At 42.2% G+C, this 57,671-nt stretch carries 49 protein-coding genes and 2 tRNA genes (1 of these 51 cut by a window edge); 22 read left to right on the forward strand and 29 right to left on the reverse strand.

Annotated features, from left to right (window positions below; genetic code table 11):
• From IEX80_RS19825 to IEX80_RS19855, 7 genes are all read right to left on the reverse strand, one after another.
• The coding region (locus tag IEX80_RS19825) for a VCBS repeat-containing protein (protein ID WP_188833895.1) at positions 1–2,526 on the reverse strand (2,526 nt) is incomplete at its 3' end.
• Positions 2,513–3,079: a hypothetical protein gene (locus IEX80_RS19830; protein ID WP_139160091.1), complete on the reverse strand. Its 567-nt coding sequence runs from the start codon at positions 3,077–3,079 to the stop codon at positions 2,513–2,515. The genes IEX80_RS19825 and IEX80_RS19830, both read right to left, overlap by 14 nt.
• Before the next feature lie 14 nt (positions 3,080–3,093).
• A complete protein-coding gene (locus IEX80_RS19835) occupies positions 3,094–6,483 on the reverse strand; it encodes a VCBS repeat-containing protein (protein WP_229701688.1) in 3,390 nt (1,129 codons plus the stop codon).
• A 357-nt stretch (positions 6,484–6,840) separates the two neighbouring features.
• A complete protein-coding gene (locus tag IEX80_RS19840; RefSeq protein WP_176628590.1) occupies positions 6,841–8,442 on the reverse strand; it encodes a RagB/SusD family nutrient uptake outer membrane protein in 1,602 nt (533 codons plus the stop codon).
• Between the two features lie 33 nt (positions 8,443–8,475).
• Positions 8,476–11,751 carry a SusC/RagA family TonB-linked outer membrane protein gene (locus IEX80_RS19845; RefSeq protein ID WP_188833896.1) on the reverse strand — a complete coding sequence of 1,092 codons (3,276 nt, stop codon included), beginning with the start codon at positions 11,749–11,751 and terminating at the stop codon, positions 8,476–8,478.
• Between the two features lie 335 nt (positions 11,752–12,086).
• Positions 12,087–13,079, reverse strand: a complete 993-nt coding sequence (locus IEX80_RS19850) for a FecR family protein (protein WP_188833897.1) — start codon at positions 13,077–13,079, stop codon at positions 12,087–12,089.
• A 90-nt stretch (positions 13,080–13,169) separates the two neighbouring features.
• The gene (locus tag IEX80_RS19855; RefSeq protein ID WP_090534923.1) at positions 13,170–13,757 is read right to left on the reverse strand and encodes an RNA polymerase sigma factor; all 588 of its coding nucleotides are present in this window, start codon (positions 13,755–13,757) and stop codon (positions 13,170–13,172) included.
• A gap of 481 nt (positions 13,758–14,238) precedes the next feature.
• Here IEX80_RS19855 and IEX80_RS19860 point away from each other — a divergent pair, with 481 nt between their 5' ends.
• Complete coding sequence (locus tag IEX80_RS19860; protein WP_188833898.1) at positions 14,239–15,207, forward strand: SDR family oxidoreductase; 969 nt, start codon at positions 14,239–14,241, stop codon at positions 15,205–15,207.
• Positions 15,208–15,318: 111 nt separating this feature from the next.
• Positions 15,319–16,005, forward strand: a complete 687-nt coding sequence (locus IEX80_RS19865; RefSeq protein ID WP_229701689.1) for a helix-turn-helix domain-containing protein — start codon at positions 15,319–15,321, stop codon at positions 16,003–16,005.
• Positions 16,006–16,409: 404 nt separating this feature from the next.
• On the opposite strand, the gene IEX80_RS19870 is transcribed toward IEX80_RS19865, so the two are convergent.
• From IEX80_RS19870 to IEX80_RS19890, 5 genes are all read right to left on the reverse strand, one after another.
• Positions 16,410–16,883, reverse strand: a complete 474-nt coding sequence (locus IEX80_RS19870; RefSeq protein ID WP_112652622.1) for a hypothetical protein — start codon at positions 16,881–16,883, stop codon at positions 16,410–16,412.
• Positions 16,884–16,988: 105 nt separating this feature from the next.
• Positions 16,989–17,062, reverse strand: a tRNA-Arg gene (locus IEX80_RS19875).
• Between the two features lie 141 nt (positions 17,063–17,203).
• Positions 17,204–18,010 (reverse strand): polysaccharide deacetylase family protein, encoded by an 807-nt coding sequence (locus tag IEX80_RS19880; RefSeq protein ID WP_176628583.1) that lies wholly within the window; start codon positions 18,008–18,010, stop codon positions 17,204–17,206.
• The gene (locus IEX80_RS19885; protein ID WP_188833900.1) at positions 17,991–18,959 is read right to left on the reverse strand and encodes a glycosyltransferase family 2 protein; all 969 of its coding nucleotides are present in this window, start codon (positions 18,957–18,959) and stop codon (positions 17,991–17,993) included. Before IEX80_RS19885 ends, IEX80_RS19880 begins: the two co-directional genes overlap by 20 nt.
• Before the next feature lie 270 nt (positions 18,960–19,229).
• Positions 19,230–20,411, reverse strand: coding sequence for a glycosyltransferase family 87 protein (locus IEX80_RS19890; protein WP_188833901.1), 1,182 nt, complete (start codon positions 20,409–20,411; stop codon positions 19,230–19,232).
• Positions 20,412–20,519: 108 nt separating this feature from the next.
• Here IEX80_RS19890 and IEX80_RS19895 point away from each other — a divergent pair, with 108 nt between their 5' ends.
• Complete coding sequence (locus tag IEX80_RS19895) at positions 20,520–21,449, forward strand: Nif3-like dinuclear metal center hexameric protein (RefSeq protein WP_176628581.1); 930 nt, start codon at positions 20,520–20,522, stop codon at positions 21,447–21,449.
• Between the two features lie 329 nt (positions 21,450–21,778).
• On the forward strand, positions 21,779–22,639 hold the full coding sequence (locus IEX80_RS19900; protein WP_090527730.1) for an N-acetylglucosamine kinase: 861 nt from the start codon (positions 21,779–21,781) through the stop codon (positions 22,637–22,639).
• Between the two features lie 341 nt (positions 22,640–22,980).
• Here the strand turns inward: IEX80_RS19900 and IEX80_RS19905 are convergent, their stop codons facing one another.
• Complete coding sequence (locus IEX80_RS19905) at positions 22,981–23,673, reverse strand: NUDIX hydrolase (protein ID WP_371328320.1); 693 nt, start codon at positions 23,671–23,673, stop codon at positions 22,981–22,983.
• Positions 23,674–23,802: 129 nt separating this feature from the next.
• Between IEX80_RS19905 and pfkA the strand changes: the two genes are divergently transcribed.
• Genes pfkA through gap form a run of 3 tightly spaced genes read left to right on the forward strand, consistent with a single transcriptional unit; the run spans position 23,803 to position 26,647 of the window.
• The gene (pfkA, locus tag IEX80_RS19910) at positions 23,803–24,789 is read left to right on the forward strand and encodes a 6-phosphofructokinase (RefSeq protein WP_090527738.1); all 987 of its coding nucleotides are present in this window, start codon (positions 23,803–23,805) and stop codon (positions 24,787–24,789) included.
• Positions 24,790–24,796: 7 nt separating this feature from the next.
• On the forward strand, positions 24,797–25,645 hold the full coding sequence (locus tag IEX80_RS19915; protein WP_188833902.1) for a hypothetical protein: 849 nt from the start codon (positions 24,797–24,799) through the stop codon (positions 25,643–25,645).
• A 6-nt stretch (positions 25,646–25,651) separates the two neighbouring features.
• Entirely contained in the window at positions 25,652–26,647 is a 996-nt protein-coding gene (gap, locus tag IEX80_RS19920) for a type I glyceraldehyde-3-phosphate dehydrogenase (RefSeq protein ID WP_090527744.1), read from the forward strand.
• Between the two features lie 337 nt (positions 26,648–26,984).
• On the opposite strand, the gene IEX80_RS19925 is transcribed toward gap, so the two are convergent.
• From IEX80_RS19925 to IEX80_RS19945, 5 genes are all read right to left on the reverse strand, one after another.
• Positions 26,985–28,241 (reverse strand): type IX secretion system plug protein, encoded by a 1,257-nt coding sequence (locus tag IEX80_RS19925; protein WP_188833903.1) that lies wholly within the window; start codon positions 28,239–28,241, stop codon positions 26,985–26,987.
• A gap of 5 nt (positions 28,242–28,246) precedes the next feature.
• On the reverse strand, positions 28,247–28,678 hold the full coding sequence (locus IEX80_RS19930) for a hypothetical protein (RefSeq protein WP_188833904.1): 432 nt from the start codon (positions 28,676–28,678) through the stop codon (positions 28,247–28,249).
• 175 nt (positions 28,679–28,853) lie between these two features.
• Entirely contained in the window at positions 28,854–30,776 is a 1,923-nt protein-coding gene (abc-f, locus tag IEX80_RS19935; RefSeq protein ID WP_188833905.1) for a ribosomal protection-like ABC-F family protein, read from the reverse strand.
• Positions 30,777–31,045: 269 nt separating this feature from the next.
• Positions 31,046–31,819: an SGNH/GDSL hydrolase family protein gene (locus IEX80_RS19940; protein WP_188833906.1), complete on the reverse strand. Its 774-nt coding sequence runs from the start codon at positions 31,817–31,819 to the stop codon at positions 31,046–31,048.
• A 123-nt stretch (positions 31,820–31,942) separates the two neighbouring features.
• On the reverse strand, positions 31,943–32,302 hold the full coding sequence (locus IEX80_RS19945) for a cupin domain-containing protein (protein WP_090527758.1): 360 nt from the start codon (positions 32,300–32,302) through the stop codon (positions 31,943–31,945).
• Positions 32,303–32,521: 219 nt separating this feature from the next.
• On the opposite strand from IEX80_RS19945, the gene IEX80_RS19950 reads away from it, so the two are divergent.
• Complete coding sequence (locus IEX80_RS19950) at positions 32,522–33,055, forward strand: hypothetical protein (protein WP_090527761.1); 534 nt, start codon at positions 32,522–32,524, stop codon at positions 33,053–33,055.
• Between the two features lie 157 nt (positions 33,056–33,212).
• Here IEX80_RS19950 and tamL read toward each other — a convergent pair whose 3' ends face one another.
• The gene (tamL, locus tag IEX80_RS19955) at positions 33,213–35,573 is read right to left on the reverse strand and encodes a translocation and assembly module lipoprotein TamL (RefSeq protein ID WP_090527764.1); all 2,361 of its coding nucleotides are present in this window, start codon (positions 35,571–35,573) and stop codon (positions 33,213–33,215) included.
• Between tamL and IEX80_RS19960 the strand changes: the two genes are divergently transcribed.
• From IEX80_RS19960 to IEX80_RS19970, 3 genes are all read left to right on the forward strand, one after another.
• Positions 35,564–36,313 carry a TrmH family RNA methyltransferase gene (locus tag IEX80_RS19960; protein ID WP_176628576.1) on the forward strand — a complete coding sequence of 250 codons (750 nt, stop codon included), beginning with the start codon at positions 35,564–35,566 and terminating at the stop codon, positions 36,311–36,313. The genes tamL and IEX80_RS19960 overlap by 10 nt on opposite strands.
• Positions 36,314–36,359: 46 nt before the next feature.
• Positions 36,360–36,430, forward strand: a tRNA-Cys gene (locus IEX80_RS19965).
• 30 nt (positions 36,431–36,460) lie between these two features.
• Positions 36,461–36,634, forward strand: coding sequence for a spore protein (locus tag IEX80_RS19970; protein ID WP_090527770.1), 174 nt, complete (start codon positions 36,461–36,463; stop codon positions 36,632–36,634).
• 773 nt (positions 36,635–37,407) lie between these two features.
• Here the strand turns inward: IEX80_RS19970 and IEX80_RS19975 are convergent.
• Positions 37,408–38,451: a quinone-dependent dihydroorotate dehydrogenase gene (locus IEX80_RS19975; RefSeq protein ID WP_188833907.1), complete on the reverse strand. Its 1,044-nt coding sequence runs from the start codon at positions 38,449–38,451 to the stop codon at positions 37,408–37,410.
• A 287-nt stretch (positions 38,452–38,738) separates the two neighbouring features.
• On the opposite strand from IEX80_RS19975, the gene IEX80_RS19980 reads away from it, so the two are divergent.
• Both IEX80_RS19980 and IEX80_RS19985 read left to right on the forward strand, forming a co-directional pair.
• Positions 38,739–39,341: a DUF998 domain-containing protein gene (locus IEX80_RS19980; RefSeq protein WP_188833908.1), complete on the forward strand. Its 603-nt coding sequence runs from the start codon at positions 38,739–38,741 to the stop codon at positions 39,339–39,341.
• Positions 39,342–39,361: 20 nt separating this feature from the next.
• The gene (locus tag IEX80_RS19985) at positions 39,362–39,724 is read left to right on the forward strand and encodes a hypothetical protein (RefSeq protein ID WP_188833909.1); all 363 of its coding nucleotides are present in this window, start codon (positions 39,362–39,364) and stop codon (positions 39,722–39,724) included.
• Between the two features lie 152 nt (positions 39,725–39,876).
• Here the strand turns inward: IEX80_RS19985 and IEX80_RS19990 are convergent, their stop codons facing one another.
• Positions 39,877–40,299, reverse strand: coding sequence for a hypothetical protein (locus tag IEX80_RS19990; protein ID WP_188833910.1), 423 nt, complete (start codon positions 40,297–40,299; stop codon positions 39,877–39,879).
• Between the two features lie 120 nt (positions 40,300–40,419).
• On the opposite strand from IEX80_RS19990, the gene purU reads away from it, so the two are divergent.
• Complete coding sequence (gene purU / locus IEX80_RS19995; RefSeq protein ID WP_188833911.1) at positions 40,420–41,244, forward strand: formyltetrahydrofolate deformylase; 825 nt, start codon at positions 40,420–40,422, stop codon at positions 41,242–41,244.
• 216 nt (positions 41,245–41,460) lie between these two features.
• Positions 41,461–42,342, forward strand: coding sequence for an endonuclease/exonuclease/phosphatase family protein (locus IEX80_RS20000; RefSeq protein ID WP_188833912.1), 882 nt, complete (start codon positions 41,461–41,463; stop codon positions 42,340–42,342).
• Positions 42,343–42,395: 53 nt separating this feature from the next.
• Here the strand turns inward: IEX80_RS20000 and IEX80_RS20005 are convergent, their stop codons facing one another.
• Positions 42,396–43,856, reverse strand: coding sequence for a glycoside hydrolase family 30 protein (locus IEX80_RS20005; RefSeq protein WP_188833913.1), 1,461 nt, complete (start codon positions 43,854–43,856; stop codon positions 42,396–42,398).
• Positions 43,857–44,134: 278 nt separating this feature from the next.
• A complete protein-coding gene (locus IEX80_RS20010) occupies positions 44,135–44,515 on the reverse strand; it encodes a chorismate mutase (protein WP_176628568.1) in 381 nt (126 codons plus the stop codon).
• A 314-nt stretch (positions 44,516–44,829) separates the two neighbouring features.
• Between IEX80_RS20010 and IEX80_RS20015 the strand changes: the two genes are divergently transcribed.
• Positions 44,830–45,876 carry a sterol desaturase family protein gene (locus IEX80_RS20015; RefSeq protein WP_188833914.1) on the forward strand — a complete coding sequence of 349 codons (1,047 nt, stop codon included), beginning with the start codon at positions 44,830–44,832 and terminating at the stop codon, positions 45,874–45,876.
• A gap of 251 nt (positions 45,877–46,127) precedes the next feature.
• Here IEX80_RS20015 and IEX80_RS20020 read toward each other — a convergent pair whose 3' ends face one another.
• Both IEX80_RS20020 and IEX80_RS20025 read right to left on the reverse strand, forming a co-directional pair.
• Positions 46,128–47,111 carry a GlxA family transcriptional regulator gene (locus IEX80_RS20020; protein WP_188833915.1) on the reverse strand — a complete coding sequence of 328 codons (984 nt, stop codon included), beginning with the start codon at positions 47,109–47,111 and terminating at the stop codon, positions 46,128–46,130.
• A gap of 128 nt (positions 47,112–47,239) precedes the next feature.
• Positions 47,240–47,887, reverse strand: coding sequence for an ankyrin repeat domain-containing protein (locus tag IEX80_RS20025; protein WP_188833916.1), 648 nt, complete (start codon positions 47,885–47,887; stop codon positions 47,240–47,242).
• Positions 47,888–48,161: 274 nt separating this feature from the next.
• Here IEX80_RS20025 and IEX80_RS20030 point away from each other — a divergent pair, with 274 nt between their 5' ends.
• Both IEX80_RS20030 and lolA1 read left to right on the forward strand, forming a co-directional pair.
• Positions 48,162–50,774 (forward strand): FtsK/SpoIIIE family DNA translocase, encoded by a 2,613-nt coding sequence (locus tag IEX80_RS20030; RefSeq protein ID WP_090527808.1) that lies wholly within the window; start codon positions 48,162–48,164, stop codon positions 50,772–50,774.
• A 69-nt stretch (positions 50,775–50,843) separates the two neighbouring features.
• Positions 50,844–51,521, forward strand: a complete 678-nt coding sequence (lolA1, locus tag IEX80_RS20035) for an outer membrane lipoprotein periplasmic chaperone LolA1 (RefSeq protein ID WP_090527812.1) — start codon at positions 50,844–50,846, stop codon at positions 51,519–51,521.
• A 549-nt stretch (positions 51,522–52,070) separates the two neighbouring features.
• Here the strand turns inward: lolA1 and IEX80_RS20040 are convergent.
• The gene (locus IEX80_RS20040; RefSeq protein WP_090527815.1) at positions 52,071–52,610 is read right to left on the reverse strand and encodes an AAA family ATPase; all 540 of its coding nucleotides are present in this window, start codon (positions 52,608–52,610) and stop codon (positions 52,071–52,073) included.
• Between the two features lie 25 nt (positions 52,611–52,635).
• Positions 52,636–53,697, reverse strand: a complete 1,062-nt coding sequence (locus tag IEX80_RS20045) for a polysaccharide deacetylase family protein (RefSeq protein ID WP_188833917.1) — start codon at positions 53,695–53,697, stop codon at positions 52,636–52,638.
• 117 nt (positions 53,698–53,814) lie between these two features.
• Between IEX80_RS20045 and IEX80_RS20050 the strand changes: the two genes are divergently transcribed.
• The 3 genes from IEX80_RS20050 to IEX80_RS20060 all read left to right on the forward strand — a co-directional run bounded on the left by IEX80_RS20050 (position 53,815) and on the right by IEX80_RS20060 (position 55,333).
• Positions 53,815–54,087: a hypothetical protein gene (locus IEX80_RS20050; protein ID WP_188834027.1), complete on the forward strand. Its 273-nt coding sequence runs from the start codon at positions 53,815–53,817 to the stop codon at positions 54,085–54,087.
• Positions 54,084–54,845, forward strand: a complete 762-nt coding sequence (locus IEX80_RS20055; RefSeq protein WP_188833918.1) for an MBL fold metallo-hydrolase — start codon at positions 54,084–54,086, stop codon at positions 54,843–54,845. Before IEX80_RS20050 ends, IEX80_RS20055 begins: the two co-directional genes overlap by 4 nt.
• A 62-nt stretch (positions 54,846–54,907) precedes the next feature.
• Positions 54,908–55,333: a BLUF domain-containing protein gene (locus tag IEX80_RS20060; RefSeq protein WP_188833919.1), complete on the forward strand. Its 426-nt coding sequence runs from the start codon at positions 54,908–54,910 to the stop codon at positions 55,331–55,333.
• On the opposite strand, the gene IEX80_RS20065 is transcribed toward IEX80_RS20060, so the two are convergent.
• Together IEX80_RS20065 and IEX80_RS20070 are read right to left on the reverse strand one after the other, a co-directional pair.
• Entirely contained in the window at positions 55,330–55,608 is a 279-nt protein-coding gene (locus tag IEX80_RS20065) for a DUF3072 domain-containing protein (RefSeq protein ID WP_176628558.1), read from the reverse strand. The two genes, IEX80_RS20060 and IEX80_RS20065, sit on opposite strands and share 4 nt — an antisense overlap.
• 66 nt (positions 55,609–55,674) lie before the next feature.
• A complete protein-coding gene (locus IEX80_RS20070) occupies positions 55,675–56,142 on the reverse strand; it encodes a hypothetical protein (RefSeq protein ID WP_188833920.1) in 468 nt (155 codons plus the stop codon).
• A 186-nt stretch (positions 56,143–56,328) separates the two neighbouring features.
• Between IEX80_RS20070 and IEX80_RS20075 the strand changes: the two genes are divergently transcribed.
• Positions 56,329–57,671, forward strand: the 5' portion of a protein-coding gene (locus IEX80_RS20075) for a GDSL-type esterase/lipase family protein (protein ID WP_188833921.1). It continues 238 nt past the right edge of the window; only the first 1,343 of its 1,581 coding nucleotides appear in the window; the start codon lies at positions 56,329–56,331; its stop codon lies off the right edge, out of view.

The raw sequence follows: 57,671 nt of genomic DNA on the forward strand, positions 1-57,671 counted from the left end.
GGTAACCATACCCAATTCCGTTAAGCCCGGGGCCCTCTCGTCGGTTACATCTGTAAAAAAGCCTTTGCCATTATTCTGCAGGAGATAACCCTTGCACGGGTAGCCATATTCACCCGGCTTTAACCGCACTCCAACAAACAGGTCCTGGTCCCCGTCCCCGTCAACATCTGCTGCCGTTACGCAGGAGCTGCTCTCAAACTGAAATGACGGCAGCACCTGTTGCGATTTGCTGAAATTACCCTTCCCATTGATATATAGCCGGTCGATCAGATCCGTCGAGTTAGCCGAGAACTCGTTGCCTCCGCTGCATACATACAGGTCCTGGTCCCCGTCGCCATCCGCGTCGAAAAACAAACAGTCTGTATCTTCACTGGCCTTATCCTGCTCAAACAGCTTTTCGTTGCTCCGTTTAAAACGACCCGCCCGGGTTTGGATATATAATGCGCCTGGCTGGTCCTTGGCCCCGCAGATATAGAAGTCTTCCAAACCGTCGCCGTTGACATCGCCTTTACCTATCCGCGGGCCATCCGCCGAGTGCATCTGGAAGATCAGCTTTTCCCTGTCAAAATCTATAAAGTCATTCTCCTTGTGCACAAAGTCTATCCCATGGTTATCTGTACTTTGCTCAAATACCGGCTTTGAACCGGCTGCCCCTCGCACTGCTTTCCCGGGCAGTTCTGATTCAACCTCTTTTACCGTGATCGTCTGGTTCGGTTTTACTCCTTTTAATACTTTCTGCTTACCGCAAGGCCATTTTACCACTATCGAATCGATCTCCTTTATTTTACCTAACCCGAAATTCAACCGGGTGTCTACGCTCGATTCAAATCCCCGCGACGGAACCTGCTCCTGGTAGTTTAAGGTATGATTATAGTATAACGTTACCTGCGCCCCTACGCCAAAGCGGTTCTTCCCCTCGCCCTGCAATACTACTTTCAAATATTTATTCGCCGGCTCCAGCTTCCTGCTGTTGTTTCGGTAGATAAAGGCCGGCATATTTACATTGTTCACCACCAGGTCAAGCGTCCCATCGTTATTTAAATCACCATATGCCGAACCATTCGAAAAACCCGGATCTCCAAGTCCCCATTCGGCTGCCTTATTGGTAAATGTCAGGTCCCCATTGTTTCGGTAGGCATAGTTAGGCACAGCCTCCGAGGGCATACTATCTATTAGCTTCTTGTAATTTATGCCTTTATTTGTCCAAACACTTCCCATCACGTTCCGATCGGATAAACGTTGAATATAGTCCTGGTTTGTTAAGTCCTTATAAATACCGTTAGCGATAAAAACATCTTTGAATCCATCATTGTCAAGGTCAGTGATCAACGCTCCCCAGCTCCAATCGGTTGCATGAACACCCGAAAGCCGGCCTATCTCGCTGAAAGTTCCGTTGCCATTGTTCAACTGGAGCGTGTTCCTGGTAAACTGGTGATAATAATCATATCTTAAATCAAGCTGGTATTTATCCCAGTTTTCAAAAGTGGTATTTGTTTTAAGCCTTGATTCTGATGCCGGAAGCATATCCGTCACAAAAATATCAGGATGTGCATCGTTGTTGATGTCGGCCAGGTCGGCCCCCATCGATGCATTACTAATACTTTTCATCTGATCCTCAAGCGATTCTTTAAACATACCGTTGTGATTATTAATATATAGGTAATCACGTTCAAAAAAATCATTGGAAACATAGATGTCGTCCCAGCCATCCCCATTTACATCTCCCACACTTACCCCCAAACCAAAACCAATTACACTACCATAAATACCGGCCTGTTCACTCACATCGGTAAAATGGCCGCCATCATTCCTGAATAATTTTTGCCCTCCCAATAAATCTCTTTTATTCCGTTCATTGTTCTGAATATTAAAGCTACCGATTGCCTTAAAAGAATTGCTTAACATAAAGAGATCCAGGTCTCCGTCATGATCATAATCAAAGAAAACAGCGTGGGTTGAGTATCCATTTACGCCAATTCCATATTCCTTTGCCCGTTCGGTAAAGGTGAGATTACCGTTGTTGATGTATAATTCATTCTGCTTATGATCGCCTTTAACATCGCCACTATTGCAAACATAAATATCCAACAACCCATCACCATTAACATCGGCCATAGTAACACCGGTAGACCATCTGCCGAGCTTGGTAATTCCGGCTTTCCCGGTTATGTCTTCAAACTGAAAATTGCCTTTGTTTAAATATAGATGACTGGGCACCATGTTGCCCACCAAAAAAATATCCGGCAATCCGTCATTATTGATATCTCCTATTGCTACACCGCCACCGTTATAAAAATTACGATAAGTAAAAATATTGAAATTAGCATCATACGATAATTGGTTAACAAAATCGATATGCGTTTCATTGGAATTTAAAAGTTCAAAAAGCTTATTGCCACCTCCGCTTTGCTTTTTCTGGCAACTGGTTAAAGCCAACAAAAAGAACACAAAACAGTACCTGATGCTAAAAACATCATGAATAGTTTTTTCTGTCAAAAAAGTAAAATTCACCTTATTTTTTTTCATCTGTCAGTAAATCAGTGTAATCTACTTTTACATGGGCGTCATCATATTTCCCGATGATAATTCTGCGGTTACCATCTACCTGCACAAAAATCGTCCCTTTAGCCGGGTCCGTTATACGGATAAAGTCCTTTTCCTTATACCATTTTTTCAGCATATTTAATACATCCAACTGCAGGCTATCAGCAAACATTTGTTTATTCCAAGGAGCGAAAGCATCGTAACTAAAACTCACTCTCATTTTGCTAATCTTACCTTGCCGAAAATCAGGGTAGAAATTCATGGAAGCCGGATATTTCAATTCCTTATTTAGTTTGTATAAAACTGTTGTATTGCCGGGGCCTGCAAAAAAGATCCCTTTTTTATTCATTTCCCAACAGTGGGTATAAAACTCTTTTGAGGTCATCCCTAATTTTATTCCCTGAAACAGGCTATCTCTTCTCACCCCCCGCGAAAGTTCACTCGCTACTACGTTTTCATACTTTCTGTCGTCTGAATTACAAGAAAATACAGAAATGAGGCATAAAACAACCAGGATCCCTTTAAAATATCTCATAGTTAACCACCATCTTATTTAAAACTCAACACCTCTGTTTTATCATTATTTTTAGCTACAATCAGCAGCTTGTTGTTTCCGGCTTTAATCTCTTTTATATCACGTACGGCCCCTTTTATTACGATGCCGCTTACCTGAGGTTTAACTGCCGTAAAGCCACCTTTCCCGTCTCCTTTAAGCAGCAGTCCATAGCTGGCATCGTAGATCCCTGCTTCCGGTTTTGACTGGTAAAAGTTGCCTCCCAGCACAATGTCCTTTTTCCCATCCCCGTCATAGTCTTTCACCACCAGCCCAAAAACCGTCGAAAACTGCGCCTCCACCGGCAATGGCTTCATCAGGAACTTGCCATTCCGCTTATTCAGCAGCACACTGCTCCGCATTTCGCAGGCATCCAGCTTAACCATCTTTTGTAACAGGTCCCTGCCAAATATATCTTCCATCGTTTGTTCCTTATACTGGGCGTACCGCAGGTATTTCTTCTTCAGATAAGGAAGTTCGCCTACCAGGTCATGCCTCAGTGCCATCGGGTATTGTTTGTCGCCGTTATAGGTGCATACTATATCTTCTATGCTGCCCGTGCCGCTAAAGTCCCCAACATACATGCTTACCGGCTTCGCTCTGGTTGCCTTAAACCTGGAGTTTAGCCCGTGATTGCCGGCTACTATATCCGGGTAACCATCGCCGTCTATGTCCGCAATCTCCAGGCGGTTCCACCACCCATTACTCCACTCCAGACCCGCTTCGCGCGTTACTTCCTTTAAACGCCCCCCTTCATTATGGAATATCCGGATCGGCATATACTCCCCGCAGGTTACCAGGTCTGGTTTTCCGTCGCGGTCATAATCAAACCATTTGGCATCCGTAACCATACCCAATTCCGTTAAGCCCGGGGCCCTCTCCTCGGTTACATCTGTAAAAAAGCCTTTGCCATTATTCTGCAGGAGATAACCCTTGCACGGGTAGCCATATTCACCCGGCTTTAACCGCACTCCAACAAACAGGTCCTGGTCCCCGTCCCCGTCAACATCTGCTGCCGTTACGCAGGAGCTGCTCTCAAACTGAAATGACGGCAGCACCTGTTGCGATTTGCTGAAATTACCCTTCCCATCATTGATATATAGCCGGTCGATCAGATCCGTCGAGTTAGCCGAGAACTCGTTGCCTCCGCTGCATACATACAGGTCCTGGTCCCCGTCGCCATCCGCGTCGAAAAACAAACAGTCCGTATCTTCACTGGCCTTATCCTGCTCAAACAGCTTTTCGTTGCTCCGTTTAAAACGACCCGCCCGGGTTTGGATATATAATGCGCCTGGCTGGTCCTTGGCCCCGCAGATATAGAAGTCTTCCAAACCGTCGCCGTTGACATCGCCTTTACCTATCCGCGGGCCATCCGCCGAGTGCATCTGGAAGATCAGCTTTTCCCTGTCAAAATCTATAAAGTCATTTTCCTTGTGCACAAAGTCTATCCCATGGTTATCTGTACTTTGCTCAAATACCGGCTTTGAACCGGCTGCCCCTCGCACTGCTTTCCCGGGCAGTTCTGATTCAACCTCCTTTACCGTGATCGTCTGGTTCGGTTTTACTCCTTTTAATACTTTCTGCTTACCACAAGGCCATTTTACCACTATCGAATCGATCTCCTTTATTTTACCTAACCCGAAATTCAAACGGGTGTCTACGCTCGATTCAAATCCCCGCGACGGAACCTGCTCCTGGTAGTTTAAGGTATGATTATAGTATAACGTTACCTGTGCCCCTACGCCAAACCGGTTCCTCCCCTCGCCCTGCAATACTACTTTCAAATATTTATTCGCCGGCTCCAGCTTCCTGCTGTTGTTTCGGTAGATAAAGGCCGGCATATTTACATTGTTCACCACCAGGTCAAGCGCCCCATCGTTATTTAAATCACCATACGCCGAACCATTCGAAAAACCCGGATCACCAAGTCCCCATTCGACTGCCTTATTGGTAAATGTCAGGTCCCCATTGTTTCGGTAGGCATAGTTAGGCACAGCCTCCGAGGGCATACTATCTATTAGCTTCTTAATTACTTCCTTCTCACTACCCATCATTTTTCTTACTTGTATCGGGTTAGCCATAAATTGGATATAATCCTGATCGGTTAGGTCTTTATAAATACCGTTGCTAACGAAAATGTCTTTAAACCCATCATTATCCATATCCGAGATCAGCGCGCCCCAACTCCAGTCGGTTGCATGAACTCCCGAAAGCCGGCCTATCTCGCTGAAGTTTATCTTATTTTCGGCTAAGTTTTTATTCATAACCGGGCCCTGGTTCAGCTGCAAAACATTGCGAAGGAATTGCTGATAATATCCATTTTGGAGGTCGGACTGATACTTATCCCAGTTTTCAAAAGCTGTTTTTGTTTTTAACCTTGATTCCGGTTCAGGAAGCATATCAGTCACATAAATATCAGGATAGCCGTCATTATTGATGTCGGCTATGTCAGCTCCCATTGAGTTTTGGCTCAATTCCCTAATTGCGTCGGTAAGGCACTCTTTAAAGGTGCCGTCGCGATTATTAATGTAGAGGTAATCACGTTCAAAAAAATCGTTGGAAACATAGATATCGTCCCAGCCATCCCCGTTTACATCAGAAATAGTTACACCTAATCCAAAACCAATTTTGCTACTGTATATTCCTGCTTGTTGGGTCACGTCTGTAAAATGACCACCGTCGTTACGATACAGTTTATTCCCACCCAGGGGATCAGGAATATTGCGCTGATCTTTGATCAAATCATAGTTCCCTACCGAACGAAACGAATTATTAAGAAGGTAGCAATCCAGGTCTCCGTCGTGATCGTAATCAAAGAAAACAGCATGAGTACACAAGCCTTTATTATTTAACCCATATTCGGCCGCTTTTTCGGTAAACGTGAGGTTACCATTATTAATGAATAACTGATTACTTCTGTTTTTCCCGGAAAAATCGCCCGACTTACATATATAAATATCCAACAGCCCATCGCCGTTAATATCCGCAAAGGTAACGCCCGTTGACCATACACCTGCCGAAGAGAGCCCAGCCTTATCGGTTATGTCTTCGAACTGAAAGTTGCCTTTGTTTAAATAGAGTCTGTTTGATTTTTGATTTCCGCAAAGGAAAACATCCGGCAAGCCGTCATTATTAATATCTCCAATACCAACACCGCCACCGTTATAAAAATTACGGTAGGTATAAACATTCAATTGTTCGGTATATTTAACATCATTGGCAAAAGTTATTCCCGTGGATGATGAAGGAAGCAGTGAAAAAAGTTTGTTGCCTTCGTCTTTTTTAGGTTCGATGGGATTGCAGCCCATCAAAAATAAAAATGCAAAAAAAGGTACCTGCCGAATATAGCTGGCCTCTGTGCATGAAGCATATATCTTTGCCGCCATAACGGAACGCCAAAAGGCTGTGAAAAATAAAATGACCTTTGGGGAGCTACGTTTTATTGGAGAATAAACCAATAATACAATTGGCTCAGGAATAATATTAAGTACCCGTTTAATCATTCACTTTATATAAAATAAGTTCCTTTTAACCTTGTTCAAATATTGTAGCCGTCGCAATTTCTAAACCTGATGGGTTGACAACAACTCAATCAAAACAGCAAAGCACAATCAACTAATAATCAAACATTTAAATCAACATTCAGGTCAATTAGGTAAACCCGTGGTATTTAATGAGGAAAGCAAGTAATAAATCACTTGCTTTCCTTAAAAGAGCACCTTTGCCAAACTCAAAGCATTTTATCAATACCCGGGGTTTTGTTTCAGGTTTGGATTTGCATTAATTTGAGGTTCGGGTACCGGAAAAATATTAACGTGAGCATCCGGATCGGCCGGGTGGAAACGGTACGCGTCATTATAAACACCAAAACGGATCATATCCTGCCTTCTGTAGCTTTCTGCGAACATTTCCCGGCCGCGCTCTGCTAAAAATATTAAAGGAGTTAAACTGGTGAATGGTGCAACCCCTCCATGTACTGTTCGGATTTGATTAACCAAGGCAAGCGTAACCGGGTCGTTCCAATTGCCACTTTTTCTGGCTAATAATTCGGCCTTCATCAGCAAAATATCGGCGTATCTATAAATTGCCAAATCATTATCCAAACTTGACTGCATACCTTTATAAAATTGCCATTTACCAATACGAGCACCCGCCTGTCTCCAGGCATTAGGCTGCAGTTCGTTAATGTAAGGGGTAAAGGTAATAGGCGGACCATTAGGATCCGTCACATCTGCACCGCCGTCCGTTAAGGGGGTTACCCCATCAGCCTGGTATTGAGGTCCCACAAGGAAATTATTCAGCATCCGTTTGTCGAGTGTGCCGGTAGTAGGTGTACCTTTGGGGTCAAGGCCTACAACAGTTCCCTGCGGGCCGGGGTTTTGCGCCGGGTCAATATAGGATTGGTAAAATTCCTGTACCGAGGCAAATCCATTCCATGGCTGGTTATTCATTTGATAAGTATTCTGGCTTTGCAAGTGCAAAGTCTCCATATTCATATTAAAGCCGCCCGCTTTAACCCCATCAAACGGTATCGCCCAAATAGACTCGGTTGAACCCGTATTATTCCTTGAAAAATTGTCGGCGTAATTATTCATCAGCGTATACTTACCGGAATTAATAATTACATCACATGCAGCTAATGCTTTGTCATATTGTGGGGTTCCGGTATAAGTTTGAGCATTTAAATATAACTTGGCCAAAGTTGCTTCAGCAACATAATAAGTAACGCGGCCGTAGTATGGGCCATCGCCTGTGCCTATTTTGGGTAGTTTTTCAATATTTGCCAGTAATTCTGATTCAATAAAAGCGTAAACCTCGGCCCGGCTTTTGGTTGCAGGGGGTTTGGTATCCGAAAAATCAGTGGTGATAGGCACGTTGCCAAACAAATCAAGCAGCCAGTAGTAGTAAATGGCCCTTAAACATTTTAATTCTGCTACATAAGTAGCAGCAGTTGGTGATTTACTTACAGCCAGGGCGGCTAAAATTTTGTTACAAGTGGTAACCCCGCCGAAACCAAGGCTCCAGCCATTAGCTGGTTGCGAATCGGTGCTGTTGGTTTTATGTGTTTTTAAACGTACCCAGTGCCCACCGTCACCCCAGTCAGCGCCCCGTGTTGGTACAACAACCTCGTCGGTAGTAACCTCATTTAAGTTAAAGAAAGCACCGTTATAACCATAAATAGAAGAATATGCAGCGCCCACGGCGGCCGCCAGTTGCTTGTCTGTTTTATAAAAACTATCCTCAGTTACCTGATCGTAGAGCAATGCTTTTTCATCCAGCTTTGTACATGAAGCCGCAGCAAGAAACACCAGCAACGAATATCTTGTTAATGATTTATGTTTCATAATTTGTATATATTAAACTTTGAAATACCTTAATTAAAATCCCAAATTAACGCCGAGGGTAAATGACCTTGTATAAACCCATGTCTCCCTACGGTCGATACCCGGAGCTAACACATTTCCGGAGTCAGCGTACCTAACCTCCGGGTCAACACCTGTATAACCGGTAATAGTGAAAAGGTTCTGGCCCGAAATATAGGCTCTCAAACTGCTAATCATCCCCGGTTTACTGCTCTTGGCAATCTTGAAAGTATAGCCAAGCGTTGCGTTATCCAGTTTCAGGAAAGATGCTTTTTCAACGTCATAACTGCTGTATGCGGCACCATCGGTAACTTTGGGATTGAAATATTTGGTATTTACTATATTGTAGCTGGTTGCAACATTTGGATTTTCGTAAAACGCGCGGTAAGTATTGATTAACTGATGACCGATAGATGAGCGAAGAAAAAAGTTAAAATCGAACTGTTTGTATCTAAAGGCGTTGGTAATCCCAAATTCAAATTTAGGTAAGCCATTACCAATAACCTGGCGTGGTGCATTTGCCAACCCAACAGTGCCGCCTTTACCGTCAGAGTACTGGTATACACCATTTGCATCAACACCTACATATTTGGGCCCGTAAAGTATACCGATCGGCTGACCTTCAACCGCCCTCGTTAACTGCGTGGCTTCCTGGCCAGGAGTGCCAAGGTTGGTAGCCCCTACGTACGAACCTTTTAAAGCGTCAATCAGCTTTGTTAAAACTACGTGATAACTTGAAATATTGCCACCGGTAGTCCAACTGAAGTCAGGTGTTTTAATAGCTTCATAACTTAGAGCTAATTCCACACCCGAGTTACTCAGTTCGCCAATATTTTCCCAGGTATTGTTGAATAACGCCGGCGGCGAAGGCACCGTAACGTCAAAAATCAAGTCGGTAGTTTTCCTGTTAAAATAGTCAAAGGTACCGGTTAACCTTCCGTTTAACAGTGAAAAGTCTAACCCGATATCTGTTTCAGCTTTTTTCTCCCATTTCAGACCAGGGTTAGGATTTCTGGTGCCACTGTAGGTGCTCAGATATACACCATTACCCGCATAATAGGTACCGCCGCTATTTGATAAAGTAGACAATGAAAGATACGGAAACGGTGGTAATGCACCGGTAACACCGTAGCTGCCGCGCAATTTGAGGTTGCTTATACTTTGAATCTTTAATATTCTGCTCAAATCAAAACCTGCACTAACAGCAGGAAAAAAGCCCCATTTGTTATTTACACCAAACTCTGTTGAACCGTCTCTTCTTAAACTGGCCGAAAGGAAAGCGATATTATCATAGTTTAAGTTTACCCGCCCGAAAAACGAGATCAGCTTATTCTCATTTTTATAACTTTCAACTACACCTATACCATTTTTAAAATCAAGAGCGGCTGCAAAATTCTGACCCGAAGCATCAGTTACAAAATTACCGCCCTGGGCATCAAATCCCTGGTAGAAGAAATCCTGATACGAATATCCGGCGACAGCGGCAATCTCCAGTTTATGTATTGTTTTGTCGTAAGACAAGGTACTTTCAAGTAAACTGTTTTCAGATTCATCATCAAATTTTGCAGAAATGCCCGAACGGCTAAAACCACTGCCCAACGGGAAGCCCCTGGAAATAAAGGCTGTAGTTGGGGAGTACTCTGAATGATAAATGCTTGTTGTTTGTTTAAAATATTTAGTAGCAAATTTCAGCCCTTTGGTTAGCTCATAGGTCGCAGTTCCGCCAATATTAAACTTCTTATTCCGCGCTTCGTTAGTATTTTGAACCAACATTGCCACCGGGTTTGAATAATCAACGAAGTTGGATTCAAAAAAACCACCGCCGGTTAAATCATATAAAGGATCTGTAGAATGAACTGGTGCTGTGGGGTTAAAAATGGTTGCATATTTGAAAGCATCTGGAAAACCAAATTGTGAGTTTCTGTTAGTAGTATTTATATTTAAATTAAGGACCAATTTGTTATCCAAAGCCTTATGTGTGATATTCAAACGGCCATTTAATTGCTGAAAACCAGTTCTGATTGCAACACCCTGACTATTGCGATAGTTTAAAGTTGCATCATAAACAGTACGTTCGTCACCTCCCGAAATACCTAAATTATGTACATGTGAAAAAGCCGAACGGGTTATTTCTTTATTCCAATCGGTAGAAGAGCCATAGTTTGTCCCTTTGCCAAGCGCAACAAACTCGGCGGCTGTCATATGCTTGGTAAATTTGGCAGGGGTTTCTTCAGTACCTGAAACGTTATAAGTAAGCTTTGACATCCCTCTCTTTCCTGCGATGGTTGTTATAATGATAACGCCTGCCGAACCGCGTGTACCATAAATGGCAGCGGCCGAACCATCCTTCAGTACGTCAATACTTTTTATATCATTTGGATCAACTGTATTAATATCAGCCCCCACCTGGCCATCAAGCACTATTAGCGGCTGTGTGTTGGCTCCTAAAGTAGAAAGTCCCCTTAACCTGATGGCAAAACCACCGTTAGGGTCGCCACCCGGGCGTGCGATAGAAAGACCAGCTACTTTACCTTGTAATAACTGTGCAACATCACTGATATTACCTTTATTAAATTGTGCTGCACTTACAGAGGTAATTGCGCTGGTTACTTCCCGCTTTTTCTGTGTTCCGTAACCAGTTACAACAACTTCGTCCAGGCCATTTGTACTTTCCGTTAACGCCACATTAATTACACTTTGCTGATCCTCTCCTAGTGCTAATGTTTTTGTTACCGATTTAAAACCGATAAAAGTAAAAGTGAGCGTATAGTTACCTGCCGGTAAATTAGCGAAGCTATAGTTGCCGTTAACATCTGTTGCTTTATTTAATGAAATTGCACCATCCAGCTTTACTGTAACACCCGCTAACGGACTCTCCTTTGAATCGGTCACAGTTCCTTTAATTACACCTTTGGATGCTACTATGTCAGTAGCAACATCCGCTTTTTCATCGGTTGCCGCGTTATCCTGATTTGATTTTGTAATTAATATCTGGTCATCAATCTGCCTGAATTTGAGCAAAGTGTTAGACAAAATGGCCTTCAGAACTACAGCTATCGATTTATTACTGGCAGCAATATCCAGGTTGAGAATATCTTTCACATCATCATTGCGATACATAAAATGAAAGCTACTTTGTGATTCGATTTTATGAAAAGCTTTTACAAGTGATTCATTCTTGAGTGTAAGATTCACCGCTACCTGGTCAATTGTCTGACTCTTTACAGGGGCCGCTGAAAATACAGGAATTGAAGTAGCTAATATGAACATTGAAATTATCCCGATTCTCATACACTGTTTAAAATTTAAGTCAATTAGCAGATGAAATCTAAGCGGGTATTTAACAAAATGCCGCGGTTCTGCCAGAATTATGGAAAAATTCATAATTTAGTTTGTTTTAAGTGATTAATGTCTTCGATTGAATGTTAAAATTTAAAACACCCGGCTAATACAATCGATTGCAGTCGAATAGTGTTAGCGACCCTCTGAGGTTATTTCCCCGGAAATGGTTCAGAGGGTTTTTTATGCCGGAAAACTATCCGGACTTCTTTGAAACAGGATCTGTTTGTGATTTTTGAGGTACTTTTTCTTCATATACTTTAAGTTTAATTGGTTTGAGATTTAGTTTAATTGGCTTGAGACTTAGTGGAGATGGTTATGGTAGTCTTTACTTTATCGTACGAATAAATGGCGTCATTGAACTCACAAATGCTTTTTAATGCCTGATCCAGGTTAGCAGACTTATTGAAAGTAGAGGTGAAGTGTTTTGAACCAACCAACTTATCTGTAAATAATATTTTAACCTTAAACCGGTCTTCCAATACCTTGGCTGCTTCCCCAAAAGTTACATCTTCGAAATACAAATCATCCTTCGCCGTCCAGATCGTGTAGTTTTTTGCATTTATGTTAGTTTGCATTGAAATAGATTTTTGCCGGTCAAAGGTGATTTGCTGATTAGGAACAATAATACCCAGGAGCTTGTTGTTATTGCTGACTTTTACCTTACCTCTTGTAACGGTGACTGTTATAGTTTTATCACCTGGCACAGCTTTTACATCAAATGCAGTACCTAATACGGTTGTTTTTATTTTACCGGTGTGTACAACAAAAGGTTTTAAGTTGTTGTGTTTTATGTCGAAAAAGGCTTCACCGGTAAGATATACTTCGCGTTTCGCAAGGCCATCAAATGATGAAGCATAACTAAGTTTACTACCATAGCTGAGTATTACCCTGCTTCCGTCAGGCAATACCAGAAACAGGTTAGGTTTTGGCCGATGGGCCGAGTATGACTGGAGAGATTTAACAACTGGTTTATTGTATAAAAATAAATATCCTATGCCACAAACTCCTATGATTGCCGCTGCGGCAGCTATTTTTCTGCCCCAGGTCTTCAGACGTATAATTTTTTTATCAACCCCGATATGTTTATCGATGCTTTCCCAAATTGAGGCATTTATTTCTTCCCTGATTTCCTTCTTTTGCTCATCACTCAATAGAGAAATAATATCTGGCTCAGCAGAAAACAACTCGTAATATTTAACTAAAAATTGCTGTTCTTCATCTGTTGCTTCATTATTGAGATATTTATGCAACAGTTCAAGAAAATATTGCTTGTCCATTTAAAATAGGTTGTACTATTGATTATAGATATGACCTATAAACAACCAAAAGTCCCACTCTACTAAAAAATTTATTTTTTACAGACCTAATTATTTTATTGCCCCAAATAAAATGATCAATAAAGAAAGGAAGGGTAATAATGACACTTTCAATTTTTCAATAGCTTTTAGGAGCTGATTTTGAACTGTTTTTCTTGTGAGACCCAATTGTGCCGCGATTTCTTTGGTTGGTAAATCGTTCTGATAATGAAGGCGGAAAATAATTTGCCTTTTGGGAGGAAGCGTATTTAAAAGCGCCTCATAAGATATTAAAAACTCTTTCCAAAGCAAATTGTCGTCAGCTTGTTGACAAGATGCAGGCAGGTCATCAATAACATCAAAGAATGGATGAATGATTTTCTGCTTTTCAACCAGTTTAAACACCTTATTACGTATAGCTACTGTTAAATAAGCCGGTAGATTATGAATACGGAGACTTTCTTTTTTGAGCCAAATATGAGTAAATACTTCCTGGACTATATCTTTTGCCTGATCCGAATCCTTTAAACGTTTATATGCTTCAGAATAGGCGTTCCCCCAATGCTTTTCATACAATAAATTAAATGCATGTTGACTGCCCTGTTCTATTTGCTGCAATAATAAAACGTCGTCAGTATGATTTAACTCAATTGGTTTCATTATAAATTTGATGTTTATAATAGTTACAGTCCGTCTTCATTGAAAACAACTAATTTGTTTATCAGTCAATAAAAATTCAACGTGTAGAGGAACTATAATTAGGTTTTAATTGTATTACTAATCTAAATCAATTAAATCAATAATCAAATAAAAACTCAAATTAATTGTTAAATAAACATTAATTTCCAGTTCGATGAATATACCGAAAAACCAAATGTCGCTGTTCGCGTGCCAGAGATATAAGAATTTTCCATGAGGAATTCGGCACAAATTTAAGTGTTACTTTAACATCTATAACAAGTCAGATTGGAATTAAGGACTGCCTTGTCCACTTGGTAAACAATACGGTTATTTGCTAACTCTTATAGTCAGCGATTAAAGCAAAATCAAATTTTCTGGACTTTTAAACAAAACGAAATTGAACTTCTAAACAAAACAGGCAAGCCACATTAGCGCCATCTTTGTCAAAAGAAAATTCAAAATGGAAAATAACATCAAACAGCCAACCGTATTAGTAACAGGCGGCACAGGCTTCATTGGCATCTACTGTATCCTTCAACTCTTACAACAAGGTTACACTGTTAAAACAACCCTTCGCTCCTTAAAAAGAAAAGACGAAGTAATTAACCTGCTCAAAGGAGCCGGAATCAAATCCTTTGAAAACTTAGCCTTTGTGGAAGCAGACCTGACTAATGACCAAAACTGGAACCGGGCAGCTGATGGCTGCACCTATGTGCTGCACGTAGCTTCCCCATTTCCTGCCGAAGAACCCGAAGATGCCAACGACCTTATTATACCAGCACGGGATGGCGCGTTAAGGGTATTGAAAGCCGCCCGCCATGCCGGTGTGAAGCGCGTGGTACTAACCTCATCCTTTGCCGCCATCGGCTACAGCAAAGATCCCAAAGGCTACACCTTTACCGAAGAAGACTGGACAGACCCCGAACTGACAGACCGCGCCTACATTAAATCTAAAACGATTGCCGAAAAAGCTGCCTGGGACTGGATCAACAGCGAGGGCGACGGCATGGAACTCACCGTAATAAACCCGGTAGGCGTATTCGGCCCTGCCCTGGGAAAAGACTTCTCCACCTCTATCGGCTTTGTGAAAGGCGTATTGGATGGCCAGATCAAAGAAACGCTGCCCTTCACTTTTGGCGTGGTGGATGTGCGTGATGTAGCCGATATTCACCTCAAAGCAATGACACATCCGGCCGCAGCGGGCGAGCGCTTCCTGGCAACAGCCATCGGAGTCATGAGCCTTTACGACGTGGCTGAGCTTATCCGGAAAGAAAGACCGCAATACTCCGGAAATATCGCCGACCTGAAACCGCTGGATGAATCCTTCTATATTGCCATTTCCAACGAAAAGGCACAGCGGGTATTGAATTGGTATCCTCGCAGTAAGGAAGAAGTGATATTGGCAAGTGCGGATAGTCTTTTGAATTAAGTATTTTTGAGCATGATCACCAGTAGTCTGCAATCCTGTCATTTAGGCCCCGGAATATCTCCCGAACAGGTAATATCCGATCATTTCTTTCTGTACCTCCTAAAAGGCTCTATGCCGGCATATAGTGGCGACAAGCATTACCACTTTCATCCCGGCGATAGCTGCATCGCCCGTAAGAACCATTTGCTACGCTACACCAAGCAGCAGCAGGACGGTGACTTTAAAAAGATCGTCATCGTGCTGGATGAAGCCTTTTTAAAACGGTTTTTAGCCCGGCACCGGGTAGATACCGGCATCGCCACGTCAGACGATTCCATCCGGCCGGTCAAGGACGATCAGCTACTCACCAGCTTCATCCATTCCCTCGAACCCTATTATAGGGGCGAGGCCGAGATCGAGGAAGCTTTTGCAGATCTCAAGCGGGAAGAACTGCTATTGATCCTGCTCAAAAACGACCCAGGCCTTGCTGCCGTATTATTCAACTTCGGTGCGCCGCAAAAGATAGACATCGAAGCTTTCATGACCCGGAACTTCAGGTTTAATGTCCCTTTGGAGCGCTTCGCGTTTCTGACAGGCAGGAGCCTATCCGCTTTCAAGCGTGACTTCCAACAAATCTATAACGACACGCCCGGACGCTGGCTGACAAAAAAGCGATTGGAAGAAGCTTACTTTCTCATCCACCAGCAAAGCCAAAAGCCCAAAGACATTTATCTTGAGCTGGGCTTCGAAAATCTGTCCCATTTTTCCTTTGCCTTTAAAAAGCAATTCGGGCTTGCACCGACTGCTGTGCTTTACTAAAAAAAGCATCAGACTTTCGTATAGTCTATAGCTCGCATACCGGGGAAATAGCACACATAAACTCACTTAGCAATGACTTTTACAACTGGCTATAAAGTCGATACAATACTCGTTGATAGGTGGAGATTCTGTTGAACTTGACCACTGTGTTCCGGAACAAGCTGATACGACGAGCGTCTATTCAAGATATGGGGCTAGCCCTCAAAAGTACCCTCATGTACAAAAAAGCTGTTTCTATGTATATGAAACGGCTTTTCTTATAAGTGAGCGCAACTGGATGCCATACGAACCAGTTTTTTGATATTTTGAAGACGATTGCAAGTCTCAAAATTCCGGAAGGTGTGGTGTATGGAGATTAGCGATAGTTGATTTTAAGTATGAATGCTAATAGCAAAATGAAGGCATCATTTTATCTTTACAAAATGTTTAGTTTGTTCATTAAGTATCCAATATTCTGGCTGACAAACCGCGCAATCACTTTTATCACCTGGTCTATTTACAATTAGCAATCTACTCCAGCGCCTATATTCGAACTGACGAGCAGCCGTAGGCCCATCGTACACCTTTCCCGTTTGCAAGTCGACAATCGCGCTTTGTTGACAATCAGATCCGCACCCCCAATACGCGAAACAATAATGACCAGCGAAATTTAGCCCTCCTTTACCATGGAATTTTCTGATATATGGATCGTCATTATATGAATTAGAAATTGCTGTCTTATATCTTTCTGCCAATGCATTACCTTTGATTTTAAGTTTGGCAGCTCTTCCAATAAATATTTTTGTTTTATAATTGCCAAATGAAGGCGTCTGAGCGAAAGATACTTTTACTACACTAATTAGGAAGAGTGTCGTAATTACTTTGAAATAAGGTTTCATATTGGTTACAAGGATAAAATTATATCGCTCTAATATACCAATAAGGCTTTTTGCAATTCATTTTAAAAAAATATAGCCAGATACAATGTATCCAGCTATATTCAGTGATCCCATTTGGATTCGAACCAAAGACCTACAGATTAGAAATCTGTTGCTCTATCCAGCTGAGCTATAGGACCATCGCACCTAAACTACAAATATAAGCATGGTTTCGAACCCATGGTATACTGTATATTTTTTTGCGGTGCAAATATGCAAAATTATGCTGAAAATAACAATCAATTTGGTAATTGATTTGCTATAAGCTGCTTAACAGCTCGTTAATGTAATACGGCCTCCTGTTTAATTTTGTTTTTAATTGTTTCACAAAATCCGTCCGTCCGTCCAAAGGTGTAACCCTTGTCCATTGCCCAATCGATAAAATCAGCTATCCTTCGTGCAAAAGCTTCGCCCGAGTTTCTGGAAACATAGCCCGGGAAACCGAACTTTTCTTTATCGTGCAGATTGGTAAATTCCCAGGGGTGAAAATAAAGGTTCAGGTAGCCATCCTTTTTAAGCGTTGCCGAGGCCATCCTTTTTAATAAAGAAAGCGGCAAATTATGAAAGCTTAGCCAGAAAAGCGGAAAACGTACGACCGGCGAAACCGAAGCCGGAATCTGCAGCACATCATGGTCATAAAACCAGGTACGTGGTTTATCAAAATTATTATACCGCCCGGGCAGCCAGGTTGGGTTTATAGACGAGTTATACTCATAGCCGGCTTTTGCTATTTCAGCCTCATCAACAGGCATCATCCGTGCCATGCGGAAGCCTGTTACTTCAGTTCCGGAAATATCCTCCAAGACCAGCTTCGACTGCCTTAAATGTTCGGCCTTAAAATCTGAATGATAATACCCGTGCGATGCTATCTCATGTCCTTCGGTCACCATCTGTTTGATGACATCCGGCCTATTGATGGCATAATTGGCAGTGCAAAAAAAAGTAACCTTTATATTTTTCTGCCCCAGTAATTTGAGTATAGCATTGGTACCCCTTGTTGAAATTTCAAGCTGCTCATCAAATGGTATTGATTTACCGTACTCAAACGGCATATCAAACTCTTCAACATCAAACCCTAATAAAATCATTATTTACAATAACAACGTTTGACGACCGGATGATATAATGCGGGCGATGTTTAGACTGCATAAATATTTTGCCAACATACACTCCAATAACACTCATTACAAGTAACTGAAGGCCGCCAAAAAAGGCTATGGTAGCAATAATTGATGCCCATCCCGAAACTGCGTAACCTAAAAAGTAGCTTACTAATACATAAGGGATATACAAAATAGCCAGTGATGAAACCAGTAACCCAATTAACGATACAATATAAAGCGGCCTTGCACTGAAGGCTACGATACTGCCTACAGCAAGTTTAACCAGCTTTGCAAACGAGTAGCTTGCCTCGCCGGTATGCCGTTTTGATGGCACATAAGGAATGCCAACCTGTTTATAACCCGCCCACTTAATTATCCCTCGGAAAAAGATCTCGTACTCATCAATGAGCTTAAGCTGCTTCACAACCTTTTCGTCAATCAGCCTGAAATCGGCGGTACCATTTTCCATCTTGATATCCGAAAGCATGTTAAGGCCTTTGTAAAACAATTTTGAGGTAACTTTCTGATAACCCTTGCCATGAGGGTTTTCGCCTTCGCGATAGGTGTAAACAATATCATAGCCATTTTCCCAAAGATTTAACATCTTCAGGATCAGCTGTGGCGGGTGCTGCAAATCAGCATCCATTGTTATCACGGCATCGCCCTGCGCCATTGCAATACCGGCCTTAAGAGCATAATCTTTACCAAAGTTGCGCGAAAGTTCTACATAAAATACATTGGAATGCAACTCGGCATTGATCTTTAACTCATTCAGGGTATTATCGCGGCTTCCGTCGTCAACAAAGATCAGCTCATAGGCATATCTCGTGGGCGAAAGTGTTTCACGAAGTTGCTCAATTAAATAACTAATGTTTTTTTCTTCGTTATGAGAGGGTATAACAATAGAGATCTTCTTATCGGCAAGGTAAGTCATAGTTATACTATGGATTTTTAATTGTAATAGGTGGTATAGTAATTAAAGCTTATATTTGAATACCTTTTAGGCACCGCTTTTTTACTTAAATAACCTTACGCTAATTTGTTACAAAATGTAACTGCCGTAATCAGATTTAAATAAAGGTGTCAAATTCCTCAAATGTAACTTTTATATTACAAACATAAAAATTATTTATTAATCTGCAAGTTTTCCGGGGTTTACATCAAAAATTAGCCCCTGCAGAATTGTTTTCATATCAGTAATCCTCTAAACTGCGGCCGTATTCAATACACTTTTCTTTTCGCCCGCAAAATCCCTGGTGAGCGTTTCGTAAATTATTTTAAGCCAGATCAAAAAGCAGGGTATCGATTTTAGTTTATAAGGAACAATATATTGGGTACGGATAAAGGAGGGAAAAAGATCTGAAGGCGAAAGACTTGTTATCAACAGCGCCAAAACCAACAGGAAAATCTCGAAGCCGGTTACTGGTCGGTTTAAATTCATAAACCAAACGGCTACCCCGACAAAAGCAATGATATAAGTTGATGATTCGGCCGAACTGCTGAATATCACCGCAAAGATCAGCACCGACGATAGGATGAGCCGCTGATATTCCAAAATTTTATAAGCGCCTATGCGCAGGTATGAAAGTGTGAACAGCACTAGCGCCGGTCCTATTACATACATATTTTTGAGGTCCTCATAATGAGATATCCTTCGGATAAAACCGGTAACGCAAATCTCCTGCATTAACGAATGTTGATTACCTGAATTTTTGATCATAAGGTCGGTATACCAGTCGTGATAAGTTTGGATGATAAACGAAGGTGACGAAATAGCCATCGGCAACACAAACAACACTACCGACCAAAATATAAAGCTGAGCACAAACCTTGGTTTGTTGGTTGAAAAGAAAAAGAAAGCCAGTCCAACTATACCGTACAGCTTGATGAACGCACCAAGGGCAATCATTAATGCAGCCCAAAAATCCTGTTCGCGTTTGATAAAATTAAACCCCAATATGATCAGCGCCGCTATCATGGGGTTGCTCTGCACATTGGCCGATGCCGTCATCAGCTCATGGGCGCACAACAAAAGCACAATAACATACTGATCTTTTTTTAGCGGCAATAATTGAATAGCCTTAAACAGGATAAACGCATTAAACATCACCCATAAAATAACCCCGATACTATCTGGCAGGATAGAAAATGGCGCCATGATTATTGAAAATACCGGTCCATAGTGGTTCAGGTCATAATAATGCTCGGGCTGGTAAGCGTACAGGTTATGCTGATGAATGGTATTTAAAAAGTTATATTTAAATATGGTGTAATTGTTAAAGCCCTGGTGGGCTAAAACACCTTTAATTACCAAAAATAAACTTAGGCCAAACCATAAAGAATATACAAAAGGTTTGTTGGTGATAAGCTTAGCAAGTTTTTGCACGGATTAGGGGTCTTTAAATTTATGCGAAGATATAAATATGTCACACAATTATTACAAATCCCTAAATTAACTTACCTGTGCTATCTTTGATCAAACCCAATCATTACCATGAAACCAAACCCCTCCCCCATCAACCATAACCCCGATCGCCGTAAATTTATTGGTCAGTTAGGTGCCTTAGCCGGTACTGCAGCATTGTTGTCGGCTCCATTTGCTGCCGATGCCATCATCTTTACTAACCCTGACGAACAAGTTACTGTAGGGCAAATCATCGATCTGTTTATGAAACAAGTGCCGGGCGCTCCCTTCCCTAATACGGTTGATACCCTAAAATCGGGCAACCGCGATATTGTTGTTACCGGCATAGTTACCACCATGTTTGCAACCATTGGCATTATTGAAAAAGCAATCAGCTTAGGGGCTAATTTTATCATAGCACACGAACCAACTTTTTATAACCATGCCGATGAAACCACCTGGCTGGCCAACGATGACGTATTTCAGTATAAAAAACAATTGCTCGACAAGTACAACATTGCGGTTTGGCGCAACCATGATACCATACATAGCCTTAAACCCGATGGCGTTGGCATTGGTTTGTTAAAGCAGCTTGATTGGATAAGCTATTACAAACCCGAAACAGGGAACCTGTTAAACATTCCGTCTACCTCCTTAAGTTCGCTTATCGAAACATTTAAAAAGAAGCTAAAAATTGAGAAGGTACGCTACATTGGCAATCCATCACAAAGCTGCCAAAAGGTGCTGCTGTTACCCGGGGCGGCCGGTGGTAAAAGACAGATCACCGAAATGAGCACCAAAAAACCAGATGTACTGATTTGCGGTGAAATTTCAGAATGGGAAACTGCCGAATATGTGAGGGATGCCCAAGCCAAAGGCGATAAACTTTCATTAATTGTATTAGGGCATATTGCCAGCGAAGAACCGGGTTCGGAGTTTATGATAGGATGGCTGAAGCAAAACGTACCCGGCATTAAAGCCACACACATTCACCCGGGTAATTCACTTGCGTTTATGTAACCCGTTTGTAATACAAAATACACGTTTTAGCATTAATTAAAGCCAATATTTTGCTTAATAATGTAACATTGCGTACAATTGTAAATTACTCTGTTTTTAAATTGTAGGGCGCACTGCTTATCTGTAAACTTTACATTTAAAAAAAGGTATAGTTGACCTGATTAATTATTGATAACAATGGTATAAAAGCACCATTTAAAGTTTAATTTATACAAAAAAGTAGCTATAATTTAAGTAAAAATCGCAATTTTCAATTTTTAAAATACTAAGTGTTTTTTTTACAATAAGTAAATCCTACTTTTAACCGATTTTTAAAAAAACAAAAATTTATGATCATAATTGCTGACGGTGGCTCAACCAAAACAAATTGGTGCCTGGTTACCGAAGAGGGAAAAAAAGTTTACTTCAATACCGAGGGTTATAACCCCTACTTTTCAAGTACAGAGTATATTATACAGTCACTGAACGAAAGCCTGCCAACCGATCTTGAAAAAAACCTGATCACAGAGGTAAATTACTATGGTGCCGGCTGTTCAACCCCCGAAATGCGCAAAATTGTTGAGGAAGCTATGAAAGTAGTTTTCGTTGGCGCAAAGGTTAATATTGGTCATGACCTGCTTGCTGCTGCCCGTGCCCTGCTTGGCAACAGCGAAGGTTTTGCCGCTATATTAGGTACCGGAACCAATACCTGCATTTATGATGGTAAAGAAGTTGTACACAATATTGATTCGGGCGCCTATATTCTTGGTGACGAAGGCAGCGGTTGCTACATCGGCAAAAAGCTGTTAACAGATTACCTGCGCGGTTATATGCCTGAGCCTGTACGTGCCCTTTTCTGGGAAACTTACAAACTTACTCCTGATGATATCAATGAGCAGGTTTATACCCAGCCGCGTGCTAACCGTTTTTGTGCAAGCTTCAGCAAATTTGTTTACGATAACAACGTACACATCGAATATTCACGCAACCTGGTACGTACCTCGTTCGAAGATTTCTTTCGCAACCTGGTAACCCACTACCCTGATTACCAAAAATACACTTTCAACTGCATCGGTTCGGTAGGTTATAACTTCCGTAACGTGCTGGAAGAAGTGGTTACTGAAAACGGTATGGTTGTTGGCAACATCATCCGCTCGCCTATAGATAACCTGGTGAAATACCATTTGGAATTAGCACCTTCTTCTTTATAGTTAGAAGCAAGACATCAAGAATCAAGACCTAAGACGTCAAGATTTTAAGCTAAAAAGGACTGGAACATTTTCCGGTCCTTTTGCTTTTTACGTGTTCTTCAACAAATGAATGGGATGATTCTGCCGTCTGTATACCTGTGTCACTACACTTTCTACAGATAGTGGATACCTGCCCCCTCCACCCGTCATTGCTTCGCGCCTCGCAATGACGGGGTGAAACGATCACTAAAAACAAAAGGGCTGGAAAATCTCCCAACCCTTCTGTCTTATAATTCTATTTCTTTCTTGGCTCTTGATTCTTGACTTCCTGACTCTGTCCTGACTTCCTGACTCTCTAAAAGCTATACCAAATTCATCTCTCCCTGAAAAATCTTGCCGTACTTACGTTTATCAAACTTGTACAGTTTAGCGGCGCGGTATGATACCCCCTTCTGCTTTTCATCAAGCTCCTTCAAAAAGCCATAGCTAAGCATCTTTTTGCGAAAATTGCGTTTATCAAGCTTCTTATCCAAAACAGCCTCATAAAGCGACTGCAATTGGGTAAGCGTAAATTTTTCGGGCAATAGCTCAAACGCTATCGGCTGGTAGTGTAGCCGGCGCTTTATCTTATTGAACCCTGTTTTAAAGATCTCACTATGGTCAAACGCCAGTTTAGGCAATTCGCTTACCGGATGCCAGAATGCTTTTTTGGCATATTGGGTAACCGGTCGTAATTCCTTTTGCCCGTTTATGCGGATCAATGCATAGTAAGCAACCGTAATTACACGGCCCTGGGGGTGGCGGTTCACTTCGCCAAAAGTATGAAACTGCTGCATGTGCAAATCACGTAAACCTGTAAGCTCATACAGGATCCGCTCAGCCGCATCATCAATACTCTCGTCTTGCTCAACAATATAGCCGGGCAGTGCAAGCCAGTCTTTATATGGCTCCTCGTTTCGCTCAATAAGCAAAATTTTAAGCTCGCCGGCTTCAAAGCCGAATATCACGCAGTCAATCGAGAATACGGAATCAAACTTGGGTAACATTAGTTCCAAACTATTAGTGAGATTTAGTTAATAAGTTTAAAGATATAGCCTTAATTCCTAATCCAAAAAAAAATAAATAAAATTTAATGGTGTAATTTACACACAGTATCTTCGTAGCGTAAAATTAAGGAGCGAAAGATGCGTAAAATTTCAAAAATAGGGGTTTTAACTTCAGGCGGTGACGCCCCCGGAATGAACCCTTGTATACGTGCCGTTGTGAGGACCGCACTGTATAACGGGCTGGAAGTTGTAGGTATAAGGCAGGGTTATAAAGGCCTTATCGAAAACGACATGTATGAAATGGATAAACGCTCGGTAAGTAACATCCTTAATTTGGGCGGCACCATTTTAAAAACCGCGCGTTGCCTGCCTTTCAAAACTGACGAGGGCATGGAGATAGCATACCAAAACGCCAAAGCCCGTGGTATCGATGCCCTTGTGGTTATTGGCGGTGATGGTACTTTTACCGGTGCCCTGCGTTTTTCACGTAAGTATCCCGACATTGCAGTAATGGGCGTACCGGGTACAATTGATAATGACCTTTGCGGTTCAACCTATACCCTTGGTTTTGATACCGCTACCAATACGGTTATCCAGGCTATCGACAAAATCCGCGATACTGCCGATGCGCATGACCGCCTTTTCTTTATAGAGGTTATGGGCCGCGACTCGGGCGCTATTGCCTTGCGTGCAGGTATATCATGCGGTGCCGAAGCTATTTTACTTCCTGAACGCGCTACTGCTATTGATGATTTGATCGTAAACCTTAAAGAGGGCCACATGAACAAAAAATCATCAAGCATTGTAATTGTTGCCGAAGGTGATAAAAACGGCGGTGTTTATGACGTGGCAAAGGCTGTACAACAAGAAGTTAAAAATTACGACATAAAAGTTACTATCTTAGGCCACTTGCAACGGGGCGGTGCGCCGTCAAGCTTTGACCGTATTTTGGGCAGCAGGCTTGGCTTTGCAGCAGTTAACGCTTTGGTTGCCGGCGAATCACAAAAAATGGTAGGTTTGCAGGCCAATCAGATCATGATGACAGACCTGGAAGCAGCACTTAACCAGCACGAGTTTAAGCTTGAAGAAGACCTTTTACAAATGATGGATATATTATCGATATAGATTATTAATGATTGCAGTTGTTTATAGCGGATCGTACTTTGCACATTGGAGGCTTACTGATAAGGGAAGAACTGTTGCTTCCTTTAAAACCAATGGCATAAATCCCTATTTTAACGACGAGAAGCACATCCTTCAACTGCTCAATAAAAACATCAATCTTATACACCACGCCGAAGTGATCAGACGCATCTACTTTTTTGGTGCGGGCGCCTCGTCAGATGAGCGGAAGAAGATAGTACATAGTGCTTTTTCAACCTTTTTCAAGTTTGGAAAAGTTTCTGTTGAGCATGATATTGCCGGGGCGGCTATAGCCTGCTGTAAAAACGAACCCGGCATTGTGAGCATTTGCGGCAGCGGCAGCAACGCCGCCTGGTATGATGGAAAAAGAGTTTGGCCAAACAATTATGGCTTGGGTTATATCCTGGCCGATGAAGGATCGGGCAACTGGTTAGGCAGGCAGCTCATCAAGGAATTCATGAACGATACCCTGCCTCTATCTATCCGTAAAAAGTTTATACACAAATACGATGCAGACCGTAAAAATCTGCTCGAAAAGGTTTATCGTCAAAAGCAACCTGCTTTATTTTTAAGTTCCTTCACCGATTTTTATCTCGATAATAAAAACGATCATCATCTGCAAAACGTCATAAAAAAAGGATTTAGCAAGCTAATTTCCACATATTTGTTACCTTTATATCAGCAACACCCGGGTACGTCTGTTCACTTTGCAGGCTCTGTTGCTTTTAATTTTCAGGAACACTTGTATGAAGCTGCCGCCGAAGCTGATCTGCAAATCACTAACATAATTAAAGAACCCATAAATAATTTATTAACCTACTATTCAAGTAAAAATTAAAAAATCATGAAAATAGGAATTAACGGTTTCGGCCGTATTGGCCGCCTGGCATTCAGGGCTGCAATTGAAAGACCAGACATTGAAGTTGTTGGTATTAATGACCTTGTTGAGCCGGATTACATGGCTTACATGTTAAAATACGATTCAACCCATGGTCAGTTCAATGGTACTATTGCTGTTGAAGGCGGTCATTTGGTTGTTAACGGTAAAACCATCCGCGTTACTGCCGAAAAAGACCCTGCTAACCTTAAATGGAATGAAGTAGGTGCTGAGGTTGTAATTGAATCAACCGGTTTGTTCTTAACTCAGGAAACTGCTCAAAAACACATCGACGCCGGTGCTAAAAAAGTAGTAATGAGCGCTCCTGCAAAAGATGATACCCCTACATTTGTAATGGGTGTTAACCACAAAGCGTTGAAAGCCGATCAAAACATCGTTTCAAACGCTTCATGTACTACCAACTGTTTAGCTCCTATCGCTAAAGTATTGGACGATAAATTTGGTATCGAAGAAGGTTTGATGACTACTGTACACGCTGTTACTGCAACTCAAAAAACAGTTGACGGCCCATCTGCAAAAGATTGGAGAGGTGGTCGTGGTGCTTACCAAAACATCATCCCTTCATCAACAGGTGCAGCTAAAGCAGTAGGTTTAGTTTTACCTCAGTTAAAAGGTAAATTAACAGGTATGTCATTCCGCGTACCGGTTGCCGACGTATCTGTAGTTGACTTAACTGTACGTTTGAAAAACGGTGCTTCATACGAAACCATCAAAGCTGCTATGAAAGAAGCTTCTGAAGGCGAATTAAAAGGTATCCTTGGTTACACTGAAGATGAAGTTGTATCTGAAGACTTTAAAGGCGATGTGCGTACTTCAATTTTCGACGCTAAAGCCGGTATCGGTCTGAATGATAACTTCGTAAAAGTTGTTTCATGGTACGATAACGAGTGGGGTTACTCAAACAAACTGATTGACCTTGTTCAGGAAATTGGCAAATTATAATCGCTGATTTTTTTAGATCATATAAAACGCCCTTCGGATAACCGGAGGGCGTTTTTTGTTAGAGAGGGCTTACTACGCCGCATGGATATTCAGAAAATTTATTAATTTGTAGCAGGCACCTACGCTTTAATATCTAACAATACATGAAAACTATTGATTGTGCAGATGTTTGAACTTTACTTTACAACCAATTGCCCCATTAACCCGCAGGTAGCAAAATCGTTTACAACTTGCAAGCCTCTGTAATTATTAACTATTAAAGTAGTCAGTAGTTCGTGGCAGTCCTGCTTTGCTGGTATTCAAAACCCTCTCAAAAGGGAGAGGATTTAGGAGAGATCTACCTCTTCGTCACCAACTCCCTATAACCCACCAGCTCATCCCAACGGGCCGCGGGAGGACGATAATAGGTAAGTACCTGGTATTCGTTTTCAGTTTCAAAGTGGCTGCCCTCAAAAGGGATATCATCAGCTTTGCCGGTTTTAGCATCTACCCAAACGTATTCATAATCATACACGCCTTGTTTTAGCAGCATGTTTACGGTGTATCTTCCGTTATCAAGCGGGTGTAGCTTGTTGCTATCATCAAGCCGGTAATTGTTAAACTGCCCTACCACATAAGGTGCTCCGTCTTTAGGGTTTTTATTGGTTGATAACGTGAAGTATACGTGAGCGTAATCGGCATCGGTGGCCGGCGTGGTACCATCATTATTCAGGATGTAAAACTTACCGTCGTTATCGTACTGAAAAATGTAGTTGGACTGGTCGCGCACGGGGTCGCCAAGCAGTACCACTACGTTAACGGAGTCTTTGTAAATTTTGGCTACCCTTTGCGAGTTAAGTTTGAGCGTACGCATATCAAATAGCCTGAACTCGTTACGGCCCGGAAAATCATTAATGCTTACATCATTATAAATTAACTGCGAACCACGAATATAAGTTGGCTGCCCGTTAAGCACCGCCGTTTCGGTACGGGCGTTTTGCATAATAAAAGTACGCAGGGCATAAGCTGGGTTCTGCACAACAAGGCCCGAATAATCAACCGTAAAATTGATTTTTTGATTAGTTTGCCGGGTAGCATTATTGGCCGAAGCTACCAGATCGGCAGCTATCGAAACACGTTTGCCCAGCACGTACAAGCGGCGGGTAAGCACCATTTTGTTTTGATCGCCATCTTCATAAACCTTCAGCACATAGTTGCCCGATATTTTGGGGGCGATGTTATTGTTGGGCAACGAAATTTCGTAATGGGTATATTTTTGCATGGTGCCGGTTGAGTAGCTGTAATTGTACAGCCGGTCGTCGGTAAAGCTTTGCAGGTACTCGGCAGATGAAAGGTTTGACGAGTTCCAATTAGCATCGCAATGCTCAATGGTATAATAGTAATTACGGCTGCCCCCGCGCAGGTCATCGAAAGTTAGCAGCACCTTTTCATCGGTCCCCAAATTAATAACCGGGAAAGAGCCCTGCTTGGCAGTGTTATAAAACTCAACGCTTTTTATAGCCGGAGAGTAAACGTTGTTGTTGTAGGGGGATTGTTGTGCAAAGCTTTGTTGAGCAAATAAGATAAGGAGCGCGATCCTCAAAAAAAATCTCATCAATTTCATTCCTCTTCAATATCTGTTTTATCCTGCAGCCAATTCTGCCTGACATCAAAACTAAACAATGCAATTGATAAAAATAAGAATGGGGCGCCTGTAGCAAATGTAAACTTAGCACCACCATCGTTGGACATATTATGTGTCTGGTAAAATAAACCTGTCCACATAAATATAACACCAATAAGCCGTGTAATTACATGCATTCTGTGTGTACCGAAAAACAACAAAAGTTGTCCGATAAAAAAGAACAACGCTGATGCCGCAAGGGTGTCTTCATTATTATTGGATAGTTGTAATGAAAACTTAAGCCCTTTTGCTATCGGGGCCATGATTTCAATCAACATCATTGGTACCGCGCCGTGACCTGCCCCAACTATAATAAGGCAACTGGATATTATTATAGCAATGACAAGGCTACGGTATTGATTGGTCATTTATTAATTTAGGTTTATAGTCGCTATTACAACGCAATAGCGACTTTCGTGTTCATCAGGGCCCTCTTCGAGAGACCCTGATGGGACGTTAATTGATGGGACGTTAATTCACAATAACAGTTTACTCCACACGCTCATCAAAGCCCTCTCCCTTTCGGGGAGGGTTGGGTGGGGTTTACGATTCCAACTCCAAAATCTGCTCGGCAAGTGCTTCCCATTTATCTTGAATTTGTTTCAGTTCGGCTTGCTTAGCAGCGTAGGCGGCGTTGGTTTGTTTCAGTTTGGCATTATCGCTATATATTTTTTCATCGGCCAGCTGAGTCTCAAACTGCTTTACCTCTTTTTCGAGGTCGGCAATTTGTTGTTCCATTTTAGCCAGTTCCTGATTTAGTTTTTTAAGCTGCTGATGCTTGTTTTCGCCTTGCGGCTGTTTAGCCGGCTCGGGCTTTTTCTCTTCCTTTTTAGGCTGAGGTGCCGGCGCGGCAGCTTTGGGCTCCAGTTTACGTTTGGCATACCATTCATCAAACTCGGCATAAGTACCCGGATAAATCTTGATCTTCTGATCTTCAATAAACCAAATCTTATTGGCTACATTATCAAGGAAATACCTGTCGTGCGATACCACAATGAAAGTACCCTCATACTGGTCAAGCGCCTGGATCAGGATATTAACCGACTGCATATCCAGGTGGTTGGTAGGCTCATCCAGTACCAGGAAGTTAGCATCGGCAGTAAGCGCTTTAGCCAGTGCTACGCGCGATTTTTCACCACCCGAGAGTACTTTGATCTTCTTAAACACATCGTCACCGGTGAACAGGAATGAACCTAAAATGGTACGCAACTCGGTATCAGTATGTTTGGGGGCAAATGATTGCAGCTCCTGTAATATCTGATTTTCGAGGTGTAAAGATTCCAGTTGGTGCTGGGCAAAAAAAGTAGTAGTTACGTTATGACCGGTAGTTACCGTACCTGTATAATCCTTATCGGCCGATGCGATGATACGCAACAGCGTTGATTTACCTTTACCGTTGGCACCGATGAGGGCAATTTTATCACCTTTTTCAATTACAGCTTCGGCATGGTCAAGAATATCGATAGCAGGGTATTTTTTGGTGATATCCTCTAAAGTGATCACGTGCCTGCCCGATTGCTTGCTGAAACGGAAAGCGAAGTTAACGGATGGATTATCGTCATCCACATCGTCAATACGCTCCATCCTATCCAGCATTTTGATGCGGGATTGCGCCATTTTAGCTTTAGAAGCCTTGGCACGGAAACGCTCGATCAAACGCTCTTCCTGTTTAATTTTTGATTGCTGGTTTTTAAACTCACCGCGCTGAATTTCTTCGCGCAGGGCTTTTTCTTCGAGATAGAAAGAGTAGTTGCCCGCGTAAACGGTAAGCTTGCCTTTGCGCGATTCAACCGTACGGTTAATTACCTTATCCAGAAACCACCTATCGTGCGATACGATGATGATAGCACCTGTAAAAGCCTTCAGGTAATCTTCCAGCCATTGGATAGATGGCAAGTCGAGGTGGTTGGTAGGCTCATCCAGCAGCAGGATATCAGGTGCCTGCAACAGGATCTTGGCCAGCATTACACGCATGCGCCATCCACCCGAAAAGGTGCTCAGCTTACGCTTGCAATCGTCATCGCTAAAACCCAAACCGGCTAAAATTTCGTGGGCTTTATATTCGATATTGTAACCGTCAAGCAGTTCAAACTCATGCTGCTTGTCGCTCAGTTTATTTAAAAGATCTTCGCTATAATCCGTTTCCAGCTTTTTAAGCAGGTTCTCTATCTCGTCGTGCAGTTGGTTCTGGCGCTCAAAGGCTTCCATAGCCACGTGTACGATGTTTTTATCAGATGAGTATGAAAGCAGATCCTGGTTAAGGTACCCCATGGTAAGGTCCTTAGCCATTGAAACAGTTCCGGAGGTAGGCTTATAGTCGCCTACAATAATTTTTAAAAGGGTGGTTTTACCAGTACCGTTGGCACCAATTAAACCAATTTTTTCACCGGGTTTAATATGCCAGTTGGCTTCATCATATAAGGCCCGCGCACCAATCTCGAACGTAAGGTTATTTATAGCAATCATTTACGCGCAAAGATACGCTTTTTGTTTTAAGGCGAAAGGTGAAAGGTTCTTTAGGAGGAGGTGAAAGCAGAAAGGTAAAAGGCGAAAGGCTTTTAAAATGCGATAAATAGAAAGGCCAAAGATACACCAAGAAGCATGCAAAACTGCAGCTACCTTTTACCTTTTATTTGCAAAGCCGCAGCTACCTTTTGCCTTTCACCTTTAGCCTTTTACCTTTTATTTGCAAAGCCGCAGCTACCTTTTGCCTTTCACCTTTAGCCTTTTACCTTCTAAAGAGCTCCCACCGCTTTTAACCATGTTTGTGCCATAAGGGCTTCGCCGGCTACACTGGGGTGTACGCCGTCAAGGTTCCAGTAGGTGGCCGGTGCTGTTTGTTCGGCTTGGTCAAATGCCGATTGGTAAGGCACAAATACCGCATCGAACTCTGCAGCAATGTCTTTAGCAGCTTTGCGGAATGAATCAAATGTGGGGTACCATTTATCATCAACGGCCTTCACGTTTTTTTCGGCGAAGGGCTCGCAGATCACCAGTTTAATATCGGGCAGGGCTTGTTTGGTACGGGTAAGCAACGCCCTGTAATCGGCGATATAAGTATCTATTGTACCTTTGTAACCACTGGTAAGGGTATGCCAAAAGTCATTCACGCCTATGTGAATACTTAATATGTTTGGTTTAAGGGCAAGACAATCGGTATCCCAGCGCTCGGCAAGCTGATATACTTTATTACCGCTGATACCTTTATTGTAGATTTTTAAACCTTTATCAGCGTGTTTAAGCAGCAATTGTGAAGCAGTTAACAAAGCATAGCCCGAGCCTAAAGCGCTGGTAGTATTGGGTTCGGTTTTGCTATGGTCACGCCCCCAGTCGGTAATGGAGTCGCCCTGAAAAAGCACTACATCGCCCTGGTTAAAGGTTAGCTTTTTTGCAGGTCTTTCGGCAGCTAAAGCCGATGAAACAATTGAGGGTATGCCCATAGCCGCAAGCGTGCCTACAGCGGTGGTTTTTAAAAAATGTCGACGGTAGTTTTGTTTGGTATCTTTCATTTGAGGATTATAAGGGTATTTGCCGAAAATACTGATTTGCTATAACTATTAAAATTTTGTCGGGTTTTGTGCCAGTATTTGTAAAAGGAATATTACGTGCCTCCACAATTGTAGCAACAGTTCTTATTTATCAGCCACAAAATTTATCGGTTTTTCCGGATCAAAGGTAACATATACCCGTTTCCAGGGCTCATCATCCATCAGTCGCCATTTGTGTGCTGTTCCGGTTATATCCTGGGCTATCAGGATCTCGCCGGGCCTAAGTATGAATTTTTCGCCGGGATAGGTTTCAAATTCAAGCGTACCGGTAAGGGTTATCACATACTGATTGGTTGGGGCATTATGGTAATCATAAAACGCATGCGGTTCCGATTCCTGGAACCTTATTGCCAGAGCTTCGTTAAGCGACCCTAATTCAACCATCCCTTTTTGTATATGCGAATGACCGTCATCACCGGTATATAACCTGTAGGCTTTTATCATGCAGGCTAAACTAATATTTAAGTGCTAATTCAGCTCAATTATTATGTAATTATTATAACGCAGTTGTACCACTTATGTAAAGTGTTCATTTTGATTAGTGTTAAAGATTACCTATTTCCAGTAAACCTTTAAGTATTTATTTCTTTAACCGATAGCTCATAAAAAACGCTATTTTTATTGCAGATAATTACAGCACCGATAAGAGCTTTCTATCAAACCATGAAAAAACTTTTACTTATTTTTTGCTTTATTACAGCAGCACACAGCTTTGCGTTTGCCGATAAAACTGCTATCAACCATTTTGTAATTAAAGAAAACCCCTTTGCGGTTGATGAGGTAGCCGTAGTTGCAACCGATACTGCAGGCGTGATACAGGAAAATGTAAACGGCATTTTCACCTTTGTAATGAACGGTTTTACCGAAGAACTTAAGTTTGACAAAGGCACGGCTTTTTACCGCCACAAGCTTGACCGTTCAACCTTCCTGTACGCCAAACATATGAACGATTCCGGCACACATGCCATACTATACTACATTTACAAGCATGATAGTAAACTAAGTCCATTCCATATCAGCTGGGTACTGTTGATAGCCATTCCCCTGTTACTGGTATTGCTGGCTTATATGTTTAAGCGGTTTATCATTATTGCCGTAGTAATCTTCTGTATCTTCCTGTATTTCAATTACCACAACGGCTTAAGCATTCCAACCTTTTTTGAAAGCATTATTGATGGGTTGAAGAATATGTTTTAGAAGGAAGGTCAAAGGCGAAAGGTCAAAGGCGAAAGGTCAAAGGTTTTTTATGGAGAGGTGAAAGTAAAACGAAAAGTAAAAGTTTTAAAAAAACAGATGCACACGTAAAGCTGCAGCTACCTTTTGCCTTTCACCTTTATCCTTTTACCTAAAAATCTTAAAAAGGTAATCCAATGCCAAAGTTCAACTGCATAAAGTTGTAATCTTCTCCGTTGGCTGCTTTGTAAGCTTGTTTGAATGAACCTTTGCTAAACAGTTCGCCGGCATGGTTAACAAGCACCCATTGGTTAGCTCCGCTAAATTGCGGGTCTTTAAGTTTAAAGGCGGCATCAAGCCGAAAAACGAAGAAGCTTAGGTCGAACCTCAACCCGGTACCAATACCTACAGCCGTTGAGCTTAAAAAGTTGTTCAGTTTAAACTGTCCGTTGGGGTTATCAGGCTCATCATGCAAGCGCCATACATTACCGGCATCAACAAAAACCGCACCTTTAAGTTTTGCACCAAAAAAGTTATTTGCCAACAGGTACCGGTACTCGGCATTGGTTATAAACTTGATCTCGCCAAACTGGTCAAGATATTTCAAACGTGCCCGGTTATTAACATCGGTACCGTAATACGCACCCCGGTTAAATTGCCCTGGTCCTAAGGTTCGCGGCAGCCAGGCCCTGATATCATTGGCTCCGCCTGCATAAAAATTCTTTTCAAAAATAAGCTGATTGCTATTACCGTAAGGGATACCTATACCCGGGTTTATACGGAAAACAAATTGTTTCTCGCCACCAAAGTTTCGATAGATGCGCGTATCAAGCTCAACTTTGGTATACTGCGCAAAAGTATATCCAAAAAGCTTGTGTTGCCCAAGAGTATCTTTAGGAGCATTGGTGAGATTGCTTACCAGGTTAAGAAAATTCCCGCCAATATCTAAACTGCCCCGGAAATAGGTGAAATTTTCATAACCATTAAGCTTTATGGCATTAACCTGGTAAGTGTATTGGCTACCGGATGTAAAAACCGTACGCCCGATTAAATAAACATAGGAGTACCTGTTTTGTGCAAGCAGCGCCGCCCTTGCAGCCGGATCAATTATGCCCCTCGAAAACTCAATGTTGATAGGCGTAATGGTATGTGTTTTATACGGCGTATCAAAAAAGTCGTACGTAATGGAATTGATAAAACTTTCGCGCTTAACCAGGTCCTTTTGGTAAAACAGCGAATAGTTTGATGAAAATGTGGTGTGTGGAACCGCAAATTTACCAAGAAACGGAAATTTGAACGGAAGCAATAGCCGCGGATAGACAAGCTGTGCTCCTACCCTAAACTCCTGGTTTTGGATACTACTGTGATCATTACCCACATTATTGCCATTATCAAAAAGGATACTCCAGTTAACTTTTAACTGCAATATAGCGGCCTGTTTAAATAAATTCCTGTCGGTAAAGGTGTTACCCACGTTATAACCAAAACGACCGCCGCTAAAAAGCACCTCACCCTCTACACGGTCGCTCATCCGTTTAAGCGGCACGATATCTATCCGGGTATTAAGCCTGTTAGAGCTATCCTTCAGTTTTTCGTAGACGGGGTTAGGCACATTTCTGAAAACATTTAACTCGGATAAGCGAGTGGTGGTGCGTGTTTGCTTATCAATATCATAGATCTCGCCTTTTTTCTGAAAAACGTAATCGGTTACCACCCTTGGTTTAAACCTTTTTGAATAGTCAACAAACCTGAATTGTGAATCAACCTGTATCGTATCAACTTTGCCCGGTGTACGCCCCTGGCTGTTTGATATCGTAATTAATGTATTGTTGATGGTATAAACCGGGTGCTGTGTTTTCCCCGCCGGGTTATCAATGATCATTTTTACATCAACCACACTGCTGTTAAAGGTGGAATCATAGGTAAAATTGATATATTGCCTGTAAAAATCGTAGTAACCGTTATGCTTCATGAGCAAATAGAGCTGGTCGCGGTCGTAAGCTAAACTATCGGTGTCAAACCTGCCGCCTGGCTGTATGTGCGAGATCCTGTTACGATTACCGTTATACAATGCTTTAATATTATTATCGGCAATACTATCGGTAAATTTGCGGATGCGGAACATAGGACCTTCATTAGCAGTAAAAATCAGCTCAGCTTTTTGCTTTTTTATCACCACACTGTCGGTGACCTTCGCTTTCAGGTAACCACGGCTCCGGATGTATTTTTCCATCTGTACACGCGAGTACTCGATCAGGTTACTATCAACAACAACGGGGGCCTCGCCTATATTTTTTTTACCTTTATTGCTAAAAGTATAGTACAACTGCAGGTTGAGCCAGTTATTGGGTTGTTGCTCCTTATCCACATAATTTATAGCGGTTTCCGCAAATTGCTCGTCAATACCTTTTATAGTAATTTTGCGCACCAGTGCCTGGTCTTTGCGGATGCCACGGGTAATGCTGCAGCCCGAACCGATAATAACCAGTAAAATACTTAATATTGTAAGGCGGTAAACAGCAGGCTTAGTATATGCTTTCAAAATCACAGATCAGTTTATTAAAATCCTTACAACATAAAAAATTCCGTAAAGAGCATGGTTTGTTTTTGGTTGAGGGTTACAAATCAGTTGTTGAGTTTGTAAACGCTGCATACCAGGTTGATGCTATATACCATACATCCGAAATTGCTCCAAAAATGATGAATTTATCCCGAAAAATAAATTTTCAGGAAATTTCATTGACCGATCTGGAAAAGATCAGCAGTTTGAAAACCCCACAGGATGTAATTGGTTTGATAAAAATACCAAAATGGCCCAGATTAAATTATAACTTACTGAAAAACAAGTTCTCGCTGGTGCTTGATGGGGTGCAGGACCCCGGCAATATGGGCACTATTATCCGCACGGCCGACTGGTTTGGCATTACCGATATTATTTGCTCAGATGATACCGTTGATGTTTATAACCCCAAAGTGGTGCAGGCTACCATGGGCTCATTAGCACGGGTAAATGTGCATTACGGCGACTTAATGACTATCATCCCCGAAATAAAGCTCCCATTATTTGGCGCCATGCTCGATGGCGAAAATATCTACAACACCAATTTCGGCCGTGAAGGTTTACTGGCTATGGGCAACGAGGGTAATGGCTTACGCCCTGAAATACAGCAGTTAATAAATAAAACAGTAACCATACCCCGGATAGGCTATGCCGAATCATTGAATGTAGCTATAGCTACGGCCATATTATGTTCAGAAATAAAAAGAAATTCGTTCAAATAAATTTGTCCGCTAAAAATAATTACTATCTTTGCAGTCCTTAAAAAAGGGTCGGATGGCCGAGTGGCTAGGCAGAGGTCTGCAAAACCTTTTACAGCGGTTCGAATCCGCTTCCGACCTCAGGGTTAAAAAAATTTAAAATAAAAGACAATGGGCGTTACTCGTTTAAAAAGAAAAGACAGGAGAAATAAAACTTTTTCACGCTTAGAAGTACAGTTCTTGAAACTGGCTACTAACCTAGAATACGGAAGCCGTTCTGCTGAGTCAAAACACAGCCAGATAGCTAAAAACAATGCAGCTTTAGATATCGCATTAGGCAAATAATTCTCTCCTTCTTCGGAAGAAAAGACTTTAAAGTCCTGCCGGTTTCCGGCGGGACTTTTTTTTGTGTTTGAACCATGATTATTAGGATTTGAAGATGACCTTGATAGCCTTTTGCACCTACAAAATCACCCAAATTGGGAACAACGTGGAAAAAATTCTTTAGAAATTGCTATGATAACTTTTATATGAAAATTGGGAGATTTTTATTGATACTTATTCCTTCAATATATTAACGGCCAACAAATAAAAATGAAAGAATCACAAAAGAAACAATCAAACTTAATCCTAAACTTCCAATGAAAATCAATGTCATCTTTGCATAAAAGATAAGATTTCTATCATCTTCAATAAATTTATTTAGGAAATATCGAACTGAAAACAAAGTGAATATTGCGGATGCAAATAAAGTTAGGATCAATAATATAGCCCCCCCGGCAGTAGAAAATGAACTCATTAGCTTGAATAAATGATTTCTTGAAATTAAAAATTTAACCTAAAAACATCATTTACTGAGTTGCATGAGTTTGAGAGTAGTTATACTGAACATAGGTTTGCAAATTTTGCAGCATTTTTTTACAAGTCGGGTAAAGCTTTTTGCGATAAGCAGCAAATCCCGTATTAAAGCTTTCGACTTTGTTAGTGTCTCGACCACCCCATCCTCATGGGATACTAAAAATATCTTTCAACAAACGCAAAGGCATTAAAGTTCCCGAGAAGATACAGAAACGAGGAACTTGGCGTCGAAATACATATTTCAGGATAATCCTCAAATCCTATAAATCACGGTTCAGGATCTTTTTATTGATCCTTCCAATCAATCCCGGCCCTTCATAAATAAAACCAGTATACAACTGCACCAATGATGCACCGGCATTCAACTTCTCAATGGCGTCTTCGGCGGAGTGAATTCCTCCTACTCCTATAATAGGGAACGAACCGTTAGACTTTTTATGCAGATAAGCAATCACTTCTGTTGAGCGTTTGGTAAGCGGTTTACCGCTCAACCCGCCGGTTTCTTCTTTTAACGGCGATGAAAGGTTTTCCCGGCTGATAGTAGTATTAGTGGCTATTACTCCAGCTATACCTGTTTGCTGTACGATGTCAACAATATCATCCAGTTGGGAATCAGTTAAATCAGGCGCTATTTTTAGCAGAATAGGTCTGCTGATACCATGTTTACTATTGCGTTGCTGTAATGTGTTCAGGATTTCCATCAGAGGCCCCTTTTCCTGCAGGGCGCGCAAGCCCGGGGTATTGGGTGAGCTTACGTTCACTACAAAATAATCAACTACATCAAACAGGCGGTCAAAGCATTTAATGTAGTCGTTAACAGCATCCTCATTAGGGGTAACCTTGTTTTTACCAATGTTGCCGCCAATGATCAGTTGTTTGTTGATATTTTTCTGATCGCGCCTGAAAGCTGCGATTCGTTCGGCAGCTATGTCTACACCAAAATTATTAAACCCCATGCGGTTAATGAGCGCGCTATCTTCCGGCAGGCGAAACATGCGTGGCTTTTCGTTACCAGGTTGCGGCAGCGGTGTAACAGTGCCAATCTCAACAAAACCAAAACCAAGGTTGGCCATTTCGCCCATCATTTCGGCGTTTTTATCAAAACCCGCGGCCAGGCCAACCGGGTTCCTGAACTTCAGACCAAAAACCTCGCGTTCAAGCTTCGGATCTTTTACATCCCACATCGCTTTACTTAACGATGCACCGCCCGGAAAACGATTAAAGCGCTTGAGGTTGCGGGTAACAAAGTAATGCACATTTTCCGGATCGCACTTAAACAGGATGGGTTTTATCAACTGATACATGCCGCGAAGTTAGCACATTTTTGTAATGGTGAATAAAAGTATGGTATAACCGGCATCTGTTTCATCTTTGTGATCCTATGCTGTATTGCCTCCCTGCCTGACAAGAGCGAAGTGCATCTAAATCAATTCAGGTTTCGTCAATCCATTTTTAAACTAACACATTTTGGCGAAGCCATTAAACAGTTTTGAAAAAATAAAATAAAAAACATAGTACTATGTATTGTATAGTACCATGTTTAATATTAACTTTGTTTTAATCGAACTAAAACAATCTGAATATTATTAAAATGGATACTAAACCGCTACTATATACAGGCATCATTATTCCCATTATATTTTGGCTTTCAACCATTATTTGTGGGTTTGTGCATGGTAATTACAATCATTTCAGCAACACTATCAGTGAGCTGGGCGCTATCGGCACAAAATCTGAAACGTTGATGGAAACATTTACGCTGCTTAATACAGTACTCAGTGTGTTTTTTATGGCGGGCCTGTTTATTGCGTGCAGCCAGTTGCAGCTTAATATCCTGCCCGTGTTTGGAGTGATAGGTTTCCCTATCATGTTTGGCTGGGCGACTATATTTCATGCAGGTAACCCACTGCATTCGGCATCCGGGCCGGTGTTTTTGACGCTTTATATCGGTGCGCTGCTATCTGCTATTTTATGGCGGGGAGAGGAGTTTAGGCAGATCAGGAAGCTTTCGCTATTAAGCCTGAGTATTATGCTGCTCATCTTTATCCGCTTCATTCCTTCAGCTATCATTCAAAACAATTATACCGGGCTTATTCAAAGATTGGCCCACCTGGGTTGGTCGGTTTGGTTTGTATCGCTCGGCTCCTGCTTTATAAAACTGCTCAACATCAAAGAGCAGCATCAATTAAAATAATCACATTAAAAAAAAACAACATGAAAAAATTATTAGGTTATGTATTGGTTGTCATAGGTTTGATAGCCTTGTTAGATGCCTGCCACATAGGTGGAAGGCATACAGTAATTTCTGAAAATGGCAATGGCAGAGAAAGACGGATTGAATACTGGGGGCACGTGTATTTTACCGCTGATAGCACGGGCATCAGCAGGATCTCGCCCAATGGGAAGGTAAAATACAAAAACAATGACTTTGAAATAAGTGCCGAAAGCGATTATAACGGGCGTATTACCTATCAGTTTAATGACGGCGAAAAGAAAAAGGAACTTGATAATAACGAGAAGATTTCATTAGCGAGTGCCGTACGGGATATGATGAAGATAGGGCATTACGCTAAATAACTATTTTATAGGGTAAGCGAGCTTACAGTTTAGTCACCCCGTCAGTATCCCTCTCTGCTTTGCAAAGAGGGTAAGAAAAAATACCCTCCTCTTTTTATGCGTATTTAGAGAGGAGGTAACGAGCACAGCGATGCCAGGGTAAGTAACGGCAATTATTTCATCCGCACATATACCTCATTATACCCGTCGGCTATATAAATTTCATTCAGGTAAAGCGTATCGTGCCTGATGAGGTATGAAACAGGGCGCGTATCAAGAGTAGGCCCGGAAATCAATAATATCTCTGCCTTTTCTGTTGGGCTATATTGATAGTTTGGAATAGTGCGAAAATTGCCGCTGATCTGCAGCAGGTCGTTTTGGAACCTTTTGAAACTGCTATCAGCATAAAATTCATTTCGAATATTGTAGCCGCTGCTTTGTGGCGTAACGGTAAAGCCGCCAATACCGCCAACTGATTTTACCCAGCGCCATTTTCCAACTATACTGCTGCTGCCCGGGCCGGGAAGGTTGCCTTTATTGCAGGCGGTTATACTACCTAATAAAATTACGGATGCTGCTAACAGGATAATTTTCATAATTGTGGGTTTATAAGATACCCTACGGTACAGCACATGGCTTTGCTACAATAAGTTGTAAAATAATTTAAAGGGAAATGCCTGTTGTATATTCAGCAAAATTCTTTGTATCATTAAACCATGATTATTGTAATACAGTGTAAAGACAAAGTGGGCCTTGTAGCGGCCATATCTGCAACATTAGCTAAACACCTGCTCAATATAGTTTCCATGCGTGAGCATGTTGATCATAACGAAAATGTTTTTTTTACGCGCCTGGAAGTTGAACAAGGCGACGACGACGGCCTCGAAGATTCATTACGTAAAATACTGCCCGAAGGGGCTTATATTTCAGTAAACCCTGAGCCCGTGAAGAAAGTGGTTGTACTGGCTACCAAAGAGTATCATTGCCTGAGTGATATCCTGGTGCGTAACCACTTTAATACCCTGGGCGCAAGTGTGCAATGCGTTATCGGTAATCACGCCAAGCTGCAAAACATATGCGAGCGATTTGACATTCCTTTTTATCATATCAGTCATGAACAGGTAAGCAAGGCTGAATTTGAACAAAAGGTGATCGGTGCCATTAAACAATATACTCCTGATTACGTGGTATTGGCTAAATTTATGCGGATCCTGTCGCCCTTGTTTGTGGCTGAATTTCCGATGAAGATCATTAATATCCATCACTCATTTTTACCCGCGTTTATAGGTGCCAATCCCTATAAACAGGCGTTTGAACGGGGTGTGAAACTCATAGGGGCAACAGCGCACTACGTATCAAATGAATTGGATGAAGGGCCGATCATTGCCCAGCAAATTGTTCCGGTAAATCACTCATATAGCTGGACAGACATGGTAAAAGCCGGCCAGGAAGTGGAAACTGCCGTATTAGCCAAGGCCCTAAAGCTTGTTTTTGAAGACCGGGTATTTGTTTATAAGAACAAAACGGTGGTGTTTGAGTAAACACACCAGCCAATGTTCGGGATAGTACCGATACTGCCAATGCGAAGCTAAGCTTGTTCCCGCCCTCCTTGCATGTTTCTCTAAATTCTGAATAGAATTACTCCTGGCTTACAAAATTTTGAACCCTCGTAAGTTTTCGCCGGTTAAATACTCTTCAGCGTGTAACTTACTTTTAACTTTATTCAAGTGCCGTTGGCATCTTATCTAAATATTACTATGAAAAAACTACTTTCTTTGTTATTTACGGCTATACTTTCTGTTTCAGCAAGTTATGGCCAGCATCAGCTTACTATTGCCACGTATAATTTACGTAATGATAATGCTACAAATGATGATTCTGTACGAGGTAATGGCTGGAAACAGCGCCTGCCGGTTATAACGCAGCTCATCCGCTTTCATGACTGGGATATTTTTGGCACCCAGGAGGGGTTGGTACACCAACTTAATGGTTTAAAACAGGCCATGCCCCAGTACGCTTATACCGGCATAGGCCGGGATGATGGTAAAACTGCCGGCGAGTTCTCGGCCATTTTTTACAAAAAGGATAAATTTAAACTACTGAAACATGGCGATTTCTGGATGGCACCGATCACCAACAAGCCCAACAAAGGCTGGGATGCCGCACTTCCAAGAATCTGCTCATGGGGATATTTCCAGGAGATAAAAACCGGGTACAAGTTTTACTATTTTAACCTGCATATGGACCATATAGGTGTTGTTGCCCGCCGTGAGAGCGCAAAGCTGGTATTGAAAAAAATGAAAGACTTAGGCGGTAACTCGCCTGCGATTTTATCGGGCGATTTTAATGTTGATCAAACGTCTGACAGCTACGCGGTAATCAATAACTCGGGGACGTTGAAGGATAGCTATGAGCTATCGCCCATAAAATATGCTACCAATGGTACTTTTAATGACTTCGATGCTAATGGTAAGACCAGCGGCCGTATCGATCATATTTTTGTAACCAAAGATTTTACGGTAAAGAGATACGGGATCTTAACGGATACCTACAGGGCAAAGGCTAAAGGATCGGATAAATATGAGGCTAAGGAGCCCAGCGACCATTTCCCGGTAATGATAATGGTGGATCATAAATGACCCACCATACCAGAGATTTAGTTGATTGATTAAACTAAAGATTTTTATAAAGATTACTTCACTATAAGTGTAGCAATTGAGTGCGGCAGGGCAGTAGTGCCTGCCGCTTTTCCTTTTATCCAAAGGCTGTAATCTATTTTTTCGTCGGTTTTGTTCATTACCACCACTGCAATTGAGCCATCGGAGTTTTGGTAAGCGGTTGTTAACAGCTTATCCCTGCTGGCTACCGCGCTAATGCGTTTTGCACCGGGGTGAATATATTTAGAGAAATGGCCTATGTAATAGTATGAACTGGTGTAGATGAGGTTTCCGTTGCGCAGGTCGGCATGTACCGGGGCAAAGCAAAAGTTGCCTACGTGATTTGGCCCGCCGTTTTCGTCAAGCAATACGTTCCAGTCGGTCCAGGCAACGGTACCGGCATTAAAGTCATTGATCATTGAAAGGCCGTAACGTTCGCCAAGCGACCAGTCACTGATCTTGTTGAAATCAAATTTTTCGATACAACCTTCGGTAAATACCAGGTTCTTGCCTGGGAATGCTTCATGGGTACGGCGGGTAGCTTCAAAATTTTGGCCTGCCCCGGTCCAGGTTTCATACCAATGGAAACCGATGCCCCAGATATATTTGGCCGCTGCCGGATCTTCCAGGATAGTACTGGCGCGTTGGTAAAGCAAATCGCGGTTGTGGTCCCAAACTATCAGTTTTTTGCTTGCCAGGCCTTGTTTTTGCAAGGTTGGGCCTAAAAAGTTCTTTACAAAATCACGCTCCTCTTCGGCAGTATACATGCATGATTCCCATGTTTGCTTAGCCATCGGTTCGTTTTGTACCGAAAGGCCCCATATAGGGACACCTTCTTTTTCATAAGCTTTAATAAACTTAACGTAAAAGTTGGCCCAGCTTTGATCAAATTCCTTTTTGAGCTTACCTCCATGCAGTACATCGTTATTATCTTTCATAAAAGCGGGAGGGCTCCAGGGTGATACAAACATGGTCAGTTTACCTCCCGCAGCCGCTGCGGCCGCTTTAATAAAAGGAATCCGGTAGGTTTTATCATGACTGATATCAAAGGTTTTTAAGTCCTTATCACCATCTTTTACATAGCTGTAACTATCGCTCGAAAAATCACAGCTTTGAATATTGGTGCGGCCAAAAGAGTAACCAATGCCTTTGGCTTTATTATAGTAAGCAGTTAAAAATTCTTTCTGTTTATCTTTTGGCAGTTTAGCATAAGTTTCGGCTGCCGCATCTGTAAGCGCACCACCAATTCCTATCATCGTTTGGAATGTTTTGGACGGATCAATAAAAACCGCCACCTCTGTTTCTGCGGGTTGAGGCTTATCTGCAAACTTCAGGGTTTCGGTTTCTTTAAATTTATATCCGGCCTTTTGCTCAGAGACAATCACCTTGACCGATTTACCCATTACCGAATAAGGCGCTTTACCCTGGGCGCTGACAAAGCCAATCTTTAATAATCCGCCCGCGATGAAACAGGCAATTAAATACTTTTTTTGCATGAGTTTAATTAATAGGCTTACCGGCTTGGTTACAAGCCTGGACTGTGGCTAACCGGAGTTGTCAAATTTATTAAACTTAATTAAAAAAAAGCAAAAATCACGATATAAATTATCACCTCAAACGGTCGTGCCGGGTAAATTGATACGCCTTAATACCAAATTTTATCTTAGTTTAATCAATTGATAATAAACACATTAAACGATAACTCACATAGAAATTGCTTACAAATTTGATGCGCTAAAATGCATTTTAAATTATAGTGTATTTTTTACACCGGCTATTGCTTTTGAGCCTTAATTTCTTCCTCAATGCGCAGGCTTTCTTTATGGATAGCATTCATAAGTTCTGTAATGAATGTGGCGGAGAGCCCCTCCTGTTTCCCGGCTTCGACAGTTTTTTCCAGTACCTGTTTAAAACGGTCGGACTGAAGGGCAGGAATATTGTTTTTTGCTTTATAGATGCCGATCTCTTTTACTACCCTCTCGCGTTCGCCCAATAAGGCTATAAGTTTTTTATCGAGGGAATCAATTTTGATCCGGTTATTTTGCAGTGGATTGCTGGCAGAAGTTTGGGTCATAGGTGTTGATTGGGCGTTAACTAAACTGTACCGGATCATACACACTAAAAATAATACAAAAGCGCGGTTAAATGATTTCATATCAGATGATTTTTTGAGGCAAATTTATAGAAATAACCTTGCTGTTAATGGATTGTTTCGGGATTGATGCAGAGTTACTCACTCCTGACATCATTACACTCGCTACCCTTTTTATTTGATGTTCCATCATTTCTTTTCATTTTTTTAATAAGCTAATTTATCAGTGATAATAAAAAGGACCGAAGAGCACAGGCAGGTCAGCCGTGATGTGTGATGTTAATACTCGTTCAAAGAATTTACATGTACCTACATATATACAAATTAATTTTCCTAAATTTGAATAAAACATTTTACCGGTAAACCTAATTTTTGATATGGATTTTTTAAAAGCGATATACGAGCATATTACTGGATTTTTCGGCCTCGGCGGATTGTATACCATCATCAAATCGGGCGATTATGGCAAACTACTTACCTATGATGGTATTACGGCTTTGTTAGGCCCAATGCTACCTGTATTGCTGGTGTTTGAGATCATCAGGGGGGCGTTCTATAAAAAATTCAAGGTGATCAACTACAAGATTTCTTTTTGGACATATGTGCTAAATGCTTTTATAGGCAGCGTACTTTCCATTGCCATGGTAGGGTTTTGTATCGGCTTCTTTTCGAGGTTTGCCATTTTTAAAACAACGTTTACCTGGTACTGGTTTATTTACGGCTATATAGTATGGGAGTTTGCTCATTTTTGGTATCACTACCTTGCTCATAAAGTGAGAATCCTATGGTGCCTCCACTCAACCCATCATGCACCCGAAAGCATGAACCTTTCGGTTACTTTCGCCCATTTTTTCCTTGAAGCGCCTTATGCAGATCTCATCCGCACCAGCATTTGTATTTTATTGGGTGTAAATCCGCCAATGCTGTTTGTGATCATGTTTGTGGATGGCTTTTGGGGATCAATGATCCATATCGGTGAAAACCTCATTGAAGATGGACGACTTGGCTTCCTGAACAGAATCTTACTTACGCCATCGCATCACAGGGTACATCATGCGCGTAATCCATTATATATGGATACCAATTTCTGTAACCTGTTACCGATATGGGATAAAGTTTTCGGCACCTTCCAAAATGAAGACCGCAAGATCCCTATTGAATATGGCATCAGTCGCCCCATGATTAAAAACAGCTTTTTGGATGCTTATTTTGGCGAGATCATAGCGCTGGCCAAAGATGTACGCAAGGCCCCTGGCATTAAAAACAAGTTTCTGTACATTGTAATGCCCCCTGGCTGGAGCCATATAGGCGATCATAAAATGACAACAGTGGTTAAAAAGGCCTATTTTGAATCGCTTGGGGAGAAGGAAAATAACCAGGAAAAAAAAGCTGTGAAGCAGGGCGAAAAAGAAGAAATGGTTTAAAAGTACTTTTAAAACCATGTCATTGCGAAGAAACGTGGCAACTAAACGAATGCACAGCCGTCATTCCTCCTACCTATGACAACTTAAAAAAGGGGGTGTCATACTGAGCCTGTCGAAGTATGGCGGGCAGGCCTCTGCGCACGAGTCTTCGACAGGCTCAGACTGACAGGCCCTCTTTGTCATCTAACCTTCAGAGGCCTCCGGGTTTAAACACTCACAATGACATGTCTTTTATTTTAAATACTTCATCTTTAATTCTCCAGCACTGCCCTGCGGCAGTACTTACTCCTGTAGTCCTGCGGGGTTAAGCCTGTTATCCGTTTAAAGATCTTTCTGAATGTCTTTAAATCATTATACCCAACCTTATACATCAGCTCACTGATATTGAAATTGGTTTTCTCCAATCCTTTTTTTACCGATTCGATCTTTACCTTTTGCAGGTATTCCATTGGTGTATTCTGCGTGGCGCTTTTAAACCGGCGAATGAAATTACGCTTGCTCATATTGGTTTGTCCGGCAATCTCCTCTACTGAAATAGGCAGATGATAATTATTTTCGATAAACAACTGCGAGCGCATAATTTCCTGATCTTCATGCTGATGCTGCCCTTCAAACACTTTAAAGTGCGCCTGGCTGGTACGGTCAATATCCAGCGAAAACATTTTGCTGGCCCAAATGCCGGTATCCCTGCCGCAATATTTTTCAATCAGGTACAGGATCAGGTTCATGCTTGAAAAAGCACCGCCACTGGTATAAGTCCCGTCTTTATCGGTGGTTACCATATCGGGTAAAATATTCACATCCGGATAGCGGCGTTTCATATCATCAACAGCAACCCAATGTGTAGTACAGGGTTTGCCGTTAAGCACACCCGCTTCGGCCAAAAAATAACTGCCGAAACACAGGCTGGCCACTTCCGCGCCCTTATTGTACATGTTCCTTATAAAATCAATCAGGTTTTTGTTTTTACGCATCACCAAATCAGGCGGACCATAAAACGCCGGGGCTATTACCAGGTCGACATCTTTGATCTCATCAATGGTTTTAAAACCGGTAAACTGGGCAGGGAAATAAAGCAGGTTATTATTTATTTTTTCACCTACAAGCATTACGCTAAAGGCCTCGGTTTTGCCGCTTTCTACCAAAAAACGGTTAGTATGTCTCACCATATCCAATACGCCCGATATGGTTGAAAGATTAATGTCTTCGTGAATAAGCAGCGCTATTTCTTTCATTTGTTATAATTCAGGTTATTACAAATATATAAAAGCACCCGGCACAAAAACATGCGATAAGCCTTAAAAAACGCAGATCATTGATAAAAAGCTATCACTTAACCAATTTAAAATTAAGCGTTTAAACATCAACTCAAGATTTCGGCTATCTCTTCAAAGCCCTTTTCGCGGGCGAGGTCGGCGGGGAGTTTGCCACCTTCCATGCGTATAAAAAGCTCGGCACCGTTTTCCAGCAACAGGATAATGAGTTCCAGGTTACCATTTTGCGCGGCCGAATGCAGCGGCGTAGCACCGGCCTGCTGTATCACATTTACCTTCGCACCGTTTTCAATGAGCATACGGGCAATCTCAGTATAATTACCTGCCGCCGCCGAATGAATTGGGAACACGTTGAAACCATTATTTGATTGCAGGTTAACATTTGCGCCTTTGAGCACCAGGTAGCGCGCAACATCAAACTGTCCAAAATAACAGGCAAGCCCTAAAGCAGTAAAGCCATCTTCGGCGTAATCATCAAGAGTATTTGGGTTAGTAGTAACCAGGTGGGCAACCGTATCAAATTTGCCGGCCGCAGCCGCTTCAAATAAACTGATATCGCTTACATAGTTTAACAGTAAATTGGTAACCTCCGGCTTTTTATAATAGCATGAAAGCATCAGCGGCGATACGTTAAGGCTTGTTTTCTTTAAAGCCAGCGCAGGGTCGCAGCCAAGCAGGGTATTGATACTATCTAAATCGGCGGATGCGATATATTCTTCCAGTCTTTCTATGCTCATTACTTAATTAAGTAAAGCGTTTACTATTAACGGCGTTGTTATATTCACTTTGTTAAATTTACGTTTATGTTACGGGTAAATGTTGTTTTTCAATTATACTAAAAAATTAAAAATGTTGACAATAAGTTATATAATCTGTTAACTTTATATTCATTCGGCCTGTAATTTTTTGCGGGTTAACGAATCTTATATAAAATATTTACCGGGTGTAACTGCAAAGTTCACATAGGTGAAATTTTACGTAAGTTTGCACATAAACGATTGTTACATCAGGATGCCGGCAAAAGGAAACCAGTTTAGATCAAATAATTTCAAGGGAGAAAATCAGCCTCGCCAAGGCGGCAAGGCCGAAAAGGAACGAGTGGCAGGCAGGAAATTACCTAAACTGCCCAGTTTTGACTTTGACTATGAAAACGGCAAGGCTGTTAAAATAGCGGGTTTGTTTTCACTGCTATTATCCATTTTTTTCCTCATCGCTTTTACATCATACCTGTTTACCTGGCAGGAAGACCAGAGCTATATTTCTAAAACAAACGGTGGCTGGCATAACCTGTCGACGGGCACTACGGTTCATGAAATTGCCGACCTGAGCGACCCGACCATCAGGGCGCAAAACTGGCTGGGCAAGTTTGGCGCGTTATTATCCAATCAGTTTATTTATGAATGGTTTGGCGTAGCTTCATTCCTGTTTATTTTTGTATTTTTTGTTGTAGGGTACCGACTGCTGTTTAAAGCGAGGCTATTTTCTATCCGTAAAACACTTGCATATTCGTTATTCAGCATTGTCTTTATTTCTGTGGCGATAGCTTATTTTCATTCATTTGTGATTGATTATCCCCATTACCTTGAAGGCGGTTTCGGTTTTTGGACTAACCGCTTACTTGCGGCTCAGATAGGTGAAGCGGGTACCGGCGGATTGCTGGTGTTTTTGGCGCTTACCGTATTGGTAATAGCCTATAATATCGACTTTAAAATACCCCAGCGTAAAAACCGCCCGGTTGCAGCTATGAGTGTTGATGAGATAGCACCTGAACCTGTTGAACTGATTGATGATGAGCCGTCAATGCCGCTTGAATGGCCCCGGGGCAATAACAACATCCGCGAAACCCATGTAAGCAGCATCATGCCCGAGCCCATGGTACAGGAACCGCTTATACCTCCATCACCGCTTAGGCACCCTCCTATGGAGCAAATGCCCGGATATCATGAACCTGTGGTGTTGCGTCCTGAAAATACAATTAAACACGAACCCGAAGAGGAAGAAGAAATCCCGCTCACCATTGATACCAACAGGCCTCTGCCCGAATTAAGTGTTGAACAGGCTGATGAAGCCAAACAGGATGACCTGCTAAGCAAATTTGGTATATATGACCACAAGCTCGATCTGGCTTCATACAAACTTCCGCACCTGGAGTTATTAGAAAACCACGGCTCAAACAAGATTTCGGTTAATGCCGAAGAGCTGGAAGCCAATAAGAACAAAATTGTTGAAACACTGAACCACTATAATATCGAAATTGATAAGATCAAGGCAACCATTGGCCCAACGGTTACCTTATATGAGATCATCCCCGCGCCAGGTGTGAGGATCAGCAAGATCAAGAACCTTGAAGATGATATTGCCTTAAGTTTAGCTGCACTGGGCATCCGTATCATCGCCCCTATGCCTGGCAAGGGGACTATCGGTATTGAAGTGCCTAATCAAAATCCTGAGATGGTTTCGATGCGCTCTATCCTATCGACCGAAAAATACCAGAATACCACGATGGACCTGCCTATCGCTTTAGGTAAAACCATATCTAACGAAGTATTTATTGCCGATTTGGCCAAGATGCCACACTTACTGGTTGCCGGAGCCACCGGCCAGGGTAAATCGGTTGGTATTAACGCCATCCTGGTATCGCTGCTGTATAAAAAACACCCTGCCGAACTCAAATTTGTACTGGTTGACCCTAAAAAGGTGGAGCTTACGCTTTTCCGTAAGATAGAAAGGCACTTTTTGGCTAAACTGCCTGATGATGGCGATGCCATCATCACCGATACCAAAAAGGTGGTAAATACGCTCAATTCGCTTTGTATTGAAATGGACCAGCGTTATGACCTGCTGAAAGACGCGCAGGTACGCAACCTGAAAGAGTACAACTCCAAATTTGTAAACCGTAAGATCAGCGACCCTGAAAAACACCGTTACCTGCCATTTATAGTTTTAGTAATTGACGAGTTTGCCGATTTGATGATGACGGCCGGTAAAGAAGTGGAAATGCCGATTGCCCGTATTGCGCAGCTGGCCCGTGCGGTGGGGATCCATTTGGTTATTGCAACGCAGCGCCCTTCTGTTAACATCATTACCGGTACTATCAAAGCCAACTTCCCGTCAAGGCTGGCCTTCAGGGTACTTTCTAAGATCGATTCGCGCACCATTCTGGATGCCGGCGGCGCTGATCAGTTGATCGGTCGTGGGGATATGCTATTTTCAACAGGTAGCGACCTGATCCGTTTACAGTGTGCATTTGTGGATACGCCGGAGGTTGAAGCTATATCTGATTTTATCGGCAACCAGAAAGGCTATCCATCGGCCATGTACCTGCCCGAATATGTGGGAGAAGGTGAAGCCAGCAGCGGCGCCAAAGAATATGACCCTGACGACCGCGACCCGATGTTTGAAGAAGCTGCACGTTTAATTGTACTGCATCAGCAAGGCTCAACATCGCTTATCCAACGCAAAATGAAACTGGGCTATAACCGCGCCGGCCGCATTATTGACCAGTTGGAAGCAGCCGGAATTGTAGGCCCGTTTGAAGGCAGCAAGGCCCGTGATGTACTCTATCCCGACGAATACAGCCTTGAGCGCTACCTCGAAACACTGCAAAAACCAATTAAAGATTAAACCAAGCAAAATTTAATTACTCTAATCCAATAACTATTAATAACAATAGTTGTTGTTGAATAAAACTGAATGAAAAAGATCATAGCATATACCATTTTAGCAATAAGTACATACAGCACCGCCTTTGCACAAAAAGACAGCCAGGCAAAAGCGATTTTAAACCAGGTAAGCCAAAAATACCGGTCGTACGATGTTATTAAAACCGATTTTACCTTTAGCCTGAATAACCAACAGGCCAATATTAAAGAAACACAAACCGGCACCCTGATATCAAGGGCGAAAACCGGTAAATACCGCGTTACCCTTTACAGCGCAGCCGTGAAACCCGAAGTAGACAAAGAAATTTTGAGCGACGGCAAAAACCAGTGGACATACCTTAAAAAAGATAAAGAGGTACAGGTAAGCGATGCCGACAAAAGCGGCGACGGACTAAATAACCCTGCCCAGATTTTTACGATGTATGAAAAAGGCTTTAAATACCTGTACACCGGCGAACAGAAGATAGCAGGCAAAGTTTATCAAAACATAGAGCTTACACCCGAAGATGATAAAAAAGCCATCTTTAAAGTGAAGCTTACCATCGACAAAGTAAAAAAACAACTCTACAGTGCTTTATTGTTCGATAAAAACGGCAACAGGTATACTTATACCGTACGCACCTTTACCCCTAACGTACCTGCTCCTGACGCAACTTTTGCCTGGGATGCCAAAGGCCACCCGGGCGTTGAGGTTGTTGATTTAAGGTAACCTGTCTCAGATTTGAGACATAAGAATTGAGATATTTTGAAGCGGGGGATTTACCTTCCGCTTTTTTTATTGGTTTTCGCCGCCGCTCGGCTCCAGCCCGGTGGCAACTATTCCGCGGCATCCCGCCGCCGAAGCTAAATAAATCAGACTCGACTTATGGCTGTTTGAAACCGGCGGTTAACCGGGGTTGCTGTTAAGGATTATTTCGCATCACGTTAAACTTACCTTCTCATTCAGAACAACATTTACCAACTCCGGTAGTATGTTGTACATCCACTACAAACTACGTACAAAGGGGGTTAACAGGGTTAACACAATTTCAAAAATCACATTTTATACATCTGATAATCAAATATTTATAAAAACAAGGGGTTACACTAAAGGTCCCTTTACTGGTCGGAGTTTAGCGATAGTGTACCTTCATCCTAAAACAAGTTAAGCTTTCAGTTTAACACACAAAGTATCAAACTATTAATAAATTATTTTGCCTTCGGAAGCAGACTGCTTCCATCATTTCTGGTCGAAGAACTATTTGCCGCGGTTATTATATTACAAACTTAACGCCTTAATCTTCATTAAAACAGCCTCTACCCTTTCCTCCACAGTAGTATCCCCTTCTATAACCAGCAAAGGAGTTGTGAGCTTATTCATCCAATTCTTGTGCGAATGCAGGCTTCGGCTGTTGGTGATAAGCTCATCATAGCCACGTGCCCAGTCAATAAATTCATTATAAAGCTTATTTCGCTCCCTGTCGGTATAGATAATATCTCCGTAACGTTCAAGCTCTCTTTGCTGTAAACGCCGAATCCTGATGGCTGGCGGGATATATAAAAATACAGACAGATCAAATCGCCAGTTATTGTTCCAGTTGATGACGGACCCGCCAAGGATCCAGTTTTCATTACCAGCCATTTCACTGTTAATCATAGCATTTCGTTCTTCGGGCGGTCGCCGGTTAGTAAAAGGCGGATCGGAATGGAACCAGAAATAATGATCGCTGTCAAAATACGGGTAGCTAAGTTTATTGCTTAACGCTTTGCCTAAAGTGGTTACGCCCGAACCCGAAGCGCCGAAGATATTGATGTGCACGAAACAATAGATTTAAGCCACAAACTTACTCATTTCCCACCTTTACCCTACGCTCCATCACCTCTTTCCAGGTGGTTAAAATAAAGCCTTTTTGTTTAAGATAAGCTTTCAGGCGAGGATCGGTCATGGCCAGCAGGTCGCCTTTTCGTTTCTGGCCTTCGTTACAAATGTTTTTAAACTGAGGTGAGGGTTGTGTACAATGCATCAATACCATAGTTAATCCCGGCGAAAAACGGTCGAAGTTTTCGATATAGTGGTCTGTGTACCATTTTTGCAGTTCCTTATCAGTAGCCTTGTCAATATCGGGCATTACCCAGTCATAGCTTGAATTATCAAGATCGTCCAGTACCGGTAAACCTCCCTTCCAGGCTATTTCACCAAGTTCGCGTGCTTTTGCCAGTTCTGCGGGTTCGGCGATGATCATCCCGTCGATATATTTACCATCTTTTTTTAACTGTGCTATCGTAGCATTCTTTGCTTCCTCGCGGTAAAATAGATCCTCGCCTCCGGGCAACATTACCGGTATCTTTTTTTCGATGCCGAGGTTAATATATTTTTCGAGAAAAGCCGGCTTGGCAAATAAAGTACCCATATGCGAGTCGAGATGGGTTGGTATAAAGCCCATGGTTAAGGCACGGTCAAGCTGGGCGCGGATCTCCTTATCAATCTCATCGGCAGTAGCATGGAAATAAACGGCGACTACTCCGGGCCAGAAAGCGCCTTCTTTATCAATCAGCCCCTGAACTGTTGCCTTACCCGCAAGCGGCCCCCATCGGTAATTTTTCCATTCGGAAGTTAAGGTTAAGTGCAGCCCTGCATCAATTCCCGGGTGCTGATCCATATAATGCTTAAAATCTGGTACCCAGGGGCAGGGCATCATCACACTGGTTGAAGTGGCTACACCCTCACCAATGGCTTTCTCCACCCCTTCGTTCGATTCATGCGACATGCCGGCATCATCAACATGCAGGATAATTACACGTGCGTCTTTAGGCCAGCCAAGCTTTTCGGCATAGGTTTTGGTTTGCTGGGCATAAACAGCAATGCTAAAAACAATGCCTGTAACGGTAAGCAGTAAGTTCTTCATCCGGATGGTTTTAGGGTATAACAGGTTAATAAAATTAGAAATTAAATTAGCAAATGTGACATGCAAATGCCAATTTAAGCCCGGCAAATACACCCATTTTTGCTACTTTTGAAATTAATGCTACCCGCGACTAACCATACCCTCGAGAAATTGGAACTGCTGTTAAAAACGGCCGGTTACAAGGTGCGTTATGAAAAGGGTAACTTCAAAACCGGCGCCTGCCTGTTGCTTAACAGTAAAATGATCGTTGTTAACCGTTTCTCTAACCTGGAAAGCAAGATCCTTGCCTTAACTGAATTATTACGTGAACTTGAGGTAGATTACAAATTGCTCGATGATAAACAGATTGCATTTTTGCAGGATATTAAACAAACAAAACTGCAGCTGTGACCATAACATTTTTAGGAACCGGAACGTCACAGGGTGTACCTGTTATTGCTTGTAACTGCGAGGTGTGCCTCTCAACAGATAAGCATGATAATCGCCTGCGCAGTTCTGTTTTAATTGAAGCCGAAGATAAGGTTATCGCTATTGATTCGGGCCCCGATTTCAGGTATCAGATGCTCCGTGCCAAAGTACAGCACCTTGACGCTATTGTTTTTACGCATGAGCATAAAGACCATATTGCCGGCATGGATGATATCCGCGCGTTTAATTACAAACAAAATGCCCCGATTGATATTTATGCCGACGAAAGGGTGCAAAAAGCCCTTGTGCGTGAATTTCCCTATATTTTTGATGGCACTGGTTACCCGGGCATTCCGCAGGTAAACATGCACATTATTGGGCTTGATCTCTTCATGATCGGCAATGTTGAGCTGATCCCTATCGAAGTATTCCATTACAGATTGCCTATAAAAGGCTTCAGGATTAAAGATTTTACTTACTTAACCGATGCCAAAACGATTCCGGACGCCGAGAAGGAAAAAATAAAGGGCACAAAAATATTAGTGATCAATGCACTGCAGAAGGAAACTCATATCTCCCACTTTACGCTTGAAGAAGCCATAGCTTTTGCAAACGATATTGGGGCAGAGACTACTTACTTTACGCATATAAGCCACAGGCTGGGCAAACATGCTGATGTTTCTAAAGAGCTACCTGCCGGTATCGAGCTGGCGTATGACGGTTTAAAACTGGAGATTTAACCCCAACATTAAATCTGCGTTTCTAAATTTCCCGTATCTTGGGGCAAAATTTCTTCTCATCTATGGAATATCTTGTTTATATAAGTACCGCTAAAAAGTTAATGGGCGATGATGAATTATTGAACCTGCTGCAAACAGCACGAATAAAAAATTTCGCCCATAACGTCACCGGTATGCTCCTATACAGTGAAGGTACTTTTATACAGGCGCTTGAGGGCGAAACAGAAGACCTTTACAAAATTTATAACGCAATCCAACTTGATTCACGTCATCGTAACATTGTCCTGATGATAACCGGAATGGTTGAGGAAAGAATTTTCCCAAAATGGTCAATGGCTTTTGCATCAGTAAATGCAGGCTTGCTGAAAAATGTAGAAGGATTTCTTAATCCGGCAAATAAAAATGACATTGCCGATAACAACCATACTGCTGTAATCATGCTCAAAACATTTGCCGAAACCAACGGGCTATCCGTATCTTTTAATTAATTATTTAATCCCCTGCCTGTTTTATGCTGCAGTTCGTCTATCCGTTTTGACGCTTCGGCCTTAGTAAGCGATCCGTCAAACTCTTCACCGGCTTCATCGGATAATGTTTTGAGATAGGAGTGCTGCGCGCCGGTCATGGGTTCATTACCTGTTGACCATTCATCAGGGTCTTTTACCATATTTGAGCCTTTTATTTGATTTTGATTGATGATCTCCTCATCATCCGATTCATCAAAAAAGCCATTGTCGGGTGTATCATTGGGGTTGATAGCCATAACTATTGTTTTATAATTACAACTGTTACCGGGGCGCATTGTTTTTATTTTCAAAGGGATTGAAGGTCACAGCTCTATAAAGCTTACCCTGTCGATAGTGCCTCTGTATTGTTTTAAATGCCCTTTATCGCTCGCATCAACTACACCGCGAATGGTTACTTTACGTTTATTCATACCGATAAACTGACCATCGTTATAGGTAAACAAACCTATATGAGTGCCCGGCAGATAAAGGGGGCAGTCTTGGCTAAAATCAACCCAAATGGCATTATGTAAAGCGTGGTTCGAGAACAGGCTGTCATTAAAAAGCGCGGATTGCTCGTTCCCTTCCTTGTATTTACCGCTCACTTCAACATATTGTTTATCATATTTTTCAATATGACTGGCCAGCTCTGTAAATGAAATCTTTTTATAATCTTTTGAACTATTGCAATCGCTTTGAAAGACTTTTTTTTGTTTGGCACATGCGCCAAGCAAAACCAACAGCGGCAAAATCCGGAGCAAATTTTTGATATGGATAAATACCGCGGTCATTCAAATCAGGATTGATTAAGATAGTGAAAATATCTGTCAATAATCCTGATAACAGATATTTTACAGCGAGGTTACAGATGCTGTGATTAAAACGGGATTTATCTTTGCTAAAACGTTTAGGCATCTTGTTTCTTTGCTTATTGCTGTTATTTTTGTACATCATCATTTAACCTGAATTAACCACCCATGAAATTAAAACTGATAGGCACCTTACTCCTATTGTCGGCCCTTGGCGTACAGGCCCAGCAAAAAGTTATCTCCCTTTACCCCGGCGCAGCTCCCGGTTCCGAAAACTGGACCTGGAACGAGGGCGAAAGCGACAACAACGCCTTTAATACCAAAGTTGTTTACAACGTTACGCACCCTTCCCTGAGTGTTTTCCTGCCCGATTCATCCATCGCTACCGGCACCGCGGTGGTTATTTGCCCGGGTGGCGGCTTCCATACCCTGTCAATCAACAGCGAAGGTTATGACGTAGCAAAATGGCTTAATAAACAGGGCGTGGCCTGCTTCGTATTGAAATACAGGCTGGCTCACAGTTTAACTAACGATCCGGTAAAAGAATTGGTAGCCAAAATGAGTCAAAAGGATTTCCCTAAACAGGTAGCGCCGGTTATTCCGCTGGCTATTGCTGATGCACGAGCGGCCCTAACCTATGTACGTGAACATGCCTCCGAATACCATGTTTCTCCGCAACGAATCGGGATCATGGGCTTTTCGGCAGGCGGCACACTGGCCGGTGCGGCAGCTTTCAATTACACAGCGGCTAACAAACCCGATTTTGACGCGCCTATTTATGCATACGTGCCTCCAGAGCTGATCTCAAAAATCCCTGACGATGCGCCGCCGATGTTTATAGCTGCAGCTACTGATGACCAGCTTGGCCTTGCGCCGCACAGTATTGAGCTTTATAGCAAATGGCTGGCATCAAAACATAGCGCCGAGCTGCATATGTACGCTAAAGGAGGCCACGGTTTTGGCATGCGCAAACAAAGCCTGCCTACCGACAACTGGATAGACCGCTTTAACGAGTGGCTCGATCTGAAAGGTTTTTTAAAACCCATAGACCCTCAAGTAAAATCAGTTAAAGAAAGGGCCGATCAATGGGAAGCCTACCATAAGCAATGGGAAGATGCATTTCATAAAGACTGGGCAAACATGACCCGTTACAAGGCCGATAATGAAAAGGTAAAAGCATCAGCCCCAAACCCCAAAAGTGTAGTTTATATGGGCGATTCCATTACAGATTTCTGGATCAGCAGGGATTCAACCTTCTGGAGCGGTAAACCATATTTTGACCGCGGCATCAGCGGACAAACCACCACCCAAATGCTGGTGCGTTTTCGTGAGGATGTGATAGATCTGAAACCTGGCGCCGTGGTGATCCTGGCAGGAATAAATGACATCGCCCAAAATAACGGTCCGATAGATATTGAAGATATTTTTGGCAATATCCAATCCATGGCATTGCTGGCCAAAGCTGCCAATATTAAAGTGGTGTTATGTTCAGTACTGCCCGCCTATGCCTT

The organism is Mucilaginibacter rubeus, assembly GCF_014643835.1.
Lineage (GTDB): Bacteria > Bacteroidota > Bacteroidia > Sphingobacteriales > Sphingobacteriaceae > Mucilaginibacter > Mucilaginibacter rubeus.

What these genes read in the sequence shown, in the direction of transcription:
- IEX80_RS19830 (WP_139160091.1), bottom strand. Translation starts at nt 3,079, where the DNA reads ATGAGATATTTTAAAGGGATCCTGGTTGTTTTATGCCTCATTTCTGTA.
- IEX80_RS19835 (WP_229701688.1), bottom strand. Translation starts at nt 6,483, where the DNA reads ATGGCGGCAAAGATATATGCTTCATGCACAGAGGCCAGCTATATTCGG.
- IEX80_RS19840 (WP_176628590.1), bottom strand. Translation starts at nt 8,442, where the DNA reads ATGAAACATAAATCATTAACAAGATATTCGTTGCTGGTGTTTCTTGCT.
- IEX80_RS19845 (WP_188833896.1), bottom strand. Translation starts at nt 11,751, where the DNA reads ATGAGAATCGGGATAATTTCAATGTTCATATTAGCTACTTCAATTCCT.
- IEX80_RS19850 (WP_188833897.1), bottom strand. Translation starts at nt 13,079, where the DNA reads ATGGACAAGCAATATTTTCTTGAACTGTTGCATAAATATCTCAATAAT.
- IEX80_RS19855 (WP_090534923.1), bottom strand. Translation starts at nt 13,757, where the DNA reads ATGAAACCAATTGAGTTAAATCATACTGACGACGTTTTATTATTGCAG.
- IEX80_RS19860 (WP_188833898.1), top strand. Translation starts at nt 14,239, where the DNA reads ATGGAAAATAACATCAAACAGCCAACCGTATTAGTAACAGGCGGCACA.
- IEX80_RS19865 (WP_229701689.1), top strand. Translation starts at nt 15,319, where the DNA reads ATGCCGGCATATAGTGGCGACAAGCATTACCACTTTCATCCCGGCGAT.
- IEX80_RS19870 (WP_112652622.1), bottom strand. Translation starts at nt 16,883, where the DNA reads ATGAAACCTTATTTCAAAGTAATTACGACACTCTTCCTAATTAGTGTA.
- IEX80_RS19880 (WP_176628583.1), bottom strand. Translation starts at nt 18,010, where the DNA reads ATGATTTTATTAGGGTTTGATGTTGAAGAGTTTGATATGCCGTTTGAG.
- IEX80_RS19885 (WP_188833900.1), bottom strand. Translation starts at nt 18,959, where the DNA reads ATGACTTACCTTGCCGATAAGAAGATCTCTATTGTTATACCCTCTCAT.
- IEX80_RS19895 (WP_176628581.1), top strand. Translation starts at nt 20,520, where the DNA reads ATGAAACCAAACCCCTCCCCCATCAACCATAACCCCGATCGCCGTAAA.
- IEX80_RS19900 (WP_090527730.1), top strand. Translation starts at nt 21,779, where the DNA reads ATGATCATAATTGCTGACGGTGGCTCAACCAAAACAAATTGGTGCCTG.
- pfkA (WP_090527738.1), top strand. Translation starts at nt 23,803, where the DNA reads ATGCGTAAAATTTCAAAAATAGGGGTTTTAACTTCAGGCGGTGACGCC.
- IEX80_RS19915 (WP_188833902.1), top strand. Translation starts at nt 24,797, where the DNA reads ATGATTGCAGTTGTTTATAGCGGATCGTACTTTGCACATTGGAGGCTT.
- gap (WP_090527744.1), top strand. Translation starts at nt 25,652, where the DNA reads ATGAAAATAGGAATTAACGGTTTCGGCCGTATTGGCCGCCTGGCATTC.
- IEX80_RS19925 (WP_188833903.1), bottom strand. Translation starts at nt 28,241, where the DNA reads ATGAGATTTTTTTTGAGGATCGCGCTCCTTATCTTATTTGCTCAACAA.
- IEX80_RS19930 (WP_188833904.1), bottom strand. Translation starts at nt 28,678, where the DNA reads ATGACCAATCAATACCGTAGCCTTGTCATTGCTATAATAATATCCAGT.
- abc-f (WP_188833905.1), bottom strand. Translation starts at nt 30,776, where the DNA reads ATGATTGCTATAAATAACCTTACGTTCGAGATTGGTGCGCGGGCCTTA.
- IEX80_RS19940 (WP_188833906.1), bottom strand. Translation starts at nt 31,819, where the DNA reads ATGAAAGATACCAAACAAAACTACCGTCGACATTTTTTAAAAACCACC.
- IEX80_RS19945 (WP_090527758.1), bottom strand. Translation starts at nt 32,302, where the DNA reads ATGATAAAAGCCTACAGGTTATATACCGGTGATGACGGTCATTCGCAT.
- IEX80_RS19950 (WP_090527761.1), top strand. Translation starts at nt 32,522, where the DNA reads ATGAAAAAACTTTTACTTATTTTTTGCTTTATTACAGCAGCACACAGC.
- IEX80_RS19960 (WP_176628576.1), top strand. Translation starts at nt 35,564, where the DNA reads ATGCTTTCAAAATCACAGATCAGTTTATTAAAATCCTTACAACATAAA.
- IEX80_RS19970 (WP_090527770.1), top strand. Translation starts at nt 36,461, where the DNA reads ATGGGCGTTACTCGTTTAAAAAGAAAAGACAGGAGAAATAAAACTTTT.
- IEX80_RS19975 (WP_188833907.1), bottom strand. Translation starts at nt 38,451, where the DNA reads ATGTATCAGTTGATAAAACCCATCCTGTTTAAGTGCGATCCGGAAAAT.
- IEX80_RS19980 (WP_188833908.1), top strand. Translation starts at nt 38,739, where the DNA reads ATGGATACTAAACCGCTACTATATACAGGCATCATTATTCCCATTATA.
- IEX80_RS19985 (WP_188833909.1), top strand. Translation starts at nt 39,362, where the DNA reads ATGAAAAAATTATTAGGTTATGTATTGGTTGTCATAGGTTTGATAGCC.
- IEX80_RS19990 (WP_188833910.1), bottom strand. Translation starts at nt 40,299, where the DNA reads ATGAAAATTATCCTGTTAGCAGCATCCGTAATTTTATTAGGTAGTATA.
- purU (WP_188833911.1), top strand. Translation starts at nt 40,420, where the DNA reads ATGATTATTGTAATACAGTGTAAAGACAAAGTGGGCCTTGTAGCGGCC.
- IEX80_RS20000 (WP_188833912.1), top strand. Translation starts at nt 41,461, where the DNA reads ATGAAAAAACTACTTTCTTTGTTATTTACGGCTATACTTTCTGTTTCA.
- IEX80_RS20005 (WP_188833913.1), bottom strand. Translation starts at nt 43,856, where the DNA reads ATGCAAAAAAAGTATTTAATTGCCTGTTTCATCGCGGGCGGATTATTA.
- IEX80_RS20010 (WP_176628568.1), bottom strand. Translation starts at nt 44,515, where the DNA reads ATGAAATCATTTAACCGCGCTTTTGTATTATTTTTAGTGTGTATGATC.
- IEX80_RS20015 (WP_188833914.1), top strand. Translation starts at nt 44,830, where the DNA reads ATGGATTTTTTAAAAGCGATATACGAGCATATTACTGGATTTTTCGGC.
- IEX80_RS20020 (WP_188833915.1), bottom strand. Translation starts at nt 47,111, where the DNA reads ATGAAAGAAATAGCGCTGCTTATTCACGAAGACATTAATCTTTCAACC.
- IEX80_RS20025 (WP_188833916.1), bottom strand. Translation starts at nt 47,887, where the DNA reads ATGAGCATAGAAAGACTGGAAGAATATATCGCATCCGCCGATTTAGAT.
- IEX80_RS20030 (WP_090527808.1), top strand. Translation starts at nt 48,162, where the DNA reads ATGCCGGCAAAAGGAAACCAGTTTAGATCAAATAATTTCAAGGGAGAA.
- lolA1 (WP_090527812.1), top strand. Translation starts at nt 50,844, where the DNA reads ATGAAAAAGATCATAGCATATACCATTTTAGCAATAAGTACATACAGC.
- IEX80_RS20045 (WP_188833917.1), bottom strand. Translation starts at nt 53,697, where the DNA reads ATGAAGAACTTACTGCTTACCGTTACAGGCATTGTTTTTAGCATTGCT.
- IEX80_RS20050 (WP_188834027.1), top strand. Translation starts at nt 53,815, where the DNA reads ATGCTACCCGCGACTAACCATACCCTCGAGAAATTGGAACTGCTGTTA.
- IEX80_RS20060 (WP_188833919.1), top strand. Translation starts at nt 54,908, where the DNA reads ATGGAATATCTTGTTTATATAAGTACCGCTAAAAAGTTAATGGGCGAT.
- IEX80_RS20065 (WP_176628558.1), bottom strand. Translation starts at nt 55,608, where the DNA reads ATGGCTATCAACCCCAATGATACACCCGACAATGGCTTTTTTGATGAA.
- IEX80_RS20070 (WP_188833920.1), bottom strand. Translation starts at nt 56,142, where the DNA reads ATGACCGCGGTATTTATCCATATCAAAAATTTGCTCCGGATTTTGCCG.